Source organism: Pedobacter segetis (assembly GCF_016623585.1).
Lineage (GTDB): Bacteria > Bacteroidota > Bacteroidia > Sphingobacteriales > Sphingobacteriaceae > Pseudopedobacter > Pseudopedobacter segetis.
The window spans coordinates 1-57,671 of sequence record NZ_JAEHFY010000017.1 but is presented as its reverse complement, the minus strand read 5'-3'; the positions used below and the strand labels follow the sequence as shown (position 1 = coordinate 57,671).

General features: G+C 36.6%; 50 protein-coding genes (1 of these 50 running past the window's edge). 25 read left to right on the top strand and 25 right to left on the bottom strand.

Translation table 11 applies throughout. The features are described from left to right. The 6 genes from recA to I5M32_RS12385 all read right to left on the bottom strand — a co-directional run. Nucleotides 1-881: the 5' portion of a recombinase RecA gene (recA, locus tag I5M32_RS12410; protein ID WP_200586836.1), read on the bottom strand. 148 nt of this gene lie to the left of the window's left edge; only the first 881 of its 1,029 coding nucleotides appear in the window; the start codon lies at nucleotides 879-881; the stop codon falls past the left edge of the window. A 137-nt stretch (nucleotides 882-1,018) separates the two neighbouring features. After that, nucleotides 1,019-1,771 carry an endonuclease III gene (gene nth, locus I5M32_RS12405; protein WP_200586834.1) on the bottom strand — a complete coding sequence of 251 codons (753 nt, stop codon included), beginning with the start codon at nucleotides 1,769-1,771 and terminating at the stop codon, nucleotides 1,019-1,021. Between the two features lie 44 nt (nucleotides 1,772-1,815). Next, the gene (locus I5M32_RS12400) at nucleotides 1,816-2,436 is read right to left on the bottom strand and encodes a rhomboid family intramembrane serine protease (RefSeq protein WP_200586832.1); all 621 of its coding nucleotides are present in this window, start codon (nucleotides 2,434-2,436) and stop codon (nucleotides 1,816-1,818) included. Between the two features lie 44 nt (nucleotides 2,437-2,480). Then, complete coding sequence (locus I5M32_RS12395) at nucleotides 2,481-2,714, bottom strand: 4a-hydroxytetrahydrobiopterin dehydratase (protein ID WP_200586824.1); 234 nt, start codon at nucleotides 2,712-2,714, stop codon at nucleotides 2,481-2,483. Next, on the bottom strand, nucleotides 2,711-3,064 hold the full coding sequence (locus I5M32_RS12390; protein WP_200586822.1) for an MmcQ/YjbR family DNA-binding protein: 354 nt from the start codon (nucleotides 3,062-3,064) through the stop codon (nucleotides 2,711-2,713). Before I5M32_RS12390 ends, I5M32_RS12395 begins: the two co-directional genes overlap by 4 nt. A 3-nt stretch (nucleotides 3,065-3,067) precedes the next feature. Next, the gene (locus I5M32_RS12385; RefSeq protein WP_200586820.1) at nucleotides 3,068-3,811 is read right to left on the bottom strand and encodes a hypothetical protein; all 744 of its coding nucleotides are present in this window, start codon (nucleotides 3,809-3,811) and stop codon (nucleotides 3,068-3,070) included. 120 nt (nucleotides 3,812-3,931) lie between these two features. Between I5M32_RS12385 and pepT the strand changes: the two genes are divergently transcribed. Further along, nucleotides 3,932-5,173: a peptidase T gene (gene pepT, locus I5M32_RS12380; RefSeq protein ID WP_200586818.1), complete on the top strand. Its 1,242-nt coding sequence runs from the start codon at nucleotides 3,932-3,934 to the stop codon at nucleotides 5,171-5,173. A 52-nt stretch (nucleotides 5,174-5,225) separates the two neighbouring features. Beyond that, nucleotides 5,226-5,795 (top strand): DUF1003 domain-containing protein, encoded by a 570-nt coding sequence (locus I5M32_RS12375; protein ID WP_200586816.1) that lies wholly within the window; start codon nucleotides 5,226-5,228, stop codon nucleotides 5,793-5,795. Between the two features lie 185 nt (nucleotides 5,796-5,980). On the opposite strand, the gene I5M32_RS12370 is transcribed toward I5M32_RS12375, so the two are convergent. Further along, on the bottom strand, nucleotides 5,981-6,265 hold the full coding sequence (locus I5M32_RS12370) for an ATP-dependent Clp protease adaptor ClpS (RefSeq protein WP_200586815.1): 285 nt from the start codon (nucleotides 6,263-6,265) through the stop codon (nucleotides 5,981-5,983). Nucleotides 6,266-6,468: 203 nt separating this feature from the next. Here I5M32_RS12370 and dacB point away from each other — a divergent pair, with 203 nt between their 5' ends. Next, the gene (gene dacB, locus I5M32_RS12365; protein WP_200586814.1) at nucleotides 6,469-7,860 is read left to right on the top strand and encodes a D-alanyl-D-alanine carboxypeptidase/D-alanyl-D-alanine endopeptidase; all 1,392 of its coding nucleotides are present in this window, start codon (nucleotides 6,469-6,471) and stop codon (nucleotides 7,858-7,860) included. Between the two features lie 2 nt (nucleotides 7,861-7,862). Here dacB and I5M32_RS12360 read toward each other — a convergent pair whose 3' ends face one another. After that, the gene (locus I5M32_RS12360) at nucleotides 7,863-8,918 is read right to left on the bottom strand and encodes a sensor histidine kinase (RefSeq protein WP_200586813.1); all 1,056 of its coding nucleotides are present in this window, start codon (nucleotides 8,916-8,918) and stop codon (nucleotides 7,863-7,865) included. A 74-nt stretch (nucleotides 8,919-8,992) separates the two neighbouring features. Between I5M32_RS12360 and crtD the strand changes: the two genes are divergently transcribed. The 7 genes from crtD to hemH all read left to right on the top strand — a co-directional run bounded on the left by crtD (nucleotide 8,993) and on the right by hemH (nucleotide 15,754). Next, entirely contained in the window at nucleotides 8,993-10,459 is a 1,467-nt protein-coding gene (crtD, locus tag I5M32_RS12355; RefSeq protein WP_200586812.1) for a 1-hydroxycarotenoid 3,4-desaturase CrtD, read from the top strand. 23 nt (nucleotides 10,460-10,482) lie between these two features. After that, the gene (locus I5M32_RS12350; protein ID WP_200586811.1) at nucleotides 10,483-11,106 is read left to right on the top strand and encodes a lysophospholipid acyltransferase family protein; all 624 of its coding nucleotides are present in this window, start codon (nucleotides 10,483-10,485) and stop codon (nucleotides 11,104-11,106) included. A 2-nt stretch (nucleotides 11,107-11,108) separates the two neighbouring features. Further along, on the top strand, nucleotides 11,109-12,203 hold the full coding sequence (locus tag I5M32_RS12345) for a glycosyltransferase (protein WP_200586810.1): 1,095 nt from the start codon (nucleotides 11,109-11,111) through the stop codon (nucleotides 12,201-12,203). Next, complete coding sequence (locus I5M32_RS12340) at nucleotides 12,200-12,841, top strand: carotenoid biosynthesis protein (protein ID WP_200586809.1); 642 nt, start codon at nucleotides 12,200-12,202, stop codon at nucleotides 12,839-12,841. Before I5M32_RS12345 ends, I5M32_RS12340 begins: the two co-directional genes overlap by 4 nt. Nucleotides 12,842-12,878: 37 nt before the next feature. Further along, entirely contained in the window at nucleotides 12,879-13,727 is an 849-nt protein-coding gene (locus I5M32_RS12335; protein ID WP_200586808.1) for a 4-hydroxy-3-methylbut-2-enyl diphosphate reductase, read from the top strand. 325 nt (nucleotides 13,728-14,052) lie between these two features. Next, nucleotides 14,053-14,745, top strand: a complete 693-nt coding sequence (locus I5M32_RS12330; protein ID WP_234461948.1) for a fatty acid desaturase — start codon at nucleotides 14,053-14,055, stop codon at nucleotides 14,743-14,745. After that, nucleotides 14,738-15,754, top strand: a complete 1,017-nt coding sequence (hemH, locus tag I5M32_RS12325; protein ID WP_200586807.1) for a ferrochelatase — start codon at nucleotides 14,738-14,740, stop codon at nucleotides 15,752-15,754. Before I5M32_RS12330 ends, hemH begins: the two co-directional genes overlap by 8 nt. Nucleotides 15,755-15,901: 147 nt before the next feature. Here hemH and I5M32_RS12320 read toward each other — a convergent pair whose 3' ends face one another. Next, the gene (locus I5M32_RS12320; RefSeq protein WP_200586806.1) at nucleotides 15,902-16,777 is read right to left on the bottom strand and encodes an SDR family oxidoreductase; all 876 of its coding nucleotides are present in this window, start codon (nucleotides 16,775-16,777) and stop codon (nucleotides 15,902-15,904) included. Nucleotides 16,778-17,065: 288 nt separating this feature from the next. Beyond that, on the bottom strand, nucleotides 17,066-19,660 hold the full coding sequence (locus tag I5M32_RS12315; RefSeq protein ID WP_200586805.1) for an MGH1-like glycoside hydrolase domain-containing protein: 2,595 nt from the start codon (nucleotides 19,658-19,660) through the stop codon (nucleotides 17,066-17,068). A gap of 82 nt (nucleotides 19,661-19,742) precedes the next feature. On the opposite strand from I5M32_RS12315, the gene I5M32_RS12310 reads away from it, so the two are divergent. The 4 genes from I5M32_RS12310 (at nucleotide 19,743) to I5M32_RS12295 (ending at nucleotide 22,681) form a co-directional block, all read left to right on the top strand. Continuing rightward, complete coding sequence (locus I5M32_RS12310) at nucleotides 19,743-19,898, top strand: hypothetical protein (RefSeq protein WP_200586804.1); 156 nt, start codon at nucleotides 19,743-19,745, stop codon at nucleotides 19,896-19,898. Next, nucleotides 19,883-20,062, top strand: coding sequence for a hypothetical protein (locus I5M32_RS12305; RefSeq protein ID WP_200586803.1), 180 nt, complete (start codon nucleotides 19,883-19,885; stop codon nucleotides 20,060-20,062). The genes I5M32_RS12310 and I5M32_RS12305 overlap by 16 nt, the downstream gene beginning before the upstream one ends. A gap of 108 nt (nucleotides 20,063-20,170) precedes the next feature. Further along, a complete protein-coding gene (locus I5M32_RS12300) occupies nucleotides 20,171-21,859 on the top strand; it encodes a sodium:solute symporter (RefSeq protein ID WP_200586802.1) in 1,689 nt (562 codons plus the stop codon). A 252-nt stretch (nucleotides 21,860-22,111) separates the two neighbouring features. Next, on the top strand, nucleotides 22,112-22,681 hold the full coding sequence (locus I5M32_RS12295; protein WP_200586801.1) for an REP-associated tyrosine transposase: 570 nt from the start codon (nucleotides 22,112-22,114) through the stop codon (nucleotides 22,679-22,681). Between the two features lie 337 nt (nucleotides 22,682-23,018). Here the strand turns inward: I5M32_RS12295 and I5M32_RS12290 are convergent, their stop codons facing one another. The 5 genes from I5M32_RS12290 to I5M32_RS12270 all read right to left on the bottom strand — a co-directional run bounded on the left by I5M32_RS12290 (nucleotide 23,019) and on the right by I5M32_RS12270 (nucleotide 26,599). Continuing rightward, complete coding sequence (locus I5M32_RS12290; protein WP_200586793.1) at nucleotides 23,019-23,894, bottom strand: FKBP-type peptidyl-prolyl cis-trans isomerase; 876 nt, start codon at nucleotides 23,892-23,894, stop codon at nucleotides 23,019-23,021. 1 nt (nucleotide 23,895) lies between these two features. Continuing rightward, nucleotides 23,896-24,378 (bottom strand): FKBP-type peptidyl-prolyl cis-trans isomerase, encoded by a 483-nt coding sequence (locus I5M32_RS12285; protein ID WP_200586791.1) that lies wholly within the window; start codon nucleotides 24,376-24,378, stop codon nucleotides 23,896-23,898. A 172-nt stretch (nucleotides 24,379-24,550) separates the two neighbouring features. Then, nucleotides 24,551-25,246, bottom strand: coding sequence for an SGNH/GDSL hydrolase family protein (locus tag I5M32_RS12280; protein WP_200586789.1), 696 nt, complete (start codon nucleotides 25,244-25,246; stop codon nucleotides 24,551-24,553). A gap of 7 nt (nucleotides 25,247-25,253) precedes the next feature. Next, the gene (gene lipB, locus I5M32_RS12275) at nucleotides 25,254-25,961 is read right to left on the bottom strand and encodes a lipoyl(octanoyl) transferase LipB (RefSeq protein ID WP_200586922.1); all 708 of its coding nucleotides are present in this window, start codon (nucleotides 25,959-25,961) and stop codon (nucleotides 25,254-25,256) included. Next, complete coding sequence (locus I5M32_RS12270) at nucleotides 25,961-26,599, bottom strand: 4'-phosphopantetheinyl transferase family protein (protein WP_200586787.1); 639 nt, start codon at nucleotides 26,597-26,599, stop codon at nucleotides 25,961-25,963. Before I5M32_RS12270 ends, lipB begins: the two co-directional genes overlap by 1 nt. Nucleotides 26,600-26,671: 72 nt before the next feature. On the opposite strand from I5M32_RS12270, the gene dcd reads away from it, so the two are divergent. The 3 genes from dcd (at nucleotide 26,672) to I5M32_RS12255 (ending at nucleotide 30,766) form a co-directional block, all read left to right on the top strand. Further along, nucleotides 26,672-27,208: a dCTP deaminase gene (dcd, locus tag I5M32_RS12265; RefSeq protein WP_200586777.1), complete on the top strand. Its 537-nt coding sequence runs from the start codon at nucleotides 26,672-26,674 to the stop codon at nucleotides 27,206-27,208. A gap of 80 nt (nucleotides 27,209-27,288) precedes the next feature. After that, nucleotides 27,289-29,991 (top strand): carboxypeptidase-like regulatory domain-containing protein, encoded by a 2,703-nt coding sequence (locus I5M32_RS12260; RefSeq protein WP_200586767.1) that lies wholly within the window; start codon nucleotides 27,289-27,291, stop codon nucleotides 29,989-29,991. 7 nt (nucleotides 29,992-29,998) lie between these two features. Then, on the top strand, nucleotides 29,999-30,766 hold the full coding sequence (locus I5M32_RS12255) for an enoyl-CoA hydratase/isomerase family protein (protein WP_200586758.1): 768 nt from the start codon (nucleotides 29,999-30,001) through the stop codon (nucleotides 30,764-30,766). Between the two features lie 275 nt (nucleotides 30,767-31,041). On the opposite strand, the gene I5M32_RS12250 is transcribed toward I5M32_RS12255, so the two are convergent. Genes I5M32_RS12250 through I5M32_RS12240 form a run of 3 tightly spaced genes read right to left on the bottom strand, consistent with a single transcriptional unit; the run spans nucleotide 31,042 to nucleotide 33,223 of the window. Then, the gene (locus I5M32_RS12250; protein ID WP_200586756.1) at nucleotides 31,042-31,851 is read right to left on the bottom strand and encodes an outer membrane beta-barrel protein; all 810 of its coding nucleotides are present in this window, start codon (nucleotides 31,849-31,851) and stop codon (nucleotides 31,042-31,044) included. A gap of 27 nt (nucleotides 31,852-31,878) precedes the next feature. Next, the gene (locus I5M32_RS12245) at nucleotides 31,879-32,661 is read right to left on the bottom strand and encodes a hypothetical protein (protein WP_200586753.1); all 783 of its coding nucleotides are present in this window, start codon (nucleotides 32,659-32,661) and stop codon (nucleotides 31,879-31,881) included. Further along, nucleotides 32,651-33,223: an RNA polymerase sigma factor gene (locus I5M32_RS12240; RefSeq protein WP_200586751.1), complete on the bottom strand. Its 573-nt coding sequence runs from the start codon at nucleotides 33,221-33,223 to the stop codon at nucleotides 32,651-32,653. The genes I5M32_RS12245 and I5M32_RS12240 overlap by 11 nt, the downstream gene beginning before the upstream one ends. A 611-nt stretch (nucleotides 33,224-33,834) precedes the next feature. On the opposite strand from I5M32_RS12240, the gene I5M32_RS12235 reads away from it, so the two are divergent. Then, entirely contained in the window at nucleotides 33,835-34,533 is a 699-nt protein-coding gene (locus I5M32_RS12235) for a Crp/Fnr family transcriptional regulator (RefSeq protein ID WP_200586748.1), read from the top strand. Between the two features lie 43 nt (nucleotides 34,534-34,576). Here I5M32_RS12235 and I5M32_RS12230 read toward each other — a convergent pair whose 3' ends face one another. The 4 genes from I5M32_RS12230 to I5M32_RS12215 form a co-directional block, all read right to left on the bottom strand. Beyond that, nucleotides 34,577-35,848 carry a DUF1501 domain-containing protein gene (locus I5M32_RS12230; protein WP_200586746.1) on the bottom strand — a complete coding sequence of 424 codons (1,272 nt, stop codon included), beginning with the start codon at nucleotides 35,846-35,848 and terminating at the stop codon, nucleotides 34,577-34,579. Nucleotides 35,849-35,873: 25 nt separating this feature from the next. After that, nucleotides 35,874-37,820, bottom strand: coding sequence for a DUF1800 domain-containing protein (locus I5M32_RS12225; protein ID WP_200586744.1), 1,947 nt, complete (start codon nucleotides 37,818-37,820; stop codon nucleotides 35,874-35,876). Nucleotides 37,821-37,967: 147 nt separating this feature from the next. Next, nucleotides 37,968-39,047 carry a 3-oxoacyl-ACP synthase III family protein gene (locus tag I5M32_RS12220; protein WP_200586742.1) on the bottom strand — a complete coding sequence of 360 codons (1,080 nt, stop codon included), beginning with the start codon at nucleotides 39,045-39,047 and terminating at the stop codon, nucleotides 37,968-37,970. 138 nt (nucleotides 39,048-39,185) lie between these two features. After that, entirely contained in the window at nucleotides 39,186-40,424 is a 1,239-nt protein-coding gene (locus I5M32_RS12215; RefSeq protein ID WP_200586741.1) for an aspartyl protease family protein, read from the bottom strand. 88 nt (nucleotides 40,425-40,512) lie between these two features. Here I5M32_RS12215 and I5M32_RS12210 point away from each other — a divergent pair, with 88 nt between their 5' ends. Further along, nucleotides 40,513-41,844, top strand: coding sequence for a D-alanyl-D-alanine carboxypeptidase/D-alanyl-D-alanine-endopeptidase (locus I5M32_RS12210; RefSeq protein WP_200586740.1), 1,332 nt, complete (start codon nucleotides 40,513-40,515; stop codon nucleotides 41,842-41,844). Nucleotides 41,845-41,911: 67 nt separating this feature from the next. On the opposite strand, the gene I5M32_RS12205 is transcribed toward I5M32_RS12210, so the two are convergent. Continuing rightward, the gene (locus I5M32_RS12205; protein ID WP_200586739.1) at nucleotides 41,912-43,579 is read right to left on the bottom strand and encodes an SUMF1/EgtB/PvdO family nonheme iron enzyme; all 1,668 of its coding nucleotides are present in this window, start codon (nucleotides 43,577-43,579) and stop codon (nucleotides 41,912-41,914) included. Between the two features lie 156 nt (nucleotides 43,580-43,735). On the opposite strand from I5M32_RS12205, the gene porU reads away from it, so the two are divergent. From porU to I5M32_RS12180, 5 genes are all read left to right on the top strand, one after another. After that, entirely contained in the window at nucleotides 43,736-47,581 is a 3,846-nt protein-coding gene (gene porU / locus I5M32_RS12200) for a type IX secretion system sortase PorU (protein WP_200586733.1), read from the top strand. Nucleotides 47,582-47,620: 39 nt separating this feature from the next. Further along, nucleotides 47,621-48,802: a type IX secretion system outer membrane channel protein PorV gene (porV, locus tag I5M32_RS12195; RefSeq protein ID WP_200586728.1), complete on the top strand. Its 1,182-nt coding sequence runs from the start codon at nucleotides 47,621-47,623 to the stop codon at nucleotides 48,800-48,802. After that, entirely contained in the window at nucleotides 48,799-49,275 is a 477-nt protein-coding gene (ispF, locus tag I5M32_RS12190) for a 2-C-methyl-D-erythritol 2,4-cyclodiphosphate synthase (RefSeq protein ID WP_200586727.1), read from the top strand. The genes porV and ispF overlap by 4 nt, the downstream gene beginning before the upstream one ends. Before the next feature lie 353 nt (nucleotides 49,276-49,628). Next, the gene (egtB, locus tag I5M32_RS12185; protein ID WP_200586726.1) at nucleotides 49,629-50,780 is read left to right on the top strand and encodes an ergothioneine biosynthesis protein EgtB; all 1,152 of its coding nucleotides are present in this window, start codon (nucleotides 49,629-49,631) and stop codon (nucleotides 50,778-50,780) included. 5 nt (nucleotides 50,781-50,785) lie between these two features. Next, on the top strand, nucleotides 50,786-51,727 hold the full coding sequence (locus I5M32_RS12180; protein ID WP_200586725.1) for an L-histidine N(alpha)-methyltransferase: 942 nt from the start codon (nucleotides 50,786-50,788) through the stop codon (nucleotides 51,725-51,727). Nucleotides 51,728-51,869: 142 nt separating this feature from the next. Here I5M32_RS12180 and I5M32_RS12175 read toward each other — a convergent pair whose 3' ends face one another. Next, nucleotides 51,870-52,982, bottom strand: coding sequence for a DUF4407 domain-containing protein (locus tag I5M32_RS12175; RefSeq protein WP_200586921.1), 1,113 nt, complete (start codon nucleotides 52,980-52,982; stop codon nucleotides 51,870-51,872). Nucleotides 52,983-53,291: 309 nt separating this feature from the next. Here I5M32_RS12175 and I5M32_RS12170 point away from each other — a divergent pair, with 309 nt between their 5' ends. Next, entirely contained in the window at nucleotides 53,292-54,278 is a 987-nt protein-coding gene (locus I5M32_RS12170; protein WP_200586724.1) for an ABC transporter ATP-binding protein, read from the top strand. 192 nt (nucleotides 54,279-54,470) lie between these two features. Here I5M32_RS12170 and I5M32_RS12165 read toward each other — a convergent pair. Beyond that, nucleotides 54,471-57,671: Ig-like domain-containing protein (locus tag I5M32_RS12165; protein ID WP_200586723.1), on the bottom strand; the 3,201-nt coding region annotated here is incomplete at its 5' end.

Sequence of the window (57,671 nt, the reverse complement as noted above, 5' to 3'; positions counted from 1 at the left end):
CAAGAACCTGCTTTTTTTACTATACCATACTCAACACCTAGATCTACAATTTCCCCAACTTTAGAAATCCCTTGGCCAAACATCACATCAAATTCGGCTATCCTAAATGGTGGCGCAACCTTATTTTTAACAATTTTTACTTTTACCCGGTTTCCAGAAACTTCATCGCTATCTTTGATTTGAGCAATTCTTCTGATATCCAAACGTACGGAAGCATAAAATTTTAGGGCGTTACCGCCGGTTGTAGTTTCTGGGCTACCAAACATTACCCCTATTTTATCACGCAATTGATTGATGAAAATACAACAGCATTTGGTTTTACTAATTGTACCCGTCAGTTTTCTTAAAGCTTGAGACATTAACCTTGCGTGAAGCCCCATTTTAGAATCTCCCATTTCGCCTTCTATCTCTCCCTTTGGCACCAATGCGGCCACAGAATCGATAACGATCACATCAATAGCACCAGAACGGATTAAATTATCTGCGATTTCTAAAGCTTGCTCTCCGTTATCGGGCTGTGAAATCAACAAATTTTCAATATCGACCCCTAATTTTTTAGCATAAAACTGATCAAATGCGTGTTCTGCATCTATAAAAGCTGCAATTCCACCCTTTTTCTGGGCTTCGGCAATAATATGGGTGGCCAATGTGGTTTTACCAGAAGATTCTGGACCATAAATTTCAATTACCCTACCTTTAGGCACCCCTCCTATCCCCAATGCAATATCCAAACCTAAAGAACCCGTAGAAATAAATTCCATAGATTCTATTGGGGCATCCCCTAGTTTCATTACGGTGCCTTTACCATAAGATTTTTCTAATTTATCTAAGGTTAATTGTAGCGCTTTTAATTTATCGCTTTTATCGTCTTTTCCGCTCATGTATAATATTTTTAGTATTTATAAGGATGATCAAATTTTGTGGATGCAAAATTGCTAAAAAAATTGGTAAAACAAAATTTTATATTTTAAACTTAAACAAGGCAATTGGTATTTCAAATAAATGTGAATAAATAGGTTTATTTAACCGCTCTCTTTTTTAGCTCTTTTGCAATTTTATCCTTTTTTAATTTGATTGATTTTTGTTTTTCCTTTTTAATTTCACGCTCTTCTTTTCGCTTTAAAGCGGAAGGCGTGTTTTGTTGCTCGTAATATTTACAAAAATGGCTAATGGCGCAAATCTCGCATTTCGGGCTTCTGGCTAAACATACATATCGCCCATGCAAAATTAACCAATGGTGGGCAATGTGTATTTTCTCTTGAGGGAGAAATTTTACCAATTGTTTTTCTACCGCTAACGGAGTTTTTGCCGCCGTTGTTAGCCCTAGGCGATTAGAAACCCTAAAAACATGGGTATCCACGGCCATTGCCGGTGCATTATAAATTACGGATGCGATTACATTAGCCGTTTTACGTCCAACGCCAGGCATTTTTTGCAAATCATCGATGCTTTCTGGTACAGTTCCACCAAACTGGGTTAATAAAACGTTGGCCATGCCCACTAAATGCTTGGCCTTATTATTTGGATAACTTACCGAGCGGATATAGGTAAAAACCTCATCAGGTGTTGAGCTTGCTAAAGACGCTGCTGTTGGATAACGCCCAAATAGTTGAGGTGTGATTTGGTTGATGCGTTTATCTGTACATTGTGCAGAAAGTATAACGGCTATCAACAACTCAAAAGGATTGGAGTAATTCAATTCCGTTTCTGCTTCGGGTTGTTTATCAGAAAAATACTCTACAAAAGCTTGATAACGTTCTTTTTTTAGCATAATGAGATTACGAAATTATTTTGCTTTAACATAACTATGGTTTTCTAAAACCATTTGTTTTGTACGCTAGCAACAAATATTTGCAAAGCTTGCGGATATAAAGCAAGTGTTATAAAAACCCCTGCCAAAGCCCCATAAAAATGCGCATCGTGGTTAATACCATCATTAGATTTTCTGCCAGCGTATGATGTATATATCAAAAATAAAACACCGTAAATTACAGCAGGGATAGGGAAAGGGATAGGGAAAATAATCAGCGTGGTTAAGGGAGAAAACATAATGAAACTAAACACTACGGCACAAACTGCCCCAGATGCCCCTAAACTATGGTAATGAAAATTATCTTTATGCTTATATATGGAAGGTAGATCGCATAAAATTAAACTTAAAATATATAGCAATGCAAATTGCCAATGCCCTATGGTTTGCTCTAAATTAAAAGCAAAAAAGTAGTAAGAGAGCATATTAAATATCAAATGCGACCAATCTTTATGCACCATGCCGCTGGTAATCAACTGGTAAACGTTTTTCCCCCTCGCTACGCTATAAGGATGTAGCATAAATTTCCCATAAGTTTCTGGGTTGTAGAAAGCATAAATACTGGTAACTATGGTAAAAACAAAAATTAAGGAAGATACTGGAGAGGAATTAAATATTTCTTGCATGAAATGCTAATAATGAAGATTTGAAAAAATTTGAAACTGACGAATTAAGCAAACTTATCAATTTCTGCCGCCAGTTTATGGTCTTTTTCTGTAACAATATCGCCTGCATCATGGGTAGAAAGTTTAATGGATACTTTGTTGTAAACATTGCTCCACTCTGGGTGATGGCCCATTTTTTCGGCTACTATTGCCACTTTTGTCATAAATGCGAAAGCGGCTATAAAATCATCGAACTTAAAATCTTTAATTAATTTATTGTCTTTTTCTAACCAACTCATAAATTCTCTATTTCTTGTTTTAAACTTTTCGGTAAGCCCTCATAAACCAATTGATAAGAATCATCAACTAGTTCTTTTAAAAGCTTTTCAGAAAGACTACCATCATAATAAACAGTATTCCAATGCTTTTTGTTCATGTGGTAGCCTGGGACAATTTCGGGATACTTTTCTCTTAGCAATACTGCTTTTTCTGGATTGCATTTGGCGTTAAAACTATTGGGATTTTCTAAACTGGTTAAAAGAAAAACTTTATTTGCAACCTTAAAAACAAGTGTATCGTTACCAAAAGGAAAGCTTTCTGTAGCCCCCAACTTATTTAAACAATAAGTTCTAAGGGTTTCAATATTCATAATCTATCTATAATACAAACCTTTAGGGCCAAAAAGGTATTTAACGGAAACCCCTAAAGTGGTGTAAACATCATTATTCTTATTGTTGAAAATCCTTGGGTCATCGGCATACCCATCAATATCATCAGAAAGCGTGAAATCCATCTTATAATTAAACCCAATAACAAACCTTGTTTCTTGGTAAGCATCATAGATGTTCAAATTGTATCCAATAGATGCCGGAAAAGATACTACCCCACTAAATTTACTTTTACCCAGATCGTTAGGGTGTTGGCGACTAGGAAATGTACCTGAGCCAAAATCGGCAACATTGTTGGACCCACCTATAAAACCTATGCCAAAGCCTGCATTAACGTTTCTTATGGCATATAAAAACGGACTATAAGAAAAATCTATGAATTGCCCCACCGCAACATTACCCCTAATTTCTATTGATGAGAATTTAGAAACAAACGCCCTGTTATATTTATCTGTACCGCCTTTTAATTGTACTTGGTTATACTCTAAACCGGCGGTTATAAAGGGCGTAAAGTAATAATCTAAAGAGCCTCCAAATGTATTTGACTTATTTATGAAAAGAGTTTTCTTAGGGGCAAAACCCGGAATCGAGCCACCAGGCCCATAACTAAGGCCGGTAAAACTACTAGAAAGCCCAGCGGATAGCCCAACTCCGATCCTACTAAAATTAGCCTGAGAATAAGCCTTTAGCGCTCCAAATAATAAAAGTGTAAGGATTATTTTTTTCAAACTGCTTATATCTACGGTAAAACTAGAATTTTTACTAATTAATCTTTTCTTTTGTTTTATTTTAGCAAGATTAAGCCCTAAAAATATTTCAAATAATCCGTTAATCAAAATTCTATCGAAATGAAATTTAACTATACTGTTTTACAACGATTTATAAAGTATGTAAAAATAGATACGCAATCGGATGGTAGCTCTAAAAATATACCTTCTACAGAGAAACAAAAGAATCTTTCAAAGATATTGGTAAACGAATTATTAGAAATGGGGATTTCTGATGCACATTTAGACGATAAAGGCTATGTATATGCAACGATACCTTCAAATTCTGATAAAAAAGTGCCAACAATTTGTTTTTGCTCTCATGTAGATACCTCGCCAGATTGTAGCGGTGCTAATATTAAACCGATCATCCATAAAAATTATCAAGGAGAGGACCTGGTTTTGCCCGATGATAAAAGCGTTGTGTTAAAAACAGAAAATCATCCCGATCTAAAAAATCAAATTGGCAATAACATTATCACCGCAAGCGGAACTACACTTTTAGGCGCTGATAATAAAGCAGGTGTTGCCGAAATTATGGATGCGGCTTATCATTTGATCAATCATCCTCAATTAAAACATGGAGAAATAAAAATTTTATTTACGCCAGACGAAGAGATTGGGAGGGGCGTGGATCATGTGGATATTGAAAAGCTAAATGCCAACTTTGGTTATACCATAGACGGAGAAACTTTAGGCTCTTTTGAAGATGAAACTTTTAGCGCAGATGGTATGCAAATTATGATAAATGGCGTAAGTGCGCATCCCGGTTTTGCGAAGGCCAAAATGCAGAGCGCCATTAAAATTGCGGCAGAAATAATTGCGGCATTGCCAAAAGATAGGTTATCTCCAGAAAGCACCCATCAAAAAGAAGGTTTTGTACATCCGGTTAATATAGAAGGGCAAGTAGAAAACGCCCAAATAGATTTAATTATCCGCGATTTTGAAGATGAGAAACTTAAACAACATGAAGATGAAGTGAAAGATATTACCTTAAAAGTTTTAGAAAACTATCCGGGCGCAAGTGTAGAATTTAAGATAATAGAGCAATATCGTAACATGAAAAAGGTAATAGATAAATACCCTAAAATAAGTGAATATGCCTTAAAGGCGATTGAAAGAGCAGGAGTAAAACCTTTAAAAAGGAGCATTAGAGGAGGCACAGATGGCTCTAGGTTGTCTTTTATGGGTTTACCTTGCCCAAATATTTTTGCCGGCGAGCATGCTTTTCATGGTAAACAAGAGTGGGTATCTGAACAGGATATGCAAGCAGCCGTAAGAACGATAGTTAATTTAGCCATGATCTGGGAAGAAAAAGCTTAAGGCATAAAAGTTTAATACATGAAGTTTTAACCGTTAAAATCATCAAATAAAGATGTCTAAATCGAAATATAATAACCTATTGCATACCAATAACGCCAACTTGGATAAGCTGCACCAAATTGTAGTAAAAGCGGTAGAAGAAGAGCAATTGCTTTCTAAAAGATTAGAGAACGACAACATCAATACAAAATTGAATTTTGCCGATAAGCTATCGGATAAAGTGGCAAACTTTGGGGGCAGTTGGAAGTTTATTATTTTATTTTCTGTTTTCTTATGCTTTTGGATGTGCCTTAACGTATTTATTTTCTTAAATAAAGGCTTTGATCCTTATCCCTTTATCTTGCTTAATCTGATTTTATCAACCATTGCCGCCATACAAGCCCCGGTAATTATGATGAGCCAAAACCGAAAAGAAGAGCGTGATAGAAAAAGAGCCGAAGACGACTACATGGTTAATCTGAAATCTGAAATAGAGCTGAGAAACTTACACGAAAAGATAGACCTATTGATAACCGAACAAATGAAAAACTTGTTTGAGATACAGAAATCACAGATGGATAAAATCCAGCAATTAGATGATCGGTTAAAGAATCATCTTAAAAAACCGTTAGATCATAAGTAGGTGGATAATCCGAGCAGGGGTTCTCTGTGAGAGAGCTTGTCGGGACGGTATATGGACTCCGAGCAGGGTCCTCTGCGAGAGACCCTGCCGGGACACGAAAGAGACCCTGTCGGGACATTGATTGCCCGAGCAGGGTCTTCTGCGAGACCCTGCCGGGACGGAGATCCCTGCAGTGACACTGATCCTTAATCAACAGAAACCGTCAACCCTTCTTGTTGCAATATTTTTCGATAAACTTCCATCTCTGTAAAAGAGCCTTCTAAGATGGCACATTTACCTTCGTTATGCACAGTCCAAGCGATCTTTTCTGATTGAGGTTCAGAATAATCAAGATATTTCATCAAGCAGCGGATAACATGCTCAAAAGAATTAACATCATCATTCCATAAAATTAAACGATGTACCACCTTTAAGGCACTTAAAACTTCATCTAAAGTAAATGTCTCTTCTTGTGTTTCTGTTTGGGCCATTTTTATTGGCAATTTACGGGTATTTTTCAATGCCCTAATTTAGATAAATTTTAAAAAAGCTTGTAGGTTTATTTTGAATAAGGGAATATTTTATCCTGATACAGAGCTTTAAGGATCATTTAATCTATGATAGATTTTTTCTTAATCATAAAAAAAGCGATCAAAATTCGTTAGTCTATCTACATCTCTTAATTTTGTGTTTCATGAAAAAACCTATCACCATTATATTTTCTTTTCTGATCATTACTGCATCGGCGAAAGACCAAACCTTGCCCATAAAAATCAAAAAAGCTTTTGAAAATTTATTATCAAACAACCAGCTCAAATATGCAACTGTTTCTTTTTCTGTTTTAAATGCCACAAACGGAGAACTTGTTTTTGGCGATAAACAAAATATCGGAGTTGCAACGGCATCTACCTTAAAAACGATCACATCGGCAACGGCTTTGGCCCTATTGGGCCAAGATTTCACGTTTAGCACCCAAATAGCCTATTCTGGCGAAGTACTTAACAGTGTTTTAAACGGAAACCTCATTATCAAAGGTGGCGGCGACCCAACTTTGGGCAGCCCCCGTTGGGATAAAACAAAGAAATCGCAAATATTGAACAAGGTTTTGTTTGCTTTGCAGCAAAAGGGAATTAAATCTATCAACGGGAAGGTGTTGGCAGATGTGAGCGATTGGGATACGCAATCATTGCCCATCGGTTGGATATGGCAAGATATAGGCAATTATTACGCAGCCGGAACATCGCAACTATGCTGGGGAGAAAATCTTTTTGATTTGAGTTTTACGGTCGGAAAAACTGAAGGCTCTTCGGTTAAGATCAATAACCCTGCTATTTACCCGTTTTTAAATATCACTAACGAATTAACAACCGGAGCAAATGGATCGGGAGATAATGTTTATGCTTATTCTGCACCTTACACCTCAGAAATTTATTTAAGGGGAACTTATGCCAAAGATCTAAATAAGGATATTGGGATTTCTTTGCCAGACCCAGCTTTGGCGATGGCTTATGATGTTGCCGATTTTTTAAATAAGAATGGATTTGAGACCAAACCATCGGCGGCGGCCAAAACAATTGAGAAGCAGGTAGATTTAAAACCTTTATCAACTATCGTTTCGCCACCTTTAAAAGAGATCGTTTATTATCTCAATAAAAAAAGCATCAACTTGTATGCAGAGCAATTGCTGCGCACCATTGGCTACAAATTCGGTAAAAACACTTCTACCAAAGAAGGTGTTAAAACGATGCAAAAATTTTGGGCAGCAAAGGGAATTGACGATGCAAGTTTAAATGTTGTAGATGGCAGCGGGCTTTCGCCACAAGACCGAGTGACTACCTTAACCATGGCTAAAGTTTTATATGAAGCAAAAAAAGAAAACTGGTTTGATAGCTATTTTTCTAGTTTGCCCATTTACAATGGTTTACACATGAAAAGCGGTACAATTACTGATGTTTTGGCCTATGCCGGATACGTAGATCCCGAAGGTAAAACACCGCTTTGTTTCTCTTTGATCATCAATAATTATAATGGCAGTTCTGCTACTATGCGGCAAAAAATGTTTGGCCTTTTGGATAGCTTAAAATAATGCTAAACTATTAAAGTAAAGGTTGCGCCTTTGTTGTTTCCATCGCTTTTGGCAATTAAATCTCCACCTGCTTTTTGTATGGTTTTCTTGCATAAATGTAAACCAAGCCCTATTGAAGGTTCGTTCTTAGTGCCCAACCTACCCTTGTTCTTCATGTTTTTAAAGATCATATCTTTATAATCATCATCAAAACCAATTCCTTGATCTTTAACTTCTATGTAAACCTTATCGGCCTTGCCAAATATTTTTACCTTGATGATAGAGTTTGGGTAAGAAAACTTGATGGCGTTAGACAGTAAATTATGGAACACCAGATCTATGTTAGATCTAATAGTGTTAGGCAAAAACAGTTCTTCCTGGTTTTCAACCTCTACCTTGATAGATTTTAAATTTGTTTGAAACTTTTGCTTTTCAATGTCCTCTTCAACCAAACTATAAACATTAAAACCATCATCATCTAAAACCACGTTGTTTTTGTTTTGCACCAGTTGGTTCAGTAACTCGGCCAGATCGTTCAACTGGTTTTCTGTTATCTTAGAAATGTTATCGGTATAAAAGTTGTTCCCTTCGTTTTCTGCTTTAAACAGTTCGCATAAACTTAAGATCTGTGTTAACGGCGTTCTTAAATTATGTGAAACCAAAGCTATTAACTGTTGTTTTTCCCTGCTTAATACATCTAAAGAATTTAAGGTTTTATTAACCAATCTCATTAATTCGCCAACCTCATCATGGTGTATGCTTGGCAAATTTGGCAAGGTTCTGTACCGATAAAAATCTTTTAAAGCATTTTTAGAAAGTATAAGCGGTTTTAGCAAATTGTTAAGAACATACAGCGTAACCATGGTTGCAACCAAGGTTAATATCAATGTTATTAAAATGATTTGAACAGGAGAATAACTGTTTAAAGAATTAAACTTTAAGAAGAAAAGAAGACCCAGTAAAGGGATGTGTATGCCAATAAAAGCTATGAAAAGGAACTTTAAAGTAAAACTTTTTCTTAAAAATGATATTTTGTCTAGAGATGCGTAAATAGATTGCCAATTTAATTTTTCTATCATGCTGTTTTGTACGAAAATTACTTGGATTAAGTTTTATGATCTCTGTTAAATAAATTTTACCCTTATTTGTATTGATGCCAAAAGCGATAATCATAGGAGCCGGAATTGCGGGAATTGCTACCGCCATTAGATTAGCCATCAATAATTTTGAAGTTGACGTTTATGAGTCCAATAATTATCCTGGAGGAAAACTTTCTCAATTTGAACAAGATGGCTACCGTTTTGATGCTGGCCCAAGTCTGTTTACCATGCCGCAATATGTTGATGAGCTTTTTGAGCTGGCCGGTAAAAACCCAAAACGTTGTTTTGAATATGAAAAGCTAGAAGAGGTTTGTAGGTATTTTTGGGACGATAAAACCCGTTTTACAGCTTACGCCGATGTTGATAAATTTGCAAAAGAAATTGAGAAGAACACCAACTCCACACAGCAAGAAATCAAAGGGTTTTTAAAAAACAGCGAAACCATTTATGATATTGCCCATGAGGTTTTTTTAGAGAAATCTCTTCATCTATTAAAAACATACACCAACATCAACACCGCAAAATCTTTTTTAAGGTTTGCAAAGATCGATGCTTTTAGAACAATGGCAAAAGCAAACCAATCTTTTTTTACCGATGCTAAAATGCAGCAATATGCCAATAGGTTTGCCACTTATAATGGTTCAAACCCTTATCAGGCACCTGCAACTTTAAACGTAATCCCGCATTTAGAACAAAATTTTGGAGCATATTTCCCCAAAAATGGGATGTTTGATATTACTTTAAGTTTAGTAAGGCTTGCCGAAGAATTAGGCGTAAAATTTTATTACAATAAAAGAGTAGATGAAATTATTATCGATGAAAAAAAAGTTAAAGGGATTAAAATTGGCGATGAAAAAATTTTAGCAGATGTTGTTGTCTCTAATATGGATGTCTATTTTACTTACAAAAGATTGCTAAAAGAGCAGGCCCAACCGCAAAAAATCTTAAAGCAAGAAAGATCAAGCTCGGCACTCATTTTTTATTGGGGCGTTAAAAAAGAATTTCCAGAATTGGGTTTGCATAATATCTTCTTTAGCGATAACTACCAAGAAGAATTTAACCATCTTTTTAAAACAAAAACCATTTATCAAGACCCAACGGTTTACATCAACATCAGCTCTAAATTTAAAACCAATGATGCCCCAAAAGGTTGCGAAAACTGGTTTACCATGATCAACGTACCAAATAACATAGGGCAAAACTGGGAGGTTTTTAAAGCTGGGGCAAGGGCCAACATCATCAAAAAAATAAATAGAAACCTAAATATTGATTTAGAAAGTTTAATAGAAACAGAATCTGTTTTAGATCCTGTTTTAATAGAGTCAAAAACATCATCTTACAAAGGTTCTCTTTATGGCACAAGTTCTAACGGACAGTTTGCAGCATTTCTGCGTCATGCCAATTTTAGCAAAAAGATCAAGAACCTCTATTTTGTTGGCGGGAGCGTTCACCCCGGGGGTGGGATACCTTTAGCACTGTTATCTGCCAAGATCGTAGCAAGAATGATTAAGAAGGAATGATTAATTTAGCCCTAAGATAAAACATGATAGAACCTAAGTCCAATAAGTTAATCCACGGTTTTTTCTCTTGGTATATCAGCCATATCATTAGATCAGATTTTGAGAGATTTGTGTTTAACAAAGAAAACTTTGATCAAAGCAGGTCTATCCTGTTGTTGTCCAATCATTTTAGTTGGTGGGATGGCTTCATCATTTTTCATCTCAATAAAATCTATTTCAAAAAAAAATTTCACGTAATGGTGTTAGAAGAAACGCTTAAAGAGGTAAAATTTTTACCTTACATGGGTTGTTTCAGCATCCAAAAAAATGCGAAAAGCTTGATACAATCTTTAGATTATGCCGCAAAATTATTAGATGATCCAAAAAATCTGGTTTTGATCTTCCCTCAAGGCGAGTTGCATTCTTCTCATGTAAGTTCTGTGGCGTTTGAGAAAGGCGTTGGCAAGATCATTGCTTCTTCCCAAAAAAAATTCCAGTACGTTTTTGCCGCCATCCTTACAGATTATTTTAATTTCAGAAAGCCAAGCATCAATATATTCTTAAAATTATGGCAAGCACAAGAGTTTACCAGTTTGCAGGTAATAAAAAGCGAGTATAACAAGCATTATGAAAAGGCGTTAAAGCAGCAATCAGAAATTAAAGTTTAGGCATGATCTACTTCTTTTACATCATCTTCTTTTTCTTGATATTGAGGTTTACCGTAACGCTTTTCAACTTTATATCAAATCCAAAATTAACGCGTTCGCCAAAAATCTATAACGATCTAGTTTCTGTTCTAATACCTGCCCGCAACGAGGCCGAAAACATTCTCCCTTTGTTAAGTTCATTAAAAAACCAAGATTATTTTAACATAGAAGTAATTGTTTTGGATGATCATTCTGAAGACGATACCCATCAAACCGTAACCCAATTTTGTCAAACCGATCAGCGCTTCAAGATCATCAGAGGGAAACCTTTAACACAAGGGTGGTTAGGTAAAAATTACGCTTGCCACCAATTGGCCCAAGAAGCCAAAGGCAGTTTCTTGCTGTTTTTAGATGCCGATGAAGTAGTGAAGGATGGTTTGATAAACAACTCTTTGTATAGGATGCAAATTGGCCAGCTCAGTTTGTTGAGCCTGTTTACAAACCAGACCACAGAAACCTTAGGCGAAAAATCTGTGGTGCCACTGATGCACTATTTACTATTGAACCTGTTGCCGTTAAGATTGGTTAAATTAACCAATTTACCATCACTATCTGCCGCAAGCGGACAATTTATGCTTTTTAACGCACAAGACTACCATCAAAATAATTGGCACCAACAAGTGAAGGCCAAAGTGGTAGAAGATATAGAGATTATGAAGCTGGTAAAGCTCAATAAACTAAAAGGCGAAGCCTTATTAGCCAATGGATACATTTTTTGCCGTATGTATAAAAACTATAAAGAAAGTGTAGAAGGTTTCAGCAAAAACCTATTATCAGGTTTTGGGAACAGTATTTTTGGTTTACTCATTTATCTGTTTTTGGTAGTTTTAGGGCCAATTTTCATTCTAGTATTCTTAAACTTTCAGCTGTTTTATTTTGCAGTAACTTTAATTATTTTTAGCCGATTGATGATCTCTTATTTATCGGGGCAAAACGTAATCATGAACATTATTTTTCACGCTTTTCAAATGATCAGTTTGGTGGTAATCGCAACGTTATCCATAAAAAAATCATTAAACAAAACACTAAACTGGAAAGGCAGGACCATACATACATGAAGTATTTAGACAAGGCGGGGATATCGAAAATCTTTATTATTATTTTCCACGTTGTAGGCTTCATTGGGTTTTCTATCCCAGATTACCACGATTTTTTCTTGTCTTTTGTGCCCTACCATTTACTGTTGATGGCTGCAATACTAATGGCCAACCAAAAAGAATACAATAGAAATTTTTGGGTAGCCTTTATCTTTGTTTACCTAAGTGGCTACTTAATTGAAGTTGTTGGCGTTGCTACAGGGGCAATTTTTGGCGTTTATCATTACGGAGAAACATTGGGGATAAAATTTTTGGATGTACCCCTATTAATCGGGATCAATTGGGTAATCATCATTTTCTCTGTTGGGGCCATCCTAAAGAAACACTTTAAACACCAAAGAACGGTAAAATCTTTAGTAGGGGCGGCAATTTTGGTAGGTTTAGATTTTTTGATAGAACCCGTTGCCGTAAGGTTTGATTATTGGGCCTGGGAAAACAGCGAAATACCATTACAAAACTTTACCGCTTGGTTTTTTATTGTATTTGTTTTACTAAGGACTTATTACGAATTAGATTTTAGAAAAAGCAATCCCGTGGCATTCACTATGGTTGTTTGTCAATTTCTATTTTTCCTGGGGCTTAATCTTACAATTGCCTAAAAAACTTTTCATATTTTTGTAGGCAAATATCATTGAGATGGAATATAATTTAAAAGTTACCATAGATCAAGATTCTGGCTTTTGCTTTGGCGTAGTTTACGCCATAGATATGGCCGAAGAAATTTTGGAGGAAGAAGGTTATCTTTATTGCTTGGGTGATATTGTTCATAACGATGAGGAGGTTATCCGCCTAAAAGCCAAGGGATTAAAAATTATAGACAACCATGATTTAAAAAGCCTGCACAACGAAAAAGTGCTGATAAGGGCGCATGGCGAAGCACCAGAAACCTATAAAGTGGCTTTAGAAAATAACATAACATTAATTGATGCTTCTTGCCCCGTAGTTTTAAAATTGCAGAACCGCATAAAAACAACGCATGATGCACAAGAACCAGTTGTTATCTTTGGCAAACATGGCCATGCAGAAGTAATTGGTTTACAGGGGCAAACAAATAATGAAGCCGTTGTTTTTCAAGATATCGCCGAGTTAGACAATATAGAATTGCCCAAGGCCTTTACCCTTTACAGCCAAACCACAAAATCAACCGATAAGTTTTACGAGATAAAACACGAGCTTACCGATCGTGGATATGAAATAAAAGCCAACGATACCATTTGTCGCCAGGTTTCTAACAGGGATAAAGAATTGCCAAAATTTGTTAAGAATTTTGATAAGATCGTCTTTGTATCGGGCAAAAAATCTTCTAACGGCAAGGTGCTTTATGAAGTTTGCAGAAAGCACAATCCCGCAACTTATTTCATCAGCAAACCAAACGATCTAGAGAAAGCAATGTTTAACGAGGGAGACAAGATCGGGATTTGCGGGGCAACATCAACACCAATGTGGTTAATGGAGCAGGTAAAAGAGCATTTGGAAACTTATTAGGTAGCTGGGTAAATTTTCTTTTTGATTATTGGCACTCCGAGCATCATTAACCTTAAAATCGTCGCTCTGAGCTTTGAACTCTGAGCCTTGCCACTCTGAGCATTGTCACTCTGAGCCTTGTCACTCTGAGCCTTGTCACTCTGAGCGGAGTCGAAGAGGGAGTCGAAGAGGGAGTCGAAGAGGGAGTCGAAGAGGGAGTATAAAGCAAGGCGTATAAATCTTAAAAAAATCTCGAACATGATTCGGGCGTTACCCCAATGAAAAATTTGGGTCGGGCTGTACAGGGCTAACGCAACCTATATGGCGCAATATTAAAAACCAAGAATTGAAGAATAATAAAGGAATAACCATGGCATTGCTCATCATCACTTTATGGATGGTAAGCATCATCTTGCTCATGCGATCCGGTTTTAGTTTTTTAAACCCTTTATTGTACGTGTTAATTCTGGTGCAAACCCACCTTTATACTGGGCTTTTTATAACCGCTCACGATGCCATGCATGGCACAATCGCTCCAAAAAATGAAAACTTAAATTTTGCGTTAGGGCAAGTTTGTACTGCACTTTATGCATTATTCCCTTTAAAAAATCTCCATACCAAACACCATCAACACCATAATTTTGTGCATACCAAAAATGATCCAGATTATTACGAGGGCAACTTTTTTGTATGGTATTTCAACTTTATCAAACAATACATTACTTGGTGGCAAATTGTGGCAATGGCCATTATTTACAATGTTCTAAAAATCTGGGTACCAGAAAAAAACCTGATCTTATTTTGGGTTTTGCCATCATTGTTAAGCACCTTACAATTATTTTATTTTGGCACTTATTTGCCCCATAAAGGCGAGCATCAAAATAAATATCAATCAAAAACCCAAAACAAAAACCACGTTTGGGCATTTCTTAGCTGCTACTTTTTCGGCTATCATTATGAACATCACCACTCGCCGGGTACGCCTTGGTGGCAATTATGGGAAATAAAGGAAAAAAACATGACAACAAATAATGGGTAAAAAAGGAATTCTATTGGTAAATCTGGGTACGCCAGATAGCCCAGCTACTGCCGATGTAAGAAAATATTTGGATGAATTTTTAATGGACGAACGTGTTATCGACATTAACGCCGTTGGACGTACATTATTGGTAAAAGGAATCATAGTTCCTTTCCGTGGGCCAAAATCTGCAAAGATCTATAAAGAAATTTGGACAGACGATGGTTCCCCGTTATTGATTTATGGCAACAGGGTAAAAGAAGAAATTGCTAAAAAACTAGGGGACGATTATATGGTAGAACTGGCCATGCGTTACCAATCGCCATCAATACCCGCTGCTTTGGAAAGGTTAAAGCAAGCCAAGGTAGATAGCATTAAAGTTATTCCGTTATTTCCACAATATGCCTCTGCTTCAACGGGATCTGTACATCAATTAGTGATGGAAATTGTAAGTAAATGGCAAGCAATACCTGCGCTCAGTTTCGTAAACAGTTATTTCGATCATCCGGGCATGATCAAAATTTATGCGGATAATGCCAGAAAATACCTTGATCAAAAGTGGGACCATATTTTATTCAGCTTCCACGGCATCCCACAAAGGCAAATGAAAAAAGCCGATGTTTCTGGCCAGCATTGCTTAAAAGTAGAAAACTGCTGCAGTGTTTTAACAGAAAACAATAAATTTTGCTATTCTGCACAATGCCACCAAACAGCTCGGCTAATCTCAGATGATTTAGGTCTTAAAAAAGAAGATTTTACCATTTGCTACCAATCCCGTTTGGGCAATGACCCTTGGATGAAACCCTACACCAGCGATATTTTAAAAGAATTAGCTAAAAAAGGAGCAAAAAAGTTATTGGTTTTATGCCCAGCTTTCGTATCGGATTGTTTAGAAACTTTATATGAAATCAGTTTTGAATATCAAGAAGAATTTGCTGAGATGGGCGGAGAAAAAATTCAGTTGGTAGAAAGTTTAAATGATAACCCCGCTTGGATTGATGCTTTAGAAGATATTATTTTGAATAAATAGGTAGAAAATTGGCTGAATATTTATTTTTCAATATTTCGGATCGTATTGATTTTGGATGGAGTAGATAATAACCTAAAATATATTTGCCACTAAGTCACAAATTTTAATAATATGTATTTGTGATTTAGTGGCAAAGCGGTTAAATTTTCAACTCCCCTTAGTCCCCCTAATCATTTGCTCTAAACCATCCCACATATCATCTGTCACTATTTCTAAACCGTTAAACTGCCCGGCACCTTGTAACCATTCGCCACCATCTATGGTAATCACTTCGCCATTGATATAGCCAGAAAAATCTGATAATAGATAAGCTGCCAGATTTGCCAATTCTTGATGGTTGCCCACCCTTTTTAAAGGAACCCTATTCTTAAAATCGAATTTTTCTGCCATTTCTCCGGGCAGTAACCTGTCCCATGCACCCTTTGTAGGGAAGGGCCCAGGGGCAATAGCATTGCACCTTATCTGATAATGCCCCCATTCTGCTGCTAAAGACCTTGTCATGGCTACAACACCACCTTTTGCACAAGCAGAAGGAACCACATAACCAGAACCTGTAAAAGCATAAGTAGTTACGATATTTAAGATACTAGCTGGTTGCTTTTCTTTGATCCAATGTTTGCCGAAAGCCAAAGTGCAATTAACAGTTCCTTTTAAAACAATATCTATTATAGTGCTGAAGGCATTTGCAGAAAGGCGTTCTGTTGGGGATATAAAATTACCTGCGGCATTATTCAATAATCCATCTACGGTTTTAAACTTGGCCAAGGCCTCTTTTAAAACATTATCCACTTGTGCTGCATCCCGCACATCGCAAGCCACGGCCAAAACTTTTCCTCCGGTTTCTTCTTCTAGTTGGGCAGCGGTTTTTTGTAGCACATCCAACTTACGGGAAGTAATTACAACGTTTGCTCCTAATTCTAATAAATAGGTGCTCATTGCTTTTCCTAAACCTGTTCCGCCTCCGGTTACCACATAGGTTTTATCTTTTAGTGCATTGTCTCGCAGCATGGGTTGGTTATACATATGATCTGGTTTAAGAATTTATAACTGGCTATTTCTTGATTAATTAAGACTGAAAATATACGAATTTTAAAATTGTTTTTTTACGTTAACGATAGCAGCGGCATGCCCGCCTGTTTTTCGGGCGGGCTTTTTTTGTCCTCGCCATTTAGCAAGTGCAAAAAAAAAGATATATCCGCTGGCTGGCGGAGTGTTAAAACGCACAAAAACTGATTCAAATATTCTGCGAATGAAAGGTTTTTCTATAAAATCTCTTTTGCCTTAAATGTTTGTATTTGTAAGATTTAAACTTTACAAAAGCAATGCAACCAAACCTGTCCACCCGGTTTGGTGGCTTGCACCTAAACCTTTGCCATTATCGCCGTTAAAATATTCGTGAAAAACGATGTAATCTTTAAAGTGAGGGTCTTCTTGCAATTTTTTATTGTCCCCAAAAACGGCTCTTCTACCTTTATCGTCTTTTAAAAAGATACTGGTTAACCTTTTGGCAACTTGGTTTGCAGCATCTTTAATGGTGGTATAATTGCCAGAATTGGTAGGCATTTCAATTTTAAAATCATCGCCATAATAATCGTGGAAACGATGCATGGATTCTATAAGTAAGTAATTAACAGGCATCCAAATTGGGCCTCTCCAATTGCTATTGCCCCCAAACATTCCGGTATCGCTTTCTGCAGGAGTATATTTTACTGTAAAGGTTTGGTCTGCAACTTTAATTTTAAACGGTTTTTTTTCATAAACCTTAGAAATAGACCTTATCCCATAATCAGAGAAAAACTCGTTTTCATCTAGCATCCTACGCAATAAACATTTCATTCTATGGCCGCGTAACAAACTCAATAACTGCAAATTGCTGTTAGGATCTTGCCCTACCCAATTACTTACCAACTTCGCTAAATCTGGGCGTTGATTAGTAAACCATTTGATATGAGAAACCAAACCGGGCAGTTTATCCCAGTTTTTTTCATCGATAACTTCTACCGCAATCAAAGGAAGCAGCCCCACCAATGTCCTTAACCTCAGCCGTTTCCAATTGCCATCTTCTGTATGCAACATATCATAATAAAAGCCGTCTTCTTCATCCCATAATCCAGCACCTTCGGTATTGTTCATGTTTGCCATTGCGCCAGCTATGTAAAAAAAATGCTCAGAAAATTTAACCGCCATATCTTCATAAACATGCTGATGATAAGATATTTCCATCGCAATACGCATCATACTAAGTGCATACATGGCCATCCAGCTTGTGCCATCAGATTGCTCTAAAACCCCACCACCCGGCATAGGTTTACTACGATCAAAAACACCTATATTATCCAAACCCAGAAAACCTCCTTCAAAAATATTGTTGCCTTCTGTATCTTTTCTGTTTACCCACCAATTAAAATTGAGGATGAGTTTATGGAAAACCTTTTGCAAAAATTCTATATCACCTTGGCCGGTTTGCTCTTTTTCCATTTTGTAAACTTTCCAAGCGGCGAGTGAGTGAACTGGTGGGTTAACATCGCTAAAATTCCATTCGTAGGCCGGTAATTGCCCATTTGGGTGCATATAGCGTTCCATTATCAATAATAAAACCTGATCTTTGGCAAACTGAATATCGATACTTGCCAAGGGGATACAATGAAATGCCAAATCCCAGGCGGCAAACCAAGGGTACTCCCAATTATCCGGCATAGAGATTATATCGGCAGCCATTACGTGTTTCCAGTCGCTATTTCTTCCTTTTTGATGTTTTTCGGGAGGTTTGGGTTCGCCGTCATCACCATCAAGCCAGTCTTTAACATAGTAATAATAAAATTGCTTACTCCAAAGCATCCCGGCCCAAGCCTGCCTTTGCACTAGCTTTGCGTCTTCGTTTTTATCGCCATGTTTTAAGTTATAGAATTCATCGGCGAAGGCCAACTGCTGTTTTACTATCTTATCAAAACCTGTAAACGGATTTTTTATTTTTTTATCTGATAAACGCAACCTGATGGTGATGCTTTTTTTACCTAAAATTTCTTTTTGATAATAGATGCCTACTTTTGTGCCGCTTTGTTGTGGGCTTACCGCATCTTTATCGCCATTAACCACATAGTCGTTTATTCCGTCCTTAACATAAGGTGTCTTGTTATCAGAATTGTATAGTTTTTTATTGTTACTTTCATTTTCTGTAAATAAAAACGGGGCTTCTTCTTCTAAATAGCAATAATAATCGCCCATTTTCTTTGTTTGGAGAAACAAAACATCGCTATCCATTGGTGATATCGTGGGTTTATCAGCTTCGCTCCATTCTAATGTATTTCTAAACCAAAGTGTTGGCAAAAAATGTATGCTCGCTTTTTTGCTGCCCCTGTTATGGATGGTATATTGGATTAATATGTCGTTCTCATCGTTTTTGATATATTCGGTAAAAACATCAAAATATTGGTCATCATCAAAAACGCCAGTATCTATCAATTCAAATTCTGGGTCAAGCTTCCCTCTTTTTTTGTTCTCGGCAACTAATTTTGCATAGGGAAATTCTGTTTGCGGATATTTGTACAAAAACTTCATATAACTGTGTGAAGGCACATTATCCAAATAATAATACATTTCTTTCACATCTTCGCCGTGGTTTCCTTCATTGTTGGTTAAACCGAAAAGGCGTTCTTTTAAAATTGGGTCTTTGCCGTTCCAATAAGACGTAGCCAAGCATAAAAACTGGTTATCATCACTCAAACCCCCAATGCCATCCTCGCCCCAACGATAGGTTTTACTCCTCGCCATATCATGAGAGATATAATCCCAAGCATCACCACTTTCACTGTAATCTTCTCGTACCGTTCCCCATTGTCTTTCGGATAAATAAGGGCCCCACTTGCGCCAAGGTTGTGGATTTTTTAACTTTTCGGTTTCTTTCATAACAATTTTGAATAAGTGAAGGATGGGATGAGAAATTGCATATAGTTAATGATAGAATGTTTGAATTAGTGTTTAGTTTTAGATGAATGAATTTTTAATGGCTTTTTTAATTGTATCATCCACTCTTTCTATCGATCAAAATTTATTTGCTCAAATTTCATTCCTTCAATCATCAAATGAAATAAATAATTTGATTAAATTTGCAGCAAAAGACAAAAAACAATGGAAGAGAAAATAGATTTCCAAGATTATAACTGGATATATTATGTTGTAGGTTTGGTTTGCGGAGCAATCTCAGGTTTGGCTGTTGAAGGCCATGTGATTATTGGTGCAATTTTAGGCTTGTTAACAGGTGGGTTGTTCCAGTTCCTGATTAACAAAAGCCGTGAAGAAGTCCAATAATAAAGAACTTCCCCCATTTATAAAGAGTTGGAACCAATTTTACGTAATTGTTTTATGTTGGCTGGTTTTGCTCATTCTCATTTTTAACCTCGTTACCCATCACTTTTCATGAGTGCGATAGACTGGATTGTACTCACTAGTACCATTTTGTTTATTGTGATCTATGGCATCTATAAAAGTAGAGGCCAAAAAAATATAGACGGTTATTTGCTTGGTGATCGTTCTATGCCTTGGTATAGCGTGGGTTTATCTGTAATGGCTACCCAAGCAAGTGCCATTACCTTTCTTTCTGCCCCGGGTTTAGCTTACGCAGATGGGATGCGATTTGTACAGTTTTATTTTGGGCTGCCTTTGGCCATGATCATCCTCTGCATCACCTTTGTACCTATATACCATAAGCTAAAAGTTTATACCGCTTATGAGTTCTTAGAACAACGCTTCGATCTAAAAACAAGGGCGCTTACCGCTTTTTTGTTCCTCATACAAAGAGGGCTTTCTACCGGGATAACCATTTACGCTCCTTCTATTATTTTATCCACCATTTTAAATATCGATACCACCTATACTACTTTATTTATTGGTAGTGTAGTTGTTCTTTATACCGTTTACGGCGGTACAAAAGCAGTTTCTTACACCCAAATGTTACAGATGAGTATCATTTTTTCGGGGTTGTTTTTTGCTGGATTTGTTGTGGTAAGCCTATTACCGCAAAACGTTGGCTTTGTAAAAGCTTTGGATATTGCCGGTAAAATGGATAAGATGAACGTGATAGATTGGACCTTTGATCTGGATAATAAATACACCGTTTGGACAGGGATTATCGGCGGTCTCTTTCTTCAGCTTTCTTATTTTGGCACCGATCAATCTCAGGTTGGGCGGTATTTAACAGGCAGTTCTGTGGGGCAAAGTAGGATGGGTTTATTGATGAATGCGATGTTGAAGATACCGATGCAGTTTATGATTTTGTTGATCGGCATCTTGGTTTTTGCCTTTTATCAATACCAAAAACCACCTGTTTTTTTTAACAGTTTAGAACTTAACAAGATCGAGAATTCTTTTTATAAAGATGAATTTAAAGCAAAAGAAAAAGAATTTGATTTGGCTTTCGCCGATAAAAAAACAAAAGTAATAGTTTTAGAAAATGCGCTCAGCAACAAAAAAAATGTTGCCGATGCGAGTGCTGCGGTAAAGGATGCCAATATCAATCTACAACAAAAAAGAAAAGATGCTTTAGCAGTGATGAAGAAAAATGATGCAAATGCAGATTTGGACGATACAAACTATGTTTTTCTATCATTCGTTACCAAATACCTCCCAAAAGGGTTGATAGGTTTACTGATCGCCATTGTTTGCATGGCATCAATGGGTTCTACAGCAAGTGCGCTAAACTCTTTGGCATCTACCACTTCCGTGGATATTTATAAAAGGTTAATCAATAAATCTGGTACAGATTTAAAGTATCTAAACATCAGCAAATTAACCACGCTTTTTTGGGGTATAGTAAGTATTGCCATGGCTTTATTTGCTAGTAAATTGGGCAATCTGCTAGAAGCCGTAAATATTTTGGGCTCGCTTTTTTACGGAACTATTTTAGGAGTTTTCTTGGTAGCGTTTTATGTAAAATCTGTTGGGGGGAAAGCGGTTTTTTATGCCGCTTTACTTACAGAAGTATTCGTTTTCATCGCCTTCAAATTTGATTGGATGGCATATTTATGGCTCAATCTTTTTGGTTGTGTTTTGGTAATTTTGTTTGGGTTGGTATTAGAAAGATTTTTTGGAGTAAAATCTACAGATTAGAATTTGTTAGCCATCACGTTTTTAGCAGGGTTTCTCGGAGAGAACCCTGTGTCTAGCCCTAGCAGGGTTTCTCGGAGAGAACCCTGTGTTTAGCACTAGTAGGGTTTCTCGGAGAGAACCCTGTTGCAACGCAAGACACAGGTTCCTCTATCGAGAGAACCTGCTGAAACGAAACCGCAGGTTCCTCTATCGAGAGAACCTGCTGAAACGAAACGAAAACGAAGTTAACCATCATTATAGCTACATTTGAATATGGCAATTAAAACCGTACACGATACAACAGAAAAAACTTGGTTTATCACATTCACATGCTACGGCTGGCTTCCCCTTTTTGAAACTACCAAATCTTATGATTTAGTTTATAACTGGCTTAGACTTATAAATCAAAAATTGGATGTGAAAACCGTTGCTTTTGTAATTATGCCTAATCACATTCATTTGATATTACATCTTTCTGAAGGTAAGAACTTAAACACCATTATTTCTAATGGAAAGCGTTTTATGGCTTATGAAATCGTTAAGCGGTTATCACAAAACGGAAAGCTTGAAATATTAAAAAGGTTAAATGAGGCTTGTAGTGATAAAGAGAAAGCCAAAGGCCAAAAGCACAAGGTTTTTGAGCCTTCGTTTGATGCCAAAGCGTTATTTACAAATAAATTCATGCATCAAAAAATAAATTATATACATCATAACCCTGTTAGCGGTATATGGAAATTAGTAGAATCGTTTCCAGAGTACCCGCACAGTAGTGCTATGTTTTATGAAAATGATTTAAAACATCTGAATATAGATATTTGTCATTATTTAGATATTGAAGGATGATCTTGAATCTATAGCTTAATAGTACTGATGTTAAGGCTTAAGAAAGGCATTAGTCCTAGCAGGGTTTCTCGAAGAGAACCCTGTGTTAGACATCACTTGTTAGACAACACGTTATAGACGCAGGTTCCTCCTTGAGAGAACCTGCTTAAACTGCTTAAACAGACCTGCTAAATGGAAATAGTCCTAGCAAACTTAGTCCTAGCTGGGTTTCTCGGAGAGAACCCTGTGTTAGACATCTTATAGACGCAGGTTCCTCTATCGAGAGAACCTGCTTAAACTGCTTAAACTGACCTGCTTAACGGAAACGAAAATATCGGGATTCAATTTATTTTAGATATTAATTGGTTACATCAACCACCTCAATATCAAAATCTAATGGAGTGTTAGCAGGAATATTCCCATAAGAAGAACCCCCATATCCTAAATAAGCAGGGACAAGAATTCTTATTTTGCCACCTTTTTTAATTTTTACCAATGTTTCTTGCCAGCCAGGTATCAAATTGATAAGTGTAGATTGTAAAGGGTTATTAGCAGTTGCAGAATCAAATACAACACCATTAAATAATTTGCCAGTATATGCCACTTTTAAAGTTGAGGCAGTAGTAATGGTTTCTGTTCCGTTACCGTTTGAAATTATGGAATAATAAACGCCAGAACTATCTCTTGTAAATGCTAAAGGCAAGGTAGATTTATATTTAGTAATTAAAGAGTCGTTAACTTCAGTTTGGTTTAATCCGTTTATAACCTGTAATTTAGCATCTAAAATCTCATTCCCTTTAATGGTAGAACCATAACCATCTTTTCCATAGGCTAGGTAGGAAGGCACCAAAACCCTAACAGAACCACCCTTTTTAACGTTTAACAAACTTTCTCTGTAGCTTTTGCTTAAATACCCCAGATATTCGCTAAGATAAGAAGAAGTTTTTCCTGTTTGAGTTAATGCACCATTTGGTTTTAGATCATTGCCATTTAGATCTTTAATGTCTTTAAGATAATAGATAAAATCGGAATTTTGTAATGCAGCACCATTACCTTCATCTAAAATTTGATAGTAAAAACCAGAAGAATCTTTAGTAAAACCGGTTAAGTTATTGGTTTTGATAAAGGCCTGTATTTGTTGGTCTTCTATGGTTCGTAAATCTCTAGTCTCTTTTTTGCAAGAACCTAATACCACAGTTGCCAATAACAATATGGCTAAATATTTTTTTATCATTTTATTGAACATTTACTAATTCTATATCAAAATCTAAAATGGAATTGGCAGGTATGCCGCCCACAATTTGGTTGCCATAAGCGTAACCGCTTGGTATGATCAATCTTATTTTTCCGCCTTTTTGTATCAATGGTATTCCTATTTGCCAACCTGTAATTACCTTGCCCAAAGCTATTTTTAAATTAGCCTTTCCCACAGAGGTATCAAAAATTGTCCCGTTAAGCAATTTCCCTGTATAAATTGCCTCTATTTGGGTATTGGTAGAGTAGGTAACATTTCCAGATCCAGGCTCTATAATTTGATAAAATATACCTGAAGCATCTTTTATAGCGGGTATGTTATTATCTGTAATAAATTTTCTGATAATGGTGGTGTCTTTAGCCAATTGAACCTTTGCATCTGCATAAGGATCGGTATTATCTTTTTTTAAACAAGAGCTTAATCCAAAAACAGCAATAAACAGTACTAAAACGTAATTTTTCATTTTTTAAATAGTTTGCAAATTTATCTTTCTTTTTAGTAAAACCTAAACATTAACATTTTTTAACGAGAATGAGTTGGTTTTATGTTAATGGTTACGGTTGTAATGCCCTAAAAGAGACAATGTAATTTAATTAATACATTGTATAGACAATTTTAATATCAAAAGCAGAGGATTAAAAAACTTCTTTTTTTACTTGTTTTGCTAGCTCAACTACCCAAAGTCTGTACATTTCTGCAGAAGGGTGCAAACCATCAGCTGCAATTAAGGCAGGGTTATCTTTTGCTTCTCTAGATATTGGCGTAATATCCAAATAGTTTGCTTTCGCATCTTTGGTAATTTGTAATGCAATTTGATTGTATTGATCAATTTCTCTAGCAATTTTTTCTCTATCGCTATTTTGTGCAAAAGGGGTTATCCCATAATCTGGGATAGAAATAACAAACACCTTATTGGCATTATTGCCAGCTTTTTGTATGGCGGTTTCTAAAAGTTGCTTAAACTCTATTTTGTATTTATCAATACTATAACCTCTGTATTGGTTATTAACGCCGATCAATAAAGTGACAAAACTGTATTTGGTTTTTAGTTCGCTTGTTTTGATGGCATTTATCAATTCATCGGTTGTCCAACCTGTTTTGGCAACAATTGTGGGTTTTTCCACAATTAAGCTGTCAACGTTTAACAATGCAGTTAGTTGATTGGGAAAATTTTCTTTTGCGGCTACAGATTGCCCGATGGTATAAGAATCGCCTAAAGCCAAATAGGTATAAGTTTTCAATTGTTTTTGGGGATAATCGGTTTGATTGGATTTTACTTTACAGGAAGAAAATACGATATTCAGAATGAAGGCGGCACAGATTAATCTCATATTTCCTCTACTTTATGATGGTCATACCAAAAAGAACGGAAATATGGTTTTTTAGGTTTTCTTTAACCTCGTCAATATTTATCTCTTTGCCCAATTCCCTTTGCATCGAGGTTACGTCTTTATCATCGATACCACAGGGTATAATATTCTTAAAATAGTCTAAATCTGTATTTACGTTAAATGCGAAGCCATGCATGGTTACCCATCGGCTACATCTTACGCCCATGGCGCAAATTTTTCTGGCTTTTTCATTATCGGCATCTATCCAAACGCCGGTAAAGCCTGGGTATCTTGCTGCAGGTATCCCATAATCTTTTAATGTCAATATTACGGCTTCTTCCAAAGTACGGAGATAAAGGTGGATATCGGTAAAAAAATGGTCTAGATCTAAAATGGGGTAACCCACAATTTGTCCCGGCCCATGGTAGGTAATATCACCACCTCGGTTAATTTTATAATAGCTTGCTCCTTTTTCTATTAGTTGTTGGTTAGCTAACAACAAATTTTCTTGTTTGCCGCTTTTCCCCAAGGTGTAAACGTGTGGATGTTCTACAAAAACCAAATGATTTTCTGTTCGGTTCTCATTTTCAGGATTGTTCCTGTTCTTTGTTTTGATAGCGACGGTCTCTGCAAAAATCTCCTCTTGCTTATCCCAAGCTTTCTGATAATCCATTAAGCCCCAATCCTCAAACTTTACTTCTTTGTTTTTTATCATCATTTACAAACATAACCCAACATGTAATTTTCTATTTTTTTATAGTGTACCCGGTACGCATCAGCGGTGTTTGCTTTTTCAATTGTTGCGCTTAACTCGCCGTAAGGCAAATAATTAAAAGGTTTTATGTGGATATGATCTTTGAAAGAAGTTTCTTTTTTCCCGTTCAGTTTATACAAAGCCTCTTTTGCACACCAATAAACGTAAAGCTTCTCTATCCTTGCTTCTTCATCAATATGATCAAGCTCTGTTTGGTTCAAAAATTTATTTTGTACCCTTACTATTTTATCCTTTATAATTTCAATATCTATGCCTACCTGTTTTGTTTTACTGATCATTACGGCGGCATAATCATAAGAATGGCTTAAAGAAATAAAATAAGGATGGTTTATTAAGATTGGTTTCCCGTTTTGGTCTGCTTGGCAATCAATATATTCATTGGTGTTTAGCATTTTTCTTAGCAAAACCCTTGTTGCCAACCAATGTAAGTTCCTTTTATCGTTACTTAAAGAATTTAAAAGCAACAATTCATGGGCTTTTAATTGCAAACGGGCTTCTAGATCTGCGGTGCTTTCGGTAATCTGCCAAAGACCAATTGCCGTATCTTGATCAATATTTTCATGAAAGGTAATGGGCATTTCTAAATTTATAAATTCTCTGCGAAATTATTTTAAATAAATCATATTTTAGACAAAATCAAAATTTTAACCATGATACTGTCTGATCGGCTCATTTTAAAAGAAATAGAAGCGGGAACAATTGTAATTGAGCCTTTTAAAAGAGAATGTTTGGGAACAAATTCTTATGATGTACACTTGGGCAAGCATTTGGCCTGTTATAAAAACCGAGAATTGGATGCCAAGAAACATAATGAGATCGATCATTTTGAGATACCGAAAGATGGTTTTGTGTTGCAGCCCAACACTTTATACTTGGGGGTAACATTAGAATATACAGAAACACACGCCCACGTTCCTTTTTTAGAAGGGAAATCAAGCACCGGCCGTTTGGGGATCGATATCCATGCAACTGCCGGAAAAGGAGATGTGGGCTTTTGTAATACTTGGACCTTAGAAATTTCTGCCACCCAGCCCGTTAAAATTTATGCGGGTATGCCCATTGGCCAACTGATTTATTTTGTTGTTGATGGCGAAGTAGAAACCATGTACCACACCAAAGGCGATGCTAAATATAATAACAAAACCACAAAACCCGTTGAAAGCATGATGTGGAAAAACCAGTTTTAAAACTTAGGAACCTCAAAACATTTTGGGGTTTTATTTTTTATTATGTTAATCCTTTATAAAGTTTATCCATCTAAAAAATCATGAAAAGTAAAAAGATTATCCTCTCGGTTTTGGCAATTACGTTTATTGGTCTTTTTGGCTTTATAGCCGATGATGATCTCCTTAAAAGGGCATTAGAAAGCTTTCAGAAATATCAAGAGAAAAACGTACAGGAAAAAGTTTATCTACATACCGACAAGCCTTATTATGCCATAGGCGATGAGATTTGGTTTAAGGCCTATGTGATGGATGCCCAAACGCTAACGCCAACCACACAAAGCAACATTTTATACGTTGATTTAATCAACGGACGCGATTCTGTTAAGAAAACATTAAGGATACCTTTGGTTGCGGGTTTTGGTCATGGCAATTTTGAGTTAAAAGATTCTTTAAAAGAGGGTAATTATAGGCTTAGGGCATACACCAATTGGATGAGGAATTTTGGCGAAGGCTTTTATTTTGATAGAACCGTAAAAATTGGAAATGCCTGGACCAACCAGTTAGTTACCAAAACCGATTATACTTACGAAAAACAGGGCAATAACGAAAACGTAACCGCAAAAATAAATTTCAACAATATTGATGGCTTCCCTTATGCAAAAAAAGAAGTGAGCTATCAAATCGAGTTAGATTTTAGGAACATCGCCAAGGGCAAGGCAATTACGGATGATGATGGGAACATTACGATCAATTTTACCAACGACAAACCTTTTTTAGCCAAGAATGGCAGAATTACCACCTCCCTAAAGATCGCCGATAATACGATAGTGAATAAATACATCCCTATTGTGAGCACTTCTAACCAAGTAGATGTTCAGTTTTTCCCAGAAGGTGGTGATCTGATCCAAAATGTACGAAGCAAAGTTGCCTTTAAAGCATTAGGTGCCGATGGTTTGGGGCAAAAAATATCAGGCTATGTAGAAGATAATGAAGGGAACAAAATAGTCGGTTTTGAAAGCCGGCACTTAGGTATGGGGTATTTTACGATGACACCATTAGAGGGTAAAACCTATACCGCTATGATAAAATTTGCCGATGGCTCGGAAAAAAAGATAAACCTGCCAGCCATTAAACCAGCGGGTATAACCCTTAGTGTGTATAACAATCTTGTAGAAGATAGCATAATCCTAAAAGTATTCAGTAACAAAGCCTTCGCAGATAAAAACCAGGGCAAAGCCTTTACTGTGGTAGCCCAAAATTCTGGCAATATAATTTATACTGCCCAATCTAAACTTAGCGGACTTGCTTTTGCCGCTAAATTGGCAAAAGACAGGTTCCCGGCGGGCATTACCCAATTTACGCTATTTGATGAAAATATGCTGCCATTATCAGAAAGGTTAGCTTTTACCATGCCTAAAAATATTTTATCATTATCGGTAAAACCCGATAAAGAAAGTTATACCCAAAGAGAGAAAACCAATTTAAGCGTTAAAGCATTAGGCCCCGATGGAAAACCTATAATGGGTTCTTTCTCTATGGCCGTTACCGATGAAACAAAAGTGCCCGTAAATGAAGATGAAGAACATACTATTTTTACAGACCTATTGCTAACATCAGATATTAAAGGTTATGTAGAAGATCCAAACTATTATTTTCATGATATTAACGATACGAAGAAAATGGATTTAGATGTATTGATGATGACACAGGGCTGGAGCCGTTTTAACTGGAGAAACATCATCAACAACGTTTTCCCATCACTATCATTTAAGCCAGAGAAAACCCTTTCTGTTAGCGGTAAAGTTACGCAGGGTAAAAAACCGGTAGTTGGTGGTACGGTTACTCTTTTCTCATCATCAGGAGGCTCTTTTTTGATACAGACCACAACAAATACCAATGGCGAATTTAAAATTGATAGCCTTTATTTCCCAGATAGCACAAAATTTGTGATACAAGCCAGAAATGAAAAAGGAAGAAAAGGGGTGGATATAGAACTTTATAATAATGCCCCACAAATAGTAACCAAAAACCCAAACCTTCCAGATTTGACGGTTAACATAAATGGGTCCATGCAAGCCTATCTTAAAAATAGTAAAACCCAGTATGAAGAATGGTTAAAGAACGGTATAGTTAACAGATCAATTCTTTTGGGAGAGGTAAAAGTTGTGGATACCAAACCGATAGTTGAAGAGTCTTCTAACTTAAACGGTGCTGGTAATGCAGATAGGGTACTAACAGAAAAAGATTTTCAAAACGCTTATTCTATGGAGCAAGCCTTACAAGGCAGGGTTGCCGGCCTACAAATAATTAACGGTATAGCCTATATAAGAAACCAGCCGGCGCAGATAATCTTAGATGGGATTTATGTTGATGGGGATTTCTTAAACACCATACAGCCCCAAGATGTAGAGAGCGTAGAAATTTTAAAAAGCATAGGTTATACTGCTATTTACGGCAGCCGTGGTGGTGGGGGTGTCATCATCATAAACACAAAAAGAGGAAAACCGGGTTATGTTAGCAATGCTTATGCACCTGGTATTATTACCTATTCTCCAATAGGTATTTTTCAACCTAAAGAATTTTATTCGCCAAATTATGCAGATCCTAAAATAAACACCTCTGTTGCCGATTTAAGAACCACTATTTATTGGAACCCACAATTGGTTACAGACTCTACCGGTACTGCAAAAGTTAATTTCTACAATGCCGATGGTACCGGTAATTATAAAATAGTTTTAGAAGGTATGGACTTAAATGGTCATATTGGGAGAAATGTAACCCGTTACAAAGTCAATACTAAATAAAATTTTAATGAATACCTTACAAATAACAACCCAAGATCATGTTGCCATTATCGCATTAGATAATGGCAGTTCTAATACCATCAATGCAGAAATGCTTGCAGAATTAAAAAAGATAATTACCAGTGTTGAAGCCGATGATAACATGAGGGGCGTTATTTTAACTGGTAAAAAAGGCTTTTTTAGTGCCGGTTTAGATTTGATTACGCTTTACGATTATGATGAAAAACAGATCAAAAAATTTTGGATAGATTTTTTAGACTTAGTTAAAACATTAACCTTGTTTAAAAAACCAATGATTGCCGCCATAAGTGGCCATAGCCCTGCCGGAGGTTGTGTTTTAAGTATTTGCTGCGATTACAGGGTAATGGCAGAAGGCAAATATGTTATCGGTTTGAATGAAGTACCTGTGGGCATAATTGTACCCGATAATATCTTTGAACTTTATGCTTTTTGGATCGGTAAAGCGGCGGCCTACAGAAACTTATTAGAAGGGAAACTAATGGGTTTTGAAGAAGCAAAAAACATTGGATTAGTAGATGCTACCACGCCTATAGAATCTTTAATGACAGTGGCCCAAAAGAAAATGGCTAATTACATACAGTTTGATGCGATTACTTGGCAAGAAAGCAAGTTAAATATGCGAAAAGAATTGAATGCTAAAGTTTCTCAGGATCAATCTGCAACTTTAGAGAAAATGCTCAAGCAATGGTGGTCGCCAAGTACAAGATCGATCCTAAAAACCATCATTGGTAATTTACAAGCCAAAAAGGTTTAATTTATATTTATCCAAACTTCTCTGCTTTTGCTATTTTAATTTCTATAGCATTTTATCCAACCGGCATTGTTTACAAAGTTCTTACACAATAAGTTAAAACATTATTGTTTTGCCGTTCTGAGAGATAATTTGCAACCGGCGCATAACCGTTATTCCCTATGATCCATTATTAGGTTTAGAATGGTAAGATAGGTTAATCAAAAAAGCTGCCTCTATTTTTTTATGAGACAGCTTTTACCATAAAAAGGTCTTTTATCTTTATTTACAAACTACTACTAAAAACCAAATGTTAAACCAAAATTTAGGTTTTTATAATCTGCCGGGCCTTGGTTTTTGGCAAAAACATCATTCATATAATATTTAAAGAACAAGCCTACGCCACCATATCCAATTCTTATGTTTGCTCCATAACGGAAAGGTTCAAAATTGAAATCGTCTTTCACTTTAACTTTGCCGTTTTCGCTGCTTATTTGTTTTGTTTTTCCCCCTAGTAAAAAACCGATTTCTGGTCCACCTACGATAGAGATTCTTTTGCCTTTTTGGCTTTGAGGGCTGCGGTATTCAAAGTACAAGGGTATTCTTAAATATTTGCTAGAAAGTCTGTTTTTATCATACACTATGGTACTTGGGGTTGCGGTTAAGGTTGGCTTATCTGGCTCTATTGTAACGTTTTTAACCAATCTAATCAAATCCCAATCTATCCCCGCTTCTAGCATTATCTTAAAACTTGGGTTAAACCTTACGCCAAACTGTAATAGATCAAAACCGATATTACTGGTTTTCCAAGGTTTGTTTTCTAGATAATCATACCCAACTGGTGCAGAAAAATCAGAGCCCGTATGGAATTTACTCAATCCGATATCAAAATGTTCAAAGGTAATCCCAAAGGTTGCATGTGGGTATTTTACTGTTTTCTTCTCCTTTTTGGTCGAATCGGCTTTGCCAACCGTAATGCTCACACCGCCTGTATCAATAATCATGGAGGTTTTAGTGCCTTTTTTAAATACTTTTAAGGTATCTTGTTCTTGTGCCTGTGTAGTGCTTACAATTAGTAAAGCAATTACAATTAAGTATATTTTTTTCATTTCTTTTCTTTTGGTTTTTCTGTTTCTTTAATCAATCTTTCTGAATTTGAACAAACCTAGGTTTATGCCGGTAACTTCGTTATCGCTTTCTTCCGTTTTGCTCACTTTTATTATTTTTTCTTCTCGCCTATCAACTTTTGCTACCACAAAGTTTACAAAATCACCTACAGATTTAATCTTTAATTTCTTGCCAATTTGGTTGCCATCTTCTGTCAGGTTATCATCAACGGTGTTTTGTGCTAAAAGAGGTTGAGCTTTAATTTCAGATTCTTCTTTAGTTTTAGAGGCCTCATCATCTAAAATACGCTCGGTTACTGTTTTTGCCCTTACTGCTTTTATCGCAACTATTTGTGGTTGATCAGTATCAGTTTTTTTTATAGGTAAGACGTTGGTTTTTGTACCGATGGTTGCATCATTCTTAAAATTATTTTTTGCCCCTAAGTCAACTTTATGGTTACTGACTAAAGAATGATCATTTTTGCTTTTTAAAACAGCCTTTGTTTTATCCGTTCTAACAGCAACACTTTCAAGTACTTCTGGTTCGATTTTTTGCTCTTGGGCAACTTGGTTTAAAACCTCATCGGCATTGCCCCTAAGCTTGATCACTTCTTTAGGTTTGGTATATAAACCAATGCCAATTCCCAAAACAACAACAATACTTGCTGCTGCCATCCAAAACATCCCAAAACTTTTGCTCTTAGGCTTTTTTTCTAAACCCGCGGTTATTTTATCCCAGCTATTTGCCGCTGATTGCACTTCAAAATCCTCAAAAGAAGATTTAAAAAATTGATCAAAATCTTTATCCAACATTGGCTTCATTTTTATATCCTTCCAATTTTAAAACTTGTTCCCTTAATATGGCTCTCGCCCTAGATAATTGCGACTTGCTAGCACCTTCCGTAATACCCAATTGCTCGCCAATTTCTTTGTGCGAGTAACCCTCAATAGCGTACATATTAAAAACCATCCTATATCCACTGCTCAAATTCTGTATCAAGCGCATTAAATCTTTCACATTCAAACTGCTCATGTCAAATTCTGTAGATGCAGATTGTTCATGCGTTTCGTTAATATCAACAACGTTTAAACTGCGCAGGTTTTTTCTGTAAAACTCAATAGAAGTGTGCACCATGATCCTTCTCATCCACCCTTCAAAAGAGCCTTCACCTCGGTAGTCGTCAATTTTTTTAAACACCTTTATAAAACCGGTCTGCATCATATCTTCGGCCTCAAAATGGTCTTTGGCGTAGCGCATACATACCCCTAGCATCTTAGGCGAAGCTGTATGGTAGAGCATTTCTTGAAACTTGCGTTCCCCAGCTTGGCATCCCTTAACAATATCTTCTATAGCGTATTTGTGTTTCAAATTCATATAAGGTTCTGTATGCAAGATGATGGATTTAATGGAAAGGTTGCATCAGCATAAAAAACAATTCAATTATACGATAAATATAAGCGTGAGGCCTATTAGAAGCAGAAATTATTTGGCCGTTAGGGCGGTCTGCCAGCTGGCGGATATATCTTTTTTGTCTTATTCTTCGACTCCCTCTTCGACTCCGCTCAGAGTGACGATGCTCAGAGTGGCAATGCTCAGAATGACAAAAAAGCCTGCCCGAAAAACAAGCGGGGATATCGCTACTATCCCTAAAGCAAGAAAAAAACCTAAAACAAGCCTATTAAAATCAATCAGAAAGTTAATATTTTATGCTTCTTTATGATTTTATATGATTAAAACAATATAAATCGTCATTTTAAAAATTTTTTTATTAATTATCGTTAAAAATAGATGTAAATATTTATAAAAAATACCTTAATATTGATTATTAATAAAAATAATAGTCTATAATTTATTTAATAACTACTTTAATTTAAAATTTATAAAAAATACATTAATAAAATGACAAAATAATTTATGTTTTTAAATAAAACAGTATAAATTAGCCAGATTATAAGCTATTATTTTAATGATTAAATCTGTTTTTAATGAAACTTAGTAAAAAAAAGTACGATAACGCCAATTGTTATTTAACAATCAACTGTTCGCCAGAGTGGAGGCCAGCAATAGAGGCCAATAAAAAGGTATATGAAGTAAAAAAGGGAGAACAGGTTTTTAAAGAAGGCCAACCGGTAGAAGGTATTTATTTTGTATATCAAGGTATTTTAAAAGTTCATAAAAAATGGACCTCAGATAAAGAACTGATTTTGCGCTTTGCAACGGGAGGCTCTATATTGGGGCACAGGGGTTTAAGCACCTTTAATAAAAATTATCCCATTTCTGCAACGGCATTAGAAAACAGCGTGGTTTGTTTTATAGATATGGATTTTTTTAACAGTACTTTAAAAGTTAACGTAGATTTTACTTATAAGCTGATGATGTTTTTTGCTGATGAACTGCAAGACTCTGAGGCTAAGATGAGAAATATAGCGCACATGAGTGTTAAAGGCAGGTTATCGCAAGCATTGATAAATTTTAAAAACCAGTTTGGCCTGGCTGCTGATGGAAGCTTAAAACTAGAACTATCTAAACAAGATGTTTCTTCTTATATAGGTGCAACCTATGAAACCTTGTTTAGGATATTGAACGAGTTAATCGAAGAAAAAGCCGTAGTTGTACAAAAAAGGAATATCACTATCGCAAATGAAGATATTTTAAAGAATTTTGCCCATAATGGCAACGGATAAGAGAACTAAATTCTCATGATCCTCTTATCCGGAGTAATAAAATCTAGCTTTTCATCATACCTATATGTTTCCCATCCCAGTCTGGGAATAATATGGTATCTTTATTTATGCCCAAATGCCTATCGGCTACCTCGCTAAAAACGCTTCTAAAATCAGTGGTAACAGCCAAGTCTCTTCCATCTTCTAGGTTTTCTATGGCCAAAGCATTCATTTTGCCATGCACTTTACCGCCGGCAACATCATTGCCCAAAATAAAATTACAAGATCCCCTGCCATGATCTGTGCCGCCGGTTCCATTTTGCCTTACGGTACGGCCAAACTCGGTCATGGTCATTACGGTTACATCATCTTGCAAAGTACCCATATCTGTCCAAAAGGCCATTATGCTTTCACTTAAATCGTTTACGTTTCTTGCAAAGATGCCAGAATCCGTTCCTTGGTTAAAGTGTGTGTCCCAACCTCCAGACTCGGCGAAAGCCACCTCTAAACCCACATCCATTTTAACCAGTTGCGCAATTTGTTTTAACGAATTGCCCAAGGCAGAGTTTGGGTAAACCGCTCCGTTTTCTGGCCTGTAATTTTTGGTATCTACTTTTTTAAGTATTTTCATGGCATCAAAACTTTCCTTGCCGGTTTCTTTTAACAAGCTAGAAGTGGTTTGGTCATAAAGATCCTCGAAACTTTTTGCGGCCATATTTGCACCGCTTGGGTTGCCTCTCATTTGTATCGCAAAATCTTGGATATTACTGATCGCCACTGATGGGTTATCGCCATAAAAGGATCTTGGCAAAGAAGATGTTAAACTTACCGCTTGAAATGGCGAACTAGCAGCATCATGCCCCAACAAACCAACTGCCCTATTTAACCAACCGCTAGAAGTCCCTTTATTAAAAGGAGTGCCAGACTCCATATAATCTTGGGCATCAAAATGTGAACGGGTATTGTTTGGCGAGCCAATGCCGTGTACAATTGCCAGCCTTCCTTCTTTAAAAACAGACTCAAACGCCTGCATACTTGGGTGCAAACCAAACCTTCCGTCTAGATCTATCAATGGTTTAGCGTTTCCCGCCTTAGCGGCAGAAATAAACAAATTTGGTCTTGCTGCTTTTAAGTATTCATCCGTAAATGGTGTAACGGCCATTAAGCCATCCATTGCGCCACGTTGGAAAATACAGATTAACGTTTTTCTTCTTTTAAACAATCCTGGGGCTTTTACATTTGCCGCTGCTTTAGTAACAAAACCCGGTAAACCACCTAAACCGATGCCAAATAGGGCCAAGCCCCCTGCTTTTAAAAATCCTCTTCTTGATGTCATGATATTTATATTTTGAAGATTAAAATTATCTTTTTTGAAACTCTGGGGAACCGATAATAACCCCTACAACCTGCGCCAACATAGAATTATCTCCAAAAGATTTTTCTTTTCCCATATAACCATATTTCTTGTTGTTGCTTTTTGGCTTTACAGCCGATTGATCATCGCTCATCATCATATTATCATCCGTCTCGCTTACTGATGTTGGGGTAGGAGATTTACTTGCAGCGTTGTTTACTTTATCAACCAATTCTGGGTCTGTTAACAATGGGGTCAACCTTTTTATGGTGCCTTCCAAATTACGCTCTGGCATAATTATTTTCCCATAGGTTTTTAAAGCCGCTTCGCTGCTTTCAGGTTCGTGGTTATTGTTTAATGCGGCCAGGTTAATTTTAATACCGGGTATTTTTTGGGCTGCTAAGGCCAGGCCAAAATTCATCCTATTTAAAAGGGCACCGGTATTTATCCAATATTGTCCTTTATCTGGGAAACCGGTTGGTGCTTGGTAGTAATAGATTTTTTGCCCCATTTTATTGATCCAACCATACAATTGGTAAGGCTGCGCAAGATCGGCATTTAAGCACCTAACGGCACTAATTGCCAACTCAAACGGAGATTTTGTTTTTTCTCTTAATGCGTCTTTGCTCCAAAATTCTGGAGATTCTACCATGGTCAGTAAAACATCTGTGATATTACCATCTTTGTTTAAGAAGGTTTTGCTCATCTTATCTATCAAGCTTTTTGGAGGATTATCGCTCACAAATCTTACTGCAATCTTGGTAGAAATAAATTTTGCGGTTGAAGGGCTATGCGCCAACATTTCTAATAGATCAAGCCCCTCTTGGTAGCCATTATTGCTAAATTTTTTGCCAAGAACAACTTTATCTCCGGTATCATGCCTGGTTGCTGCAAACAAGAAATCACCATCAAACACAAACCCTTTTCTAATTAAATTTTCTTTGCCATATTTATTGATCGTTTTTTGAAAAGCCTCTCCTTGCCCATATTCATCAAAGGGGTTTATTGTCCAGCCGGTTAAAACTCTTGCCGCCTGCGTAACATCTGTTTGTGTGTAACCACCATCAACACCCAAGGTGTGAAGCTCCATTACCTCCCTCGCATAATTTTCGTTTAGCCCTTGGCTTTTCTTAGCATTTTTTATTTTTTGAAATGCCAAGGCTTTTGCTCTGTCGTTCCCAATCCTGTTTCCCATCATATCTAACCTGTTTTTTTGCTGCTCGCTTTCGCTAGCCTGGCTACTAAAGTTATCTAAATAAAAAAGCATTGCCGGAGATTTAGCGGTAGCTATTAAAAGCTTATCAAACCTCCCAAAAACGTTAGGCCTTATCACGTCTCTTTCATAGGCTGGTACGTACATGGCGCAGTCATTTTTGGTTAATGAAACATTAAAATGGTTAAACCAAAAATCGGTTAATACTTCGCGTAATTGGTTGTTGCTATATGCAGCTCTTAAAATTTTTTGTGAGATAAACTGGCGATAAAGCTCTTGCTGGGGTTTATAACCCTTATTGATCATATATCCTTTTAACTTTTCCCTATAATCTTTCTTATCGCCTTTATTAACAGAATCTTTATCTATAAAGCCGTCTTTAATTGCCATTCTTAAGATTTTGGCTCCCTTCGGAAATTTTTCTGCAACTTCTTGGTTAGATAGATTGATGGCATCATAACTTTTAAGCCTATCGTTTAGCTCTTTATCTTCAGTTTTCCCTTTCAATTGTTGGTTAAGCCAATTGCTTAGGCCCATTTTTAAGGCATTATCAATATCTTCTGGCCTTGCGCCAAAAGTAAAACGATTGATTAAATGAAGTGCGGCCTCTCTATCTGTTAACCCAGCTTTTTTATAAGCAGAGGTTAAGTTGTCATTTTTGAATGATAGAAAAGATGAGAAAAAAAGCACACCCGCTAAAACTAAAAATGGGATGTAAAAATATTTTAATAATGCTTTCATGTCAAAAACTGGTTTATGGTTTTATGACAGCTAAAATTTTAAAAGGATTAATTAGAAGGGATAAATTTTAAAAACAGAGAATAAGTGGGCTTTTTTTGTTCTGATGAATATTTGGATGTTTTTAAACTTGATGGCTATTTTGTTTGGTTAAAACCGATAAATCATGGCATTGATATTCATACCTGCACCTACTGATGCAAAAATCACTACATCTCCTATTTTTACTGTTTGGTTTTCCATTTCCTCTTTCAACACCATATCTAACAGGGTTGGGATGGTTGCTACCGAAGAGTTCCCTAATTTTGAAATAGACATAGGCATAATATTTTCTGGTGGGCAGTCATAATCATAAAGTTTAAAAAAGCGCTTTAAAATTGCATCGTCCATTTTGCCATTAGCTTGGTGTACAAATACCTTTTTAATTTTTTCTGGTAAGATACCGGCTTTTTCTACGGTGGTTTTCATTACCAAAGGCACATGGGTTAGCCCGTATTCATACACTTTTCTGCCATCCATTTTAAGGTATAGATCTTCTTTGCTTTCATAATCGGGTTTGCTAGAACCTTCCATCTTTAAAAACCATGCTTGGTTTAAAGTATGGGTTTGTGATTTGTGACTTAAAATGCCAGCTCCATTATCTTTACTTGCCGATAAAATTGTTGCTCCGGCACCATCAGAATAGATCATACTGTCTTTATCATGAGGGTCGATTACCCTTGATAAAGTTTCTGAACCTATAACCATCACCTTTTTGGCATCGCCAGATTTGATAAAATAATCGGCCTGTATCATACCCTGAAGCCATCCGGGGCAACCAAATGGCAAATCATAGGCCACACAATCTGGGTTTTCTATCCCTAATTTATATTTTACACGGCTTGCCAAGGTAGGCACCATATCTGTGCGGTTATCGCCATGGTTCACGTCTCCAAAATTATGGGCAACAATAATATAATCTAATTTTTCTTTATCTTCATTGGCACTTTCTAGGGCATCTTTTGCTGCCAAGTAGGCAAGTTCAGAGGCATTTTGATCGTCTTCTGCATATCTTCTCTCTTCAATATCAGTTATAGCCTGAAATTTTTGGATCACATCAAACATATTCCTTTTTGCTATTGTGCCATCTTTCTCGTAAAACGCATGATTTATAAAATCAGAATTTTTGATCAATTTGTTTGGGATGTATTTTCCCGTTCCGGTAATAATAGAGCTGATTTTTGAACCCATTAAAAGATTTTTAGACTAAATACTAAATTGGTTTAACGTATAAAGTTAGCTATTAAAATTGATTTGACAAGTTAATTTTAATTATTGAGCTATTTTTATGCCTTTATACAATTTGCAACATCACTCATCCATCCCTAATTATATCCTGCGTTTTAAGGTTAAAATACCACGGTAAATATCTTGTCCCCTTGCCATTTCTAGGTAAAGACTTCTATCGTTTTTAGAACTAAATATTTGACAAATCTCATCAAGTGATAATTTTTCTGCCGGGTTAAAATTTATGCTTAGCAGTTGATCGCCCACTTTTACGCCAAATTCATCAGCAGGGGATCCAATTTCTACCCTTGTCACAAAAAATTCATCAAATTTATTGCCACTTGCAACAAGCTCTAAACCGCTCATATCATATTCAAAGGGCTCTTTTAATGTGGTATTTCCTTTTAAATAGATACAACTGTTTTGATAATCGAACAGAACATCAAATTTTTTGAAAAATGGGTTGCCAATACTTCCGTTTCTTTCTACGCTCGTAATTTTTGCTGCAACATCTTCATAGTAAGGAAATGCGGCTATAATGCTATCTAACCCAAATTTACCTATTTTTAATTTTTCTAGCCGCCCTTTAAAGCCCCTAATGTTTCCACCTAAACCAACGCCTAAATTTGCTATCACAAATTTATTGGGCAAAGGGAACGGGCTTTTCTGATAAGATTCTAAAGATAAAGTATTCCCGCTTCCGGTATCTATCAGCATTTTCAAAGGTATTTTTTTATGCTCCGTAGCATCGGCAATCACATTTACATAGGGTTTATTTTCTTCAATATCCAAATTTATCCTATTTCCTTTTCTTAAAAATATTGATAAATTATTTTTATAAATTTTTAAAAACCGCGATTGGTAATTTATCCTGACCTTAAAACTTTTAAAAAAATCATACCCTAACAAACCATGAATTGGCATCCCTGCATATCCGGATAGGTTTAAAACGTCTTGATCTAGAATTGCGGCAGCACAACTTTTAGCTTGTGCGGCACCAACTTTAAAATCTAGGAAAGGTGTGGTATAAGCAGATAAACTTGTATCTTCCCCTAAGCCGTACAATTGCATTTTCCTTAAATATTTAAGATCTAAAGAATCTTTTAATTTAGGGTCGGTAATGATGGTAATGCCAACTCCAGTATCTAAAATAAAATTAAAAGGCCCTTTATGATTGATGTACATAGGTACTACCACTAAACCCCTTGCGGCTTTAAAATTAATTTGCTGTCTTTTTCTTTTCCCAGAAAACTCAAATTGATCTTGGGAAAAAACTGGCTCAATTAATGTGCAAAAGCCCAAAAGAAATAAAATAGATATTTTAACAACTTGGCTTAACATATTGGTTTATTAATAGGTTTGTTCATCACGATGGTTTGCAAACGCATTATTATACAATTTACTAATTTGCAGCTTTATTTAATTATTTATGAAAAAGTTTTTTGGTCTCGCAGCCGTTATATTTACCCTAAATGCCTGTACAGTTAAAAAGGCAACCTTAACTCCTTATCAGAACATTGCAGATTTAATAGAGAATTCTGCTATTGGCAAAAACCACCATGTGGGTTTTGCCATAAAAGAGGTTGGGGCTAGCAAAAATATGTATGAAAAAAATGCTAATCTCTATTTTATCCCAGCATCCAATACCAAGCTTTTTACTTTTTACACCGCTCTTAATATGCTGGGAGATTCTGTCCCATCATTTCAATATATCTTTAGAAAAGATTCTTTAATATTATGGCCCATGGCCGATGCTTCTTTTCTACACCCAGATTTTAAGGCCCAAAAATCTTTTGATTTTATAAAGGATGCAGGAAAGGATGTTTATTTGGTTACGGGGCGTTACCATGGCGAAAAGTACGGAAAAGGATGGAGTTGGGATGATTTTAATGAGTATTATCAAACCGAAATAAACGATATGCCTATCTATGGGAACGCTGTTGATATCTCTTGCGGCTTGTTTGGTAAATTAAAATACACTCCGGATCTAGCGGCTTTATATCTAAATGAAGTAAGCATATCTAACCAATTAAAAACTGTTAAAAGAGGCCTTAACAATAATAATTGGATTGTACCAACATCCATTAACACAAATTATAGGCAAAGTTTACCCTTATCATTAAATAAAACTATTGTAGAAAATTTATTGTCTGATACTTTGCTTGCAACAGGAGCTATCGTTAAGCCCATAGAAACTTTAAACTGGAGAAAGGTACCCCAAAGTGCCAACATAATTTACGGCGTTGCATCGGATACTTTATATAAGCATCTGCTTTTACCGAGTGATAACTTTATTGCAGAAGAATTGCTGCTTAATTGTGCCGCCGCAAACAAAATGGATATGAATACGGATAGCGTAATTTATTGGGCCTCTGCAAATTTGCTCAATGATATGCCCAATAAAATAAAGTGGGTAGATGGATCGGGATTATCTAGGTTAAATCTGTTTACTCCTGATGATATGGTTCTTGTACTCCAAAAAATACGAGACAAAATAAACAACGACGATCGTTTGTTCTCCCTTTTGCCTGCCGGCGGAGAATCTGGAACTTTAAAGGATATGTTTAAAGGAAGTACCGCACCCTATATATTTGCAAAATCTGGTAGTTTAACTAATAACTATAATTTAAGCGGTTATCTAATCGGTAAATCTGGTAAAAAGTATATTTTTTCTTTTATGAACAATGGTTTTGTTATTTCTACCAAAGAGATAAAAGACGAGGTTGTGAGGGTGTTGAGCGCTATTCATGATAATTATTAGCCATGATATAAAAAAACCGGTTTGATAAATTATATCAAACCGGTTTTTTTCTGTTTTTATGAAATTATTATTTTTTAAATCCCACCCTTGATTTTGGTTGCTTAAACTGAGGGGTGCTTTTTTTGTTTATTTGAGGATCGCCCACACTGCTCATGGCGCATCTAAAACCAATTTCTGATGATGCTTCTCCTTCATCTAAATATCTTCTTGTACCAGGGTTTAACCAATAGGCCCTATCGTTCCATGAACCTCCTTTGTAAACCTTAGACCTATCATTAACTAAAGTGATTTTACCGTAAAGATCAAGGTTTTGTGGATCTAATGCCCCTCTTTCATCGGCATCAAAAGAAGGTTTTAATACAGGCATTTTAGTAGTATCGATAGCATCAGGGGTACTAGGGCTTAATTCTGAGATGTTACCATATTTATTGGCGTGTTTTTCATAAGAATCTTTTTTACCTGAAGTCGCATTAGTTTTCTTCGGAACGTTTGTTTTGCCAATTGTTAGTATTTTACCGTTGGTATCATATTCATTATTCTCAAAATCGTTGCCTCTAAAAGGATTAAAGTCTTCAACTTTATCAAAAGACAGCTGTCTGTAAGTATCTAATACCCACTCGTTAACGTTACCGGCCATGTTGTACAAACCAAAATCGTTGGGTAAATAGGCCTTAACGGGTGCGGTAATGTCCGCTCCGTCATTCAAGTATCCAGCTACACCCATATTGTCTCCTTCGCCTCTTTTAAAGTTGGCATAAATTAACCCACGGGTACTTTTCTTTGGCGATCTAATCCCTAAACCATACCAAGGGTACACTTTACTATTGTTAACAATATTGTTGCCCCCCGTACCAACTAAAGCTAAAGCGGCATACTCCCACTCTGCTTCGGTAGGTAAACGGTATCTACCGGGCGTAAACACGCCATCTTCTATTTTAGCAAATCTTTTTTCTGGGGCAGCTTTACCTTTAGATCCCGTAGCAGCAGCACCTGTGTTTGATGTCGCTTTTTCAGCACCTTTTCCTTTATCTGCGTATTGTCCGTTTAAGTAAAGATCCAGGTTAAAAGGATCTGTACTAACCTCTGTACCGTTGCCACTTCCTGATGCTTTTCCTCCGCCTTTTGCGGTAGTACCAGATTTAGCATTAGCATAAGTTTTCCAATCGCTTAAAATGCCTTTGTTTCTTAAGATATTTTCGTTAACAATATTTGTCCTCCAATCGCAGTAAGCATTGGCTTGTTCCCAGGTTACACCAACAACAGGGTAATCTTGATAAGCGGGGTGTCTTAAATAATTATTTACGTAAGGCTCGTTATATGCCAAGGGGCTTCTCCAAACCAATGTGTCTGGTAAAGCTTCATAATACCATCTAGGGTCTTTGGGTACTTCATTTATCCAATTCAAATACTCTAACCAATCTATATTGGCCACTTCCGTTTCATCCATATAAAAGGTAGCAACCGTAACCCTCCTTTTGGGAGCGGCATAATCGTAACCAATATCATCGATGTTGGATCCCCCCATTACAAAAGTACCACCTTCTATGTGTACTAAACCTGGGCCTGGGGTTGGTTTCACTTTTTTGGGGACATGTAAAGATCCTGGCCTTTGGGCATTGTATGCAACATTGGTTTTGCCAGAAACAGAATTTTTACCGCCCTTGCTACCACAAGATGATAACATAACGGAAAAAGCCATACTTACGGAAAGTGCAGGTATAATTAATTTTTTCATGCGTTTTATTGTGTTTTCAAAGCTAAAAATAATTTAATTATGATTAATCAAACTGATTAATATAAATTGTGCTTTTATCAATATCTTTAATGTTTAGGTTATTAAAACGATTTTTAACACCCAATAGTTACGTTAAATATAAATATTTATTTTATTTTGAAAGGCATTGTATATAAGGTATTTATAATTGTAGCTGTTTCTTTGGTTTTTTTGGTTTTTTTGGGACCTGTTTCTGCTCAAAATTTGGGCGAGATGAGAAATATTACCTGGCCATCTGATACTATTTTAAAGCAATCTTTGCGTCCTAATGCTCTAAAAACAGATTTTCCAAGATATAATCCCGAAAGGTTTGGAGATTTGCCTACCGTGTATTTGAAATTACCCGTTGGCGCAAAAAATAATTCGGTAAACATTAAAATAAATTCTTTTTCAAACGCTTTTATCCCCCAAACAGATAAGAATGTTTTAAAAATTAAGGGAGATATCCAACTTGATTATCATACTGTTAGAGAAAATAACCAATATTTTTTGTTGGTTAATTTTTTACCCCTTATAAAAACAACAGATGGAATTAAAAAAATTGAGGCCTATAGTTTAGATATTAACCCTTTAAACCTAACTTCAATAGCTGCCAAAACCATAAAAACTTACAAAAACAATTCTGTTTTGGCCAATGGCAATTGGTATAAAATTGCGGTTAAAGATCAAGGTATTTATAAATTGGATTATAATTTTATTAAAAGCGTAGGTATAGATGTTGCCAACTTAAACCCTAAAAATATAAGGATATATGGCAATGGCGGCGAAATGTTGCCCCAACCAAACTCGGCAATAAGAACAGACGATTTAGCGGAAAATGCCATTGAGGTGGTTGGTGAGGATGATAATAAATTCGACAATACAGATTACGTTCTTTTTTATGCCAACGGAAACACAAAATGGACACTTAACAATGCGGGGCAATATTTTGAACATCAAAATAATGTTTATACAGACAGCTCTTACTATTACATTAATGTTGATCTGGGAATGGGTAAAAGGATAAACACCTCCATTACCAATGGTTCCCAAAATTATGTGAGCAACAGCTATAATGATCATCAACTTTATGAAAAAGACCTTTATACCTTAATTACATCTACCCTAAAATCGGGAAGAAATTGGTATGGCGAAAACTTTGAGTTTACCCCTACACAAACCTTTAATTTTGATGTAAACGGACTGATAAATAACACCCCTGTATTCTTGAAAACCAATATGGTTATTCGTTCTAACGTGGGCTCTTCTGCAATGGTAAGCTTAAACGGTCAAAACTTATATAATCTATCGGCAAGTGCTTTACCGCTAACCTTCGAGACTGATTTTGCGATACCAGCAAGCAAAATAAGTTCTTTAAATAGCATCAACGGGAACACAGCAAAAATATCCATCACTTATAATAAACCTAATTCTGCCAGTAATGCTTGGTTAGATTATTTAGAATTAAATTGCAGGAGAGAACTGAGTTTGAATAACAATTATCTAAATTTTAGAGATTTACAAAGCGTTGGGAACGGAAACCTCACTCAATTTAACATCAAAAACACAGGTATAGATCTAAGGGTTTGGGATGTCTCAAATCCATTAAACCCCATTAAATCCAATTATACCGGTTCAGCAAATAACGCAAGTTTCATAGCCAACACCAACGTTTTAAAAGAGTTCGTCGCGTTTAATTCATCGGCATTTAAAGAAGCAAAGTTTATAGGCAGGGTTGCCAATCAAAACTTACATGGTTTGGCTTTCGCCGATTTATTGATCATTAGCCCCGCTCAATTTTTTAATGAGGCCAAAAGACTGGCCGATTTTAGGAAATCTACACAGAACATCAGTTATTTGATAGTTAGCCCAGAGCAGATTTATAACGAGTTTTCATCGGGTAAAAGAGATGCAACCGCCATTAGGGATTTTGTGAAGATGTTTTACGATAGGGCTGGTGGAAATCTAAATTTATCGCCAAAGTATTTATTGCTTTTCGGGAAAGGTTCGTTCGATAATAAAATGATCCAGTTTAAAGAGAATAATTTCGTGGTCACCTATCAGTCAGAAAACTCATTATCGCCCACGCAAAGTTATACCTCTGATGATTATTTTGCCCTTTTGGATGATGATGAAGGCGCATTCCCAGAAGATTACGTGAACAATCCCGGGCTTTTGGATATTGCCGTTGGCAGGATACCCGTAAAATCTGCCGAGGAAGCAAAAAATGTGGTAGATAAATTGATCAACTATGCCAATATAAATAGTTTTGGCGATTGGAGGAACCAAGTAGCCATAGTTGCTGATGATGAAGACAATAACCTCCATTTAAACCAAGCAGAAGCCAACGCCTCTTTGATACAATCAAAAAACAACAATATCAATATCGATAAGATTTACTTCGATGCTTATCAGCAGCAAAATCTAGCGGGCGGCAGTCGCTATCCCGAAGTAGAAGATGCCATCAACCAAAAAGTTAATAAAGGTGCCTTATTGATCAACTATACCGGGCATGGTGGCGAAACAGGTTGGGCGGCAGAAAAAGTATTGACTTTAGATGATATAAAAGCTTGGCAAAACCCAAATAACCTTCCTATCATATTTACGGCTACCTGTTCTTTTAGTAGGTGGGATGATCCTGAAATGGTATCGGCAGGCGAATTAACTTTGATAGAAAAAGACAATGGTGTCCCCTCTATTTTTAGTACCACCAGAATTGTTTTTTCTTCTTACAACTTTGATTTGAACCAAAGTTTTTTGAGGTCTTTGTTTGATGCTGCAAACCAAAACAAGAAAATTACTTTTGGCGAGGTTTTCAAAGCTGCAAAAAACAATAATGTGGGCGGTTTAAATATCAATTCTAGAAACTTTACCCTGCTGGGCGATCCAACTGCAATGTTCCCCTTCCCAACAAATAAAGTGATAATGAATGCTTTAACGGATACTTTAAAAGCAGGGAAAAAAATTAATTTAAAAGGTTATTTAACAGATTATCAGGGCAACAAATTAAATTCGTTTAATGGATTCGTTTATCCAACTATTTTTGATAAGCCATCAACGGTTACTACTTTGGGGCAAGATCCGCAACAAAACGGGAGTTATGCAGCCTCTTTTCAAACCCAGAAGAATGTTATTTATAAGGGCAAAGCTAGCGTAACCAACGGTAATTTTAGTTTAGATTTTATTGTACCGAAGGATATTAATTTGCAAGTTGGCAAAGGTAAAGCCAGTTTTTATGCGGCCAACAACTTTACAGATGCAAATGGTTCTGATGTTAATTTATTGGTGGGAGGCTCTGCCTTGGATAGCCAAAACGATAAAATTGGCCCAATCATAAATACCTACCTAAATGATGAAAACTTTGTTTCTGGTGGCACAACAAACAACAACCCGGTTTTACTGGTAAATTTAAGCGACCAAAGCGGCATAAACACCACAGGTATTGGCATAGGCCATGATATTGTTGCAACATTAAGCACCTCAACAAAAAACGACCAGAACATTATCTTAAACCAATTTTACCAAGCCAAGCTAGATTCTTACCAAGAAGGTACCATAACCTATAATCTAAATAATCTAGAACCGGGCTTATATACCTTAAAAATTAAAGCTTGGGATGTTTTTAACAATTCATCAGAACAAACCATCAATTTTGAGGTTAAAACATCAGAAAAGCTGGCCTTATTCCATGTTTTAAATTATCCCAACCCTTTTACAACAAAAACAAGTTTTCAGTTTGAGCATAACCACCCTAATGAAGATCTAGAGGTTCAAGTTAACATCAGAACGGTTTCTGGTAAGTTGGTTAAAACCATAAACCAATCGGTAAACTCTATTGGTAACAGGGTTAATAATATATTTTGGGACGGTAAAGACGATTTTGGCGAAAAATTAGCGAGGGGTATATACGTTTATGAGCTAAAAGTACGTTCTACATTATCTGGCCAAACCGTAAAAAAAATAGAGAAGCTCGTTTTACTTTAAAAAAAATTAAATTCACATAAAAAAAATTATTTTTACTGCATGAAATCTAAAATCTACTTTCTATTTATAACACTATCTTTTACTGGTTACGCAACTTTTGCGCAAACGCAAACCACAACAGATGGAAGACAGGGAAATACGATCACAACGGCTGTCCCTTTTTTATTGATAACACCAGATGCAAGGTCTGGTGCGATGGGCGATGTTGGTGTTGCGCTAAGCCCAGATGTTAACGCTACGCATTGGAACCCTGCAAAATTGGCCTTTATGAAAGATCCTTATGGCTTTGGCCTTTCTTACAGCCCATGGTTACAAAAATTGGTTCCTGATATTAACCTGGCTTATTTAAACGGTTATTATAAATTAGATGATAGAAACACCATTGGTGGTTCTTTACGCTATTTTTCTTTAGGAAACATCCAATTTGTAGATGTTAACCAAGTAAAACAAGGAGATTTTAACCCCAATGAATTAGCTGTTGATGGTACTTTTGCAAGAAGTTTTGGAGAGAATTTCTCTTTAGGTACGGCATTAAGGTTTATCTATTCCAATCTTTCTGGTGGAGCAACTTTTTCTGATCAACAAACCAAGCCCGGTACTGCTTTAGCGGCAGATATTTCTGGTTATTATACTAAAAACAACCAACTTTTTGGCAAAAGCGCCACGGTTTCTGCCGGTTTGGATATTTCTAATATCGGTACGAAGATGAGTTACACAGATGGCGGCCCAAAATATTTTTTACCAACAAATATGCGCCTAGGTGGTGCCGCAACCATCCATGCAGATGATTTTAACGATTTTACTTTTGCCCTAGACTTTAATAAATTATTGGTTCCTACACCTCCAATAAGGGAAAACAATGATCCTAACGGAAAAATAATTGCAGGGAAAGACCCAAACCGTTCTGTACCTGCTGGTATTTTTGGCTCTTTTAGTGATGCCCCAGGTGGTTTTTCTGAAGAACTACAAGAAGTAAGCATTGCAACCGGTTTAGAATATTGGTACAACCAACAATTTGCCATTAGGGCTGGTTATTTTTATGAGAACCCAAATAAAGGAAACCGCCAGTATTTATCTTTGGGTTTAGGCTTAAAATATAACGTGGTAGATTTAAACTTCTCTTATCTTTTAGCTAACCAACAGCAATCGCCATTGGCAAACACGCTCCGTTTCTCTTTACTATTTAACTTTGCAGGGGCAGCTTCAACACCCGGACGATGAAAATTAAAGTGGGTTTTGGGTTTGATGTACATCAGTTAAAAGAAGGCCATCCTTTTGTTTTGGGCGGCGTTTTATTAGACCACCACAAAGGTGCTTTTGGGCATTCTGATGCCGATGTTTTGGCGCATGCAATCTGTGATGCCTTGTTAGGGGCCGCAAACTTGAGGGATATTGGACATCATTTTAAAAACACGGATGAACGTTGGAAAGGAATTAGCAGCCTTATTCTATTAACCGAGTGCGTGAAAATGATTTCAGAAAAAGGCTATGCTATCAATAACGTAGATGCCATGCTTTGTTTAGAAGCGCCCAAAATAAACCCACATGTACCAAAAATGAAGCTGCAAATTTCAAGAGCAATGGGTATTGATGTTGATGATATTTCTATAAAAGCAACCACCAACGAAACCATGGGTTTTATTGGAAGAGAAGAAGGCGTAGTTGCCTATGCCGTTTGCTTGATACAGAAATAGCTCTAAGCTATCGATTAACCAAAATTCTCATATTAGATTCTTAAACGGTTAGGGATAGCACTTGGGCTATACTCGTATAATAAGCCTATATTATTCAGAAAATTTGGGATAGCCCGAGCGTTATCCCTACCTAAGAACAGAACAAGGATCGTACGTTTAAAAGATTTTGCGTTAGGTGGTTGGAGTAAAGCTTTGAAAAAGCTTGTTCTTTTATTTGCCATGGGCAATAAAAAACCGTAGCGAAGCGGAGTACGCAAAACACCGACCCCAATTTTTCTTTGGGGAAACGCCCATATTTTATTTCTTAAAGAACTAAAAGGCATTGTTTTTGTTAAAATTTGCAAAAACCATAAATGTCTCTTTTAACCCAGTATTTAAAAGTTAGGAAACACACCGAAAAAATTTGCGAACCGCTACAAATTGAAGATTATGTGGTGCAACCAGTTGTAGATGTTAGCCCGCCCAAGTGGCATTTGGGGCATAGCACTTGGTTTTTTGAAACTTTTGTACTAAAACCAAATTTTACGGCATACCAAGAGTTTGATCCTAACTACAATTATGTTTTCAATAGTTATTATGAAACTGTTGGCGCAAGGGTTATTAGAACAGATAGGGGGAACTTAAGCCGCCCCACGGTTGCCGATGTTTATAAATACAGGGCACATGTTGATGAGGCGATGGAGAGTTTTTTATGCCGAGAGCCATCTGCTGAAGTGGAGGAATTGTTGGTTTTGGGTTTAAACCATGAGCAGCAACACCAAGAATTGTTGCGTTATGATATCAAATATATTTTGGGCCATAACCCGTTATTTCCGGCTTACGCCGAGGAACATATAGAGCATGATTTAAAAGTTGATCTGCAAAATTGGCTAAAAATTGAAGCAGGGATCTATGAGATCGGTTATGATGGAAATGAATTTTGTTTTGATAATGAACTAGGTAAACACAAAGTTTATCTACAAGGTTTTGAGATTGCTACCGCTTTGGTTAGTAATGCAGAATATTTGGAATTTATTAATGATAGTGGCTATCGGGATTTTAAGCATTGGCATGCCGAAGCTTGGGATTGGGTAAACAGCAATAAAATTACTGCCCCATTATATTGGCATTTTGTTAACGAGGAGTGGCTAAGATATGACCTTGCGGGAGGATTAAAACCTTTAAAATTAGATGATGCGGTTAGCCATATCAGTTTTTATGAAGCTGCTGCGTTTGCATCTTGGAAAGGTAGCAGATTGCCTACAGAATTTGAATGGGAAATTGCCGCCAAGCAGCTAAATTGGGGCAAACTTTGGGAATGGACAGAAAGTGCTTATTTACCATATCCGGGCTTTTCTAAGGCCGCAGGGGCAATTGGGGAGTATAATGGTAAATTTATGATCAGCCAAAAAGTATTAAGGGGCGCTTCTGTTGCTACCTCTCCAAACCACGATAGAATTACCTACAGAAATTTTTTCCATCCTTCATTAAGATGGCATTATAATGGATTACGCCTAGTAAAATAACACCTATGAATAAGTTTTTACAAGAAGTTTTAGACGGCTTAAATGCCCAGCCCAAACATCTTCATTCTAAATATTTTTATGATGAAATAGGCGATAGACTATTTCAGCAGATTATGGCTAGCGATGAATATTACCCCACAGATTGTGAGATGGAGATATTTAAAAACCAAACTGCACAACTTGCCAAAACATTAAAGAATGGTTTTGATAGTTTCGATTTGGTAGAACTGGGTGCTGGTGATGCCACAAAATCTTCTTATTTGCTAAAGCAATTGGTGGCAGATAAAGTAGATTTTGATTATTTCCCTATTGATATTTCTACCAATACCATTAAACATTTAGAAGAGAATTTGCCTAAGGAAATTAAAGGTTTAAAGGTGTGCGGCTTTAATGGCGAATATTTTGAGATGTTAGAAAAAACCCGTCAGTTTTCTGATAAAAGAAAAGTGGTGCTTTTTTTGGGTTCTAATATTGGCAACATGCCAGTTGCAGATGCTTTTGATTTTGCCAAAACCCTAAGAAAAAGCTTAAGCAAAACAGATTTGATATTGGTAGGCATTGATTTAAAAAAGCACCCAAGGGTAATAAGGGCGGCATATAACGATGCAAAGGGTTATACCAAAAAGTTTAACCTTAATTTGTTGCGAAGGATAAACAATGAGTTGGAGGCTGATTTTAACATCGAAGATTTTGAACATTACCCATCTTACGATCCCATAACCGGTTCTTGTAAAAGCTATCTGATCAGCTTAAAAAAGCAGACCGTAAGAATTGGTGAGGCAGATTTTATAGACTTTGAAGAAAACGAGCCCATTTTAATGGAAATCTCACAAAAATACAGCGTTAAAGAAACCGATGAAATGGCCTCTCAAGCAGGCTTTAAGCCCGTAAAACATTTTTTTGACGATAAAAACTGGTTTTTGGATGCCGTTTGGGAATGTAAATAATGAATTTGTTCATGAGGATTTAATGTTCCCTTAATATTCATCTTTTAAATTTGGGGTATAATCTTTAAAAAAGATTTTAATACAAAAATAGTTTAGGTTTAGTTAAGAGGTAAGCAGTTTATACATAGCGGCTTGCCTTTTTTTATTCGTCTTCTTCTAAGTCTTTATCAATTTTACGCTTTAATAAAATTTTCTTTTTATTGGTTATCTCCTTATTCTTAGTATCCAAAATGCCATCTATAACTACAAATCTATGGTCTTTATCTTTTTCGCTCTTATAAATAGAAACAGCTTCTACGTTTTGGAGCGCAATATCATAAGGTCCTTTATCGCTCATCAATTTTACAAAAACAGGTAAACATTCTAATAGTATAAACAAAAAAGATATAAAAGAAATCGCTAAATAGGTATCCAAATCCCTAGATCCATCTGGGTTAAAAGAAAGTTGCCCTAAGGCATAATTTCTATCGGCAAAACCGGCTACGTTAGATAGGCTATCTAGTTGCGGTTCGCTAAAAAGTTTGGTGCTATTTAAACCTTCAATTTCTTTTCGGGTGGTTATTAGTTTATCCATCCGGTCTAGATCGGCCCTTACTTGGCTTAGCCTATCTACCTTTTGGTTAACAACGGTTTCTTTTTGCTTTGCATAAGTTCCAAAACCCATAATACCGCTGGTTTGGTTTGTTTTATCGCCAAAAACTTCTTGGTTCAAAATATATCTAGATCGGTTTATATCTTTTTCTAAAGAGTCTTTCTCGTCTCTTAGCTCGCTATATTTAGCCAGTTCTAAACTATATTTATTGTTAAATGCTTTGTTTAAAGTATCAATTTTAGAACGTTGCCCGTTTAAATAACTTGTTTTTAACTTCTGCCTAATCTCTTTATCAAAAATCTTTAATTCTAAAGGGCGGGAGATGATGATACCTATCATGATGGCCAATAAAATCCTTGGCATCGCCTGCATAATTTGATGATTTGTTGAACCTGTTTTTTTAATACTAGCCACTATATATCTATCCATATTAAAAATGGCCAAACCCCATATCAAACCAAATAAGATAGCAAAAACTACTGCTGCAGGGTTTCCCGAGAAAACAAAATACATAGCGTAACCACCAGATAAGCAAGCAAATAAAGCAGTAAAAAATATAGTGGCACCAATGCCCACATATTTATTATGCTCTGTTGGGTTTTTTAGTAAGGTATCTATATGTGCGCCAGAGCAAAACCAAAAAAAGGAGGTTATTCTTTTCATCATTCAACAATATCAATTATCGTACAAAGAACGCTAATTCTTTAAAATTTATATTGGCAAAAAATTAATACCATGGCTTTGGTGCAATAAAAATGATCGTCTATAAAAAAACAGGCTTTCTCTTAGGCAATCCGCTAAAGGATGGCCCAAAAATCTCATCGATAAAGTAGCTTAACTGGCAAGAAATTATGCTAATGAGTTTCTGATTGGCCGCTTGGTTAACGAAATGGCAAACTTTTTTGGTTTCCCCTTTTATTAATTTTGCGTTATTAATTTTTTTTATCTTTACGCCCCGATAAAAATTAGAGAATGCCTTTGTTACAATTAAAAAATGTGAGCAGAAATTTCCAAGAGGATATTCCTTCTGGGGTTTCGGGTATTGATTTAAGTATCGATACCGGTGAGATTGTAACCATTATCGGCGAAAGCGGCAGCGGAAAAACCACTTTACTCAAACTTATTTACGGTTACCTAATCCCCCAAAAGGGAGAAGTACTTTATAATGGCGAGAAAATTAAAGGACCAACGGAAAAATTGATCCCCGGGCATGATGAGATGAAAATGGTAACACAAGAGCTTACCTTAAATCTTTATGCCAAGGTTTTTGATAATATTGCCTCGCAACTATCCAATACAGATTTGCAAGCAAAAAGCCAGTTGACGCTGCAAACCATGGAATTTTTACGGATCGATCATTTAGCCGAGAAAAAAATTGTTGAGTTAAGCGGGGGGGAGCAACAAAGGGTTGCCATTGCAAAGGCCGTAATTACAGAACCAAAGGTTTTATTATTAGATGAACCATTTAGCCAGATCGATAGCGTTCTTAAAAAACAATTACGTGATGATATCGAGCGCTTATCAAAGTTCTTAAAAATAACCATCATCATGGTTTCGCATGACCCAACGGATGGTTTGGCCTTATCTGATCAGTTATTGATCGTAAAGGACGGCAAAATAATTAGGCAAGGTAAACCACAAGATTTATATTTAGACCCACAGTTTAGCTATGTTGCCAAGATCTTGGGGCGGGCTAATTTGCTCAAAAATTTGAGTTTTTTACCCCAACAAAATGTGATGTATGGGGTTTATCCGCATCAAATAAAATTAAACCCTTATCAAGGTGTTGCAGAGGCTACGGTTAAATCCATTCATTTTAGCGGTGCTTACCAAGAAGTAGAATTGGTTACAGAAGGTAAGCTTTTATTATCCCACGACTATCAATTTTTAAATCTTAAATGCGGGGAAACCGTTTATTTTGATATAGACGAGTTTTGTGAATTAAAGGCAGAGAGCTAAATACCTTAAATACTTGAAATAGAGAGGTTTTTTTGTGTTAACGATAGGAACGGCAGCTTTTTTATTTGTCATCCTGAGCGGCCTAGAAGGAAAACAAATAAAAAACTATAGTGGATAGCCCGCCTGTTAAGGCAGGCGTGTTAAAACGCCCAATTATTTATCCTAAAATTAGGCTGTAATTAAACCTAAAAACTATCTTTTCAAAATCAAATATCCTTTATTCAGTTTTCGCTTATTATTATCGTCTGTATAAATAATATAGTAGTAAACCCCATCAACCAATTCTTTATTAGAATTTGTTAAAATACCCACGTTGGCAACACCCCTAAAAGAATTTCCCTTATTATCGTATCCCTTGGTACGGTAAACTTCATTTCCCCATCTATTAAAAATGATTACTTCGTTATTTGGATATTTACTGATATTGTAAATAACAAAACTTTCGTTCCCTTTGCCATCGCCGTTTGGTGAAACCAATGGATCGGGATTGATATTTGGGTTTTCTTCTGGCCCCAATGGCTTGCTTTCTGGATAAACATCCTTTATCGTGATGATAGACCCATTACCAATAATAACAAAACTAGGTTGGTCTGTTTTAGAAATGGAAGCGTTTACCGTCTCATTATCGTCTCTAATATCATCTAACAAAGCGTTTACCTTAAATTTTTGTGTGGTAACCGTTTTACCAGCCGGAATATTTATGGTCACATAATCGCCGGTAAGCTTATAATCAGAATTTAAGGTTGCAGAACCATCAAAGCTTAAGTAGATATTCACATCCTCAATTAAAGATTCGGTTAAAACCGCTGTAACTTCTATATTTTCTCCTTCTTTTATTGTCCCAGACGGTGGAATCAAACTTACCGTAACCATAGGTTGTACAATTAAGGTTACCGTTGCATCATCACATAAACCTAAAGGATCGCAAGCTCTGTAATCAAAAGTATCTATCCCTTTAAATCCTTGGTTGGGTTTATATACAAAGGTACCATCGGCATTAAAAGTTAGTGTGCCATTTTTAGGTTGCGTAATTGCCGTAAAGTTTAAAACATCCCCGTCTGGGTCACTATCGTTTTTAATTACCGTTTGTGAAATTTGTCCGTTTCTTTCCAGATAAAATTTATCGTCTAATGCAATTGGTGGGTCGTTTACTGGAGTGATCGTAATCGTTGCCATTGCAGCATCACATAAACCTTGGGGATCGCAAACCTGATAGTTAAAAGTTACCGTACCGTTAAAATTAGGTTCTGGGATATAATTAAAAGAGCCATCTGCATTAAAGGTTAAATTCCCGTTGATCGGCGGATTTACCAAAGTAAAAGTCAGCTTATCATTATCTGGATCGCTATCGTTTGGCGCAACAGTACCGTTTACCGGAATATCCTCTTTTGTAAGGTAGGTATCGTCAATTGCTTTTGGCGGGTCATTTACGGCCTCAACAACAATGGTTACAACCGCCAAATTAGAGTTTAAACTACCATCGGTAACTTTATATACAAAATTTTCTTTTCCATAAAAGTTCTGGTTTGGCGAGTAAATAAAAGCACCATCATCATTTAATGTAACATAACCGTTTTTTGTTCTAAAGTTAGATTGTTTTCTATCAATGGCACCATTCTGCATATCAGGGTCTTTAGCAGAAGTTAAATCCACTTTAATTGGGTCATCGTCAGGATCAGAATCGTTAACTATAATTCCTGGTGTTTCGATAATGATTGGCGTGTCTTCTTTGGTAATGTAATTATCATTGGCTGCATTTGGAGAGCAATTGCCAGGCATAACTTCGGCAAACACCTTTAATGAGCAATTATTCGCATCAATAATATCAATAGTATATTTACCAGCGGTTATGTTTAACAAGGTGCTATTTTTGTCCCTATCTTGTCCGTTCCATATAAATCGATAAGGTTTAGTACCACCATCTACTTCAATTAAAATTGCCCCATCTGGTGAGTATTTGCAAGTTGTATTTTTTACAGTTGTTTTAGCAGATAAGGGTTGAGGTTGAGTGATTTTAACTGCACCTGCAATGGTACATCCATAATTATCCTTAGCTACATAAGAATACGTTCCAACAGTCAAATTATCTAAAGTGTTGCCCGTTTTTCCGTTTGCCCATTTTATCTGATAAGGTGCCACACCACCATCTAATACAAGATTTATCTTACCAGAGTTCTCTCCAAAACATTTTATTTGTTCAATTTGCTCTTTAACCGCAAATAGTTTTAGAGGGGTAATATCTACTGATATTAATTGGCTACAATTATTTTTATCGGTTACAGTTAACTGATAAGTCCCAGAACCAAGATTGCTCAAATTAGGAGTTTTCGCTCCGTTATTCCATTGATATTGATAAGGTGGTGTTCCTCCTAAAACAATAACGTTTATCTTTCCGTTTTTCTCTCCGAAACATATATTATTTTGATGCGTTTCAGAAATGGATATCGGAGCGTTTGGTTGAGTAATCTTAATCAATTTAGAAACAGAGCATCCGTTGGCATCGGTAACCAAAACAGAGTAATCACCACTTTTTAAATTTGATAAACTTTGTGTTTTTATCCCGCTATTCCACAAATAAGTGTATGGTGGCTTCCCTCCACTTACGCTGATATTAATAAAACCCGTTTCGCTTCCATAGCATTTAATATTTTCATGAGTTTCTGATATCTCCAGTTTGGCCGGTTCGCCGATGTTTACCTGCGTAGGTGTCGAATAGCTGCAGCCGTTCGCATCCTTTACCGTGAAGGTGTAATCGCCAGCCGATAGGTTATCGAAGATGTTCGAGGACTGGAAGGCCGTACCGTCCTTGCTATATCCGTACGTACCCGTTCCGCCGGTCGCCGTCAAGGTTACCGTGGAGGTGCCGCCGTTGCACAGGATGTCCGTTTTGCTCGCCGTCAAATCCAGCTTTACGGGCTCCGTTATGCTGAGCTGCGTAGGTGTCGAATAGCTGCAGCCGTTCGCGTCCCTTACCGTGAAGGTGTAACCGCCAGCCGATAGGTTGTCGAAAATGTTCGAGGCCTGGAAGGCCGTACCGTCCCTGCTGTATCGGTACGTACCCGTTCCGCCGGTCGCCGTCAAGGTTACCGTGGAGGTGCCGCCGTTGCAAAGGATGTCCGTTTTGCTCGCCGTCAAATCCAGCTTGGTCGGTTCGCCGATGTTTACCTGCGTAGGCATCGAATAGCTGCAGCCGTTCCCGTCCCTTACCGTGAAGGTGTAATCGCCCGCAGCTAGGTTGTCGAAGATATTCGAGGCTTGGAAGGCCGTACCGTCCCTGCTGTATAGGTACGCCCCTGTTCCGCCGGTCGCCGTCAAGGTTACCGTCGAGGTGCCGCCGTTGCAAAGGATGTCCGTTTTGCTCGCCGTCAAATCCAGCTTGGTCGGTTCGCCGAT

Bases quoted from the DNA above. Each gene is read 5' to 3' on its own strand.
- nth (WP_200586834.1), bottom strand. From the start codon at position 1,771: ATGCTAAAAAAAGAACGTTATCAAGCTTTTGTAGAGTATTTTTCTGAT.
- I5M32_RS12400 (WP_200586832.1), bottom strand. From the start codon at position 2,436: ATGCAAGAAATATTTAATTCCTCTCCAGTATCTTCCTTAATTTTTGTT.
- I5M32_RS12395 (WP_200586824.1), bottom strand. From the start codon at position 2,714: ATGAGTTGGTTAGAAAAAGACAATAAATTAATTAAAGATTTTAAGTTC.
- I5M32_RS12390 (WP_200586822.1), bottom strand. From the start codon at position 3,064: ATGAATATTGAAACCCTTAGAACTTATTGTTTAAATAAGTTGGGGGCT.
- pepT (WP_200586818.1), top strand. From the start codon at position 3,932: ATGAAATTTAACTATACTGTTTTACAACGATTTATAAAGTATGTAAAA.
- I5M32_RS12375 (WP_200586816.1), top strand. From the start codon at position 5,226: ATGTCTAAATCGAAATATAATAACCTATTGCATACCAATAACGCCAAC.
- I5M32_RS12370 (WP_200586815.1), bottom strand. From the start codon at position 6,265: ATGGCCCAAACAGAAACACAAGAAGAGACATTTACTTTAGATGAAGTT.
- dacB (WP_200586814.1), top strand. From the start codon at position 6,469: ATGAAAAAACCTATCACCATTATATTTTCTTTTCTGATCATTACTGCA.
- I5M32_RS12360 (WP_200586813.1), bottom strand. From the start codon at position 8,918: ATGATAGAAAAATTAAATTGGCAATCTATTTACGCATCTCTAGACAAA.
- crtD (WP_200586812.1), top strand. From the start codon at position 8,993: ATGCCAAAAGCGATAATCATAGGAGCCGGAATTGCGGGAATTGCTACC.
- I5M32_RS12350 (WP_200586811.1), top strand. From the start codon at position 10,483: ATGATAGAACCTAAGTCCAATAAGTTAATCCACGGTTTTTTCTCTTGG.
- I5M32_RS12345 (WP_200586810.1), top strand. From the start codon at position 11,109: ATGATCTACTTCTTTTACATCATCTTCTTTTTCTTGATATTGAGGTTT.
- I5M32_RS12340 (WP_200586809.1), top strand. From the start codon at position 12,200: ATGAAGTATTTAGACAAGGCGGGGATATCGAAAATCTTTATTATTATT.
- I5M32_RS12335 (WP_200586808.1), top strand. From the start codon at position 12,879: ATGGAATATAATTTAAAAGTTACCATAGATCAAGATTCTGGCTTTTGC.
- hemH (WP_200586807.1), top strand. From the start codon at position 14,738: ATGGGTAAAAAAGGAATTCTATTGGTAAATCTGGGTACGCCAGATAGC.
- I5M32_RS12320 (WP_200586806.1), bottom strand. From the start codon at position 16,777: ATGTATAACCAACCCATGCTGCGAGACAATGCACTAAAAGATAAAACC.
- I5M32_RS12315 (WP_200586805.1), bottom strand. From the start codon at position 19,660: ATGAAAGAAACCGAAAAGTTAAAAAATCCACAACCTTGGCGCAAGTGG.
- I5M32_RS12310 (WP_200586804.1), top strand. From the start codon at position 19,743: ATGAATGAATTTTTAATGGCTTTTTTAATTGTATCATCCACTCTTTCT.
- I5M32_RS12305 (WP_200586803.1), top strand. From the start codon at position 19,883: ATGGAAGAGAAAATAGATTTCCAAGATTATAACTGGATATATTATGTT.
- I5M32_RS12300 (WP_200586802.1), top strand. From the start codon at position 20,171: ATGAGTGCGATAGACTGGATTGTACTCACTAGTACCATTTTGTTTATT.
- I5M32_RS12295 (WP_200586801.1), top strand. From the start codon at position 22,112: ATGGCAATTAAAACCGTACACGATACAACAGAAAAAACTTGGTTTATC.
- I5M32_RS12290 (WP_200586793.1), bottom strand. From the start codon at position 23,894: ATGATAAAAAAATATTTAGCCATATTGTTATTGGCAACTGTGGTATTA.
- I5M32_RS12285 (WP_200586791.1), bottom strand. From the start codon at position 24,378: ATGAAAAATTACGTTTTAGTACTGTTTATTGCTGTTTTTGGATTAAGC.
- I5M32_RS12280 (WP_200586789.1), bottom strand. From the start codon at position 25,246: ATGAGATTAATCTGTGCCGCCTTCATTCTGAATATCGTATTTTCTTCC.
- lipB (WP_200586922.1), bottom strand. From the start codon at position 25,961: ATGATAAAAAACAAAGAAGTAAAGTTTGAGGATTGGGGCTTAATGGAT.
- I5M32_RS12270 (WP_200586787.1), bottom strand. From the start codon at position 26,599: ATGCCCATTACCTTTCATGAAAATATTGATCAAGATACGGCAATTGGT.
- dcd (WP_200586777.1), top strand. From the start codon at position 26,672: ATGATACTGTCTGATCGGCTCATTTTAAAAGAAATAGAAGCGGGAACA.
- I5M32_RS12260 (WP_200586767.1), top strand. From the start codon at position 27,289: ATGAAAAGTAAAAAGATTATCCTCTCGGTTTTGGCAATTACGTTTATT.
- I5M32_RS12255 (WP_200586758.1), top strand. From the start codon at position 29,999: ATGAATACCTTACAAATAACAACCCAAGATCATGTTGCCATTATCGCA.
- I5M32_RS12250 (WP_200586756.1), bottom strand. From the start codon at position 31,851: ATGAAAAAAATATACTTAATTGTAATTGCTTTACTAATTGTAAGCACT.
- I5M32_RS12245 (WP_200586753.1), bottom strand. From the start codon at position 32,661: ATGTTGGATAAAGATTTTGATCAATTTTTTAAATCTTCTTTTGAGGAT.
- I5M32_RS12240 (WP_200586751.1), bottom strand. From the start codon at position 33,223: ATGAATTTGAAACACAAATACGCTATAGAAGATATTGTTAAGGGATGC.
- I5M32_RS12235 (WP_200586748.1), top strand. From the start codon at position 33,835: ATGAAACTTAGTAAAAAAAAGTACGATAACGCCAATTGTTATTTAACA.
- I5M32_RS12230 (WP_200586746.1), bottom strand. From the start codon at position 35,848: ATGACATCAAGAAGAGGATTTTTAAAAGCAGGGGGCTTGGCCCTATTT.
- I5M32_RS12225 (WP_200586744.1), bottom strand. From the start codon at position 37,820: ATGAAAGCATTATTAAAATATTTTTACATCCCATTTTTAGTTTTAGCG.
- I5M32_RS12220 (WP_200586742.1), bottom strand. From the start codon at position 39,047: ATGGGTTCAAAAATCAGCTCTATTATTACCGGAACGGGAAAATACATC.
- I5M32_RS12215 (WP_200586741.1), bottom strand. From the start codon at position 40,424: ATGTTAAGCCAAGTTGTTAAAATATCTATTTTATTTCTTTTGGGCTTT.
- I5M32_RS12210 (WP_200586740.1), top strand. From the start codon at position 40,513: ATGAAAAAGTTTTTTGGTCTCGCAGCCGTTATATTTACCCTAAATGCC.
- I5M32_RS12205 (WP_200586739.1), bottom strand. From the start codon at position 43,579: ATGAAAAAATTAATTATACCTGCACTTTCCGTAAGTATGGCTTTTTCC.
- porV (WP_200586728.1), top strand. From the start codon at position 47,621: ATGAAATCTAAAATCTACTTTCTATTTATAACACTATCTTTTACTGGT.
- ispF (WP_200586727.1), top strand. From the start codon at position 48,799: ATGAAAATTAAAGTGGGTTTTGGGTTTGATGTACATCAGTTAAAAGAA.
- egtB (WP_200586726.1), top strand. From the start codon at position 49,629: ATGTCTCTTTTAACCCAGTATTTAAAAGTTAGGAAACACACCGAAAAA.
- I5M32_RS12180 (WP_200586725.1), top strand. From the start codon at position 50,786: ATGAATAAGTTTTTACAAGAAGTTTTAGACGGCTTAAATGCCCAGCCC.
- I5M32_RS12175 (WP_200586921.1), bottom strand. From the start codon at position 52,982: ATGAAAAGAATAACCTCCTTTTTTTGGTTTTGCTCTGGCGCACATATA.
- I5M32_RS12170 (WP_200586724.1), top strand. From the start codon at position 53,292: ATGCCTTTGTTACAATTAAAAAATGTGAGCAGAAATTTCCAAGAGGAT.